General features: G+C 72.1%; 50 protein-coding genes (2 of these 50 only partly in view). 39 read left to right on the top strand and 11 right to left on the bottom strand.

Annotation, left to right across the window (positions count from 1 at the left end; translation table 11 throughout):
* The 4 genes from metH to ACQYWQ_RS04240 form a co-directional block, all read left to right on the top strand.
* A protein-coding gene (gene metH, locus ACQYWQ_RS04255; protein WP_431032528.1) for a methionine synthase crosses the window boundary here: on the top strand, positions 1-129 show its end. 3,393 nt of this gene lie to the left of the window's left edge; the window shows 129 of its 3,522 coding nt (coding positions 3,394-3,522); its start codon lies beyond the left edge, outside the window; the stop codon is at positions 127-129.
* Positions 130-346: 217 nt separating this feature from the next.
* Entirely contained in the window at positions 347-1,042 is a 696-nt protein-coding gene (locus tag ACQYWQ_RS04250) for an HAD family hydrolase (RefSeq protein WP_431032527.1), read from the top strand.
* 462 nt (positions 1,043-1,504) lie between these two features.
* On the top strand, positions 1,505-3,109 hold the full coding sequence (locus tag ACQYWQ_RS04245; RefSeq protein WP_431032526.1) for an ABC transporter substrate-binding protein: 1,605 nt from the start codon (positions 1,505-1,507) through the stop codon (positions 3,107-3,109).
* A 495-nt stretch (positions 3,110-3,604) separates the two neighbouring features.
* Positions 3,605-5,209 carry an ABC transporter substrate-binding protein gene (locus tag ACQYWQ_RS04240; RefSeq protein WP_431032525.1) on the top strand — a complete coding sequence of 535 codons (1,605 nt, stop codon included), beginning with the start codon at positions 3,605-3,607 and terminating at the stop codon, positions 5,207-5,209.
* A 105-nt stretch (positions 5,210-5,314) separates the two neighbouring features.
* Here ACQYWQ_RS04240 and ACQYWQ_RS04235 read toward each other — a convergent pair whose 3' ends face one another.
* Positions 5,315-5,986 (bottom strand): response regulator, encoded by a 672-nt coding sequence (locus ACQYWQ_RS04235; RefSeq protein ID WP_431032524.1) that lies wholly within the window; start codon positions 5,984-5,986, stop codon positions 5,315-5,317.
* A gap of 70 nt (positions 5,987-6,056) precedes the next feature.
* Entirely contained in the window at positions 6,057-7,184 is a 1,128-nt protein-coding gene (locus ACQYWQ_RS04230; RefSeq protein ID WP_431032523.1) for a RecB family exonuclease, read from the bottom strand.
* Between the two features lie 85 nt (positions 7,185-7,269).
* On the opposite strand from ACQYWQ_RS04230, the gene ACQYWQ_RS04225 reads away from it, so the two are divergent.
* The 3 genes from ACQYWQ_RS04225 to ACQYWQ_RS04215 all read left to right on the top strand — a co-directional run bounded on the left by ACQYWQ_RS04225 (position 7,270) and on the right by ACQYWQ_RS04215 (position 10,325).
* Positions 7,270-8,523, top strand: a complete 1,254-nt coding sequence (locus ACQYWQ_RS04225; protein WP_431032522.1) for a site-2 protease family protein — start codon at positions 7,270-7,272, stop codon at positions 8,521-8,523.
* A 53-nt stretch (positions 8,524-8,576) separates the two neighbouring features.
* Positions 8,577-9,470 (top strand): tRNA (adenine-N1)-methyltransferase, encoded by an 894-nt coding sequence (locus ACQYWQ_RS04220; protein WP_431032521.1) that lies wholly within the window; start codon positions 8,577-8,579, stop codon positions 9,468-9,470.
* Positions 9,471-9,707: 237 nt separating this feature from the next.
* The gene (locus tag ACQYWQ_RS04215) at positions 9,708-10,325 is read left to right on the top strand and encodes a hypothetical protein (RefSeq protein WP_431039057.1); all 618 of its coding nucleotides are present in this window, start codon (positions 9,708-9,710) and stop codon (positions 10,323-10,325) included.
* Between the two features lie 164 nt (positions 10,326-10,489).
* Here the strand turns inward: ACQYWQ_RS04215 and ACQYWQ_RS04210 are convergent, their stop codons facing one another.
* Entirely contained in the window at positions 10,490-10,810 is a 321-nt protein-coding gene (locus ACQYWQ_RS04210) for a ferredoxin (protein WP_431032520.1), read from the bottom strand.
* A gap of 234 nt (positions 10,811-11,044) precedes the next feature.
* On the opposite strand from ACQYWQ_RS04210, the gene arc reads away from it, so the two are divergent.
* The 5 genes from arc (at position 11,045) to prcA (ending at position 16,920) form a co-directional block, all read left to right on the top strand.
* Positions 11,045-12,811 (top strand): proteasome ATPase, encoded by a 1,767-nt coding sequence (gene arc / locus ACQYWQ_RS04205; RefSeq protein WP_431032519.1) that lies wholly within the window; start codon positions 11,045-11,047, stop codon positions 12,809-12,811.
* A 220-nt stretch (positions 12,812-13,031) separates the two neighbouring features.
* Positions 13,032-14,543, top strand: a complete 1,512-nt coding sequence (gene dop, locus ACQYWQ_RS04200) for a depupylase/deamidase Dop (RefSeq protein WP_431032518.1) — start codon at positions 13,032-13,034, stop codon at positions 14,541-14,543.
* Between the two features lie 202 nt (positions 14,544-14,745).
* Complete coding sequence (locus ACQYWQ_RS04195) at positions 14,746-14,964, top strand: ubiquitin-like protein Pup (protein ID WP_431032517.1); 219 nt, start codon at positions 14,746-14,748, stop codon at positions 14,962-14,964.
* Between the two features lie 294 nt (positions 14,965-15,258).
* Entirely contained in the window at positions 15,259-16,101 is an 843-nt protein-coding gene (prcB, locus tag ACQYWQ_RS04190; RefSeq protein ID WP_431032516.1) for a proteasome subunit beta, read from the top strand.
* A gap of 54 nt (positions 16,102-16,155) precedes the next feature.
* Positions 16,156-16,920, top strand: a complete 765-nt coding sequence (gene prcA / locus ACQYWQ_RS04185; protein ID WP_431032515.1) for a proteasome subunit alpha — start codon at positions 16,156-16,158, stop codon at positions 16,918-16,920.
* A 92-nt stretch (positions 16,921-17,012) separates the two neighbouring features.
* Here prcA and ACQYWQ_RS04180 read toward each other — a convergent pair whose 3' ends face one another.
* Positions 17,013-18,029, bottom strand: coding sequence for a LacI family DNA-binding transcriptional regulator (locus ACQYWQ_RS04180; protein ID WP_431032514.1), 1,017 nt, complete (start codon positions 18,027-18,029; stop codon positions 17,013-17,015).
* A gap of 95 nt (positions 18,030-18,124) precedes the next feature.
* On the opposite strand from ACQYWQ_RS04180, the gene ACQYWQ_RS04175 reads away from it, so the two are divergent.
* The 17 genes from ACQYWQ_RS04175 (at position 18,125) to ACQYWQ_RS04095 (ending at position 36,242) form a co-directional block, all read left to right on the top strand.
* Complete coding sequence (locus tag ACQYWQ_RS04175) at positions 18,125-19,345, top strand: MFS transporter (protein WP_431032513.1); 1,221 nt, start codon at positions 18,125-18,127, stop codon at positions 19,343-19,345.
* Positions 19,346-19,468: 123 nt separating this feature from the next.
* Positions 19,469-20,830 (top strand): Pup--protein ligase, encoded by a 1,362-nt coding sequence (gene pafA, locus ACQYWQ_RS04170; protein WP_007829021.1) that lies wholly within the window; start codon positions 19,469-19,471, stop codon positions 20,828-20,830.
* 278 nt (positions 20,831-21,108) lie between these two features.
* Positions 21,109-22,134, top strand: coding sequence for an FKBP-type peptidyl-prolyl cis-trans isomerase (locus tag ACQYWQ_RS04165; RefSeq protein ID WP_431032512.1), 1,026 nt, complete (start codon positions 21,109-21,111; stop codon positions 22,132-22,134).
* A gap of 132 nt (positions 22,135-22,266) precedes the next feature.
* A complete protein-coding gene (locus ACQYWQ_RS04160; RefSeq protein WP_431032511.1) occupies positions 22,267-22,638 on the top strand; it encodes an FKBP-type peptidyl-prolyl cis-trans isomerase in 372 nt (123 codons plus the stop codon).
* Between the two features lie 146 nt (positions 22,639-22,784).
* A complete protein-coding gene (locus ACQYWQ_RS04155; RefSeq protein ID WP_431032510.1) occupies positions 22,785-23,738 on the top strand; it encodes a helix-turn-helix transcriptional regulator in 954 nt (317 codons plus the stop codon).
* A 93-nt stretch (positions 23,739-23,831) separates the two neighbouring features.
* Positions 23,832-24,788, top strand: a complete 957-nt coding sequence (locus ACQYWQ_RS04150; RefSeq protein ID WP_431032509.1) for a helix-turn-helix transcriptional regulator — start codon at positions 23,832-23,834, stop codon at positions 24,786-24,788.
* Positions 24,789-24,885: 97 nt separating this feature from the next.
* Positions 24,886-25,149 carry a hypothetical protein gene (locus tag ACQYWQ_RS04145; RefSeq protein ID WP_431032508.1) on the top strand — a complete coding sequence of 88 codons (264 nt, stop codon included), beginning with the start codon at positions 24,886-24,888 and terminating at the stop codon, positions 25,147-25,149.
* A gap of 53 nt (positions 25,150-25,202) precedes the next feature.
* Positions 25,203-25,430, top strand: a complete 228-nt coding sequence (locus ACQYWQ_RS04140) for a hypothetical protein (RefSeq protein WP_431032507.1) — start codon at positions 25,203-25,205, stop codon at positions 25,428-25,430.
* Between the two features lie 222 nt (positions 25,431-25,652).
* Positions 25,653-25,934, top strand: coding sequence for a Sec-independent protein translocase subunit TatA (gene tatA, locus ACQYWQ_RS04135; RefSeq protein ID WP_431032506.1), 282 nt, complete (start codon positions 25,653-25,655; stop codon positions 25,932-25,934).
* A 59-nt stretch (positions 25,935-25,993) separates the two neighbouring features.
* Positions 25,994-26,944 (top strand): twin-arginine translocase subunit TatC, encoded by a 951-nt coding sequence (gene tatC / locus ACQYWQ_RS04130; RefSeq protein WP_431032505.1) that lies wholly within the window; start codon positions 25,994-25,996, stop codon positions 26,942-26,944.
* Positions 26,945-27,002: 58 nt separating this feature from the next.
* The gene (locus ACQYWQ_RS04125; protein WP_431032504.1) at positions 27,003-27,938 is read left to right on the top strand and encodes a diacylglycerol kinase; all 936 of its coding nucleotides are present in this window, start codon (positions 27,003-27,005) and stop codon (positions 27,936-27,938) included.
* Between the two features lie 114 nt (positions 27,939-28,052).
* Positions 28,053-30,860 carry a DEAD/DEAH box helicase gene (locus tag ACQYWQ_RS04120; protein WP_431032503.1) on the top strand — a complete coding sequence of 936 codons (2,808 nt, stop codon included), beginning with the start codon at positions 28,053-28,055 and terminating at the stop codon, positions 30,858-30,860.
* Between the two features lie 481 nt (positions 30,861-31,341).
* A complete protein-coding gene (locus tag ACQYWQ_RS04115) occupies positions 31,342-33,033 on the top strand; it encodes an ATP-binding protein (RefSeq protein ID WP_431032502.1) in 1,692 nt (563 codons plus the stop codon).
* Positions 33,033-33,431, top strand: coding sequence for a roadblock/LC7 domain-containing protein (locus ACQYWQ_RS04110; RefSeq protein WP_431032501.1), 399 nt, complete (start codon positions 33,033-33,035; stop codon positions 33,429-33,431). The genes ACQYWQ_RS04115 and ACQYWQ_RS04110 overlap by 1 nt, the downstream gene beginning before the upstream one ends.
* The gene (locus ACQYWQ_RS04105) at positions 33,428-33,928 is read left to right on the top strand and encodes a DUF742 domain-containing protein (protein WP_431032500.1); all 501 of its coding nucleotides are present in this window, start codon (positions 33,428-33,430) and stop codon (positions 33,926-33,928) included. The genes ACQYWQ_RS04110 and ACQYWQ_RS04105 overlap by 4 nt, the downstream gene beginning before the upstream one ends.
* Positions 33,909-34,532, top strand: a complete 624-nt coding sequence (locus tag ACQYWQ_RS04100; RefSeq protein ID WP_431032499.1) for a GTP-binding protein — start codon at positions 33,909-33,911, stop codon at positions 34,530-34,532. The genes ACQYWQ_RS04105 and ACQYWQ_RS04100 overlap by 20 nt, the downstream gene beginning before the upstream one ends.
* A 66-nt stretch (positions 34,533-34,598) precedes the next feature.
* Positions 34,599-36,242: a cytochrome P450 gene (locus tag ACQYWQ_RS04095; protein WP_431032498.1), complete on the top strand. Its 1,644-nt coding sequence runs from the start codon at positions 34,599-34,601 to the stop codon at positions 36,240-36,242.
* Between the two features lie 8 nt (positions 36,243-36,250).
* Here the strand turns inward: ACQYWQ_RS04095 and ACQYWQ_RS04090 are convergent, their stop codons facing one another.
* The 3 genes from ACQYWQ_RS04090 to ACQYWQ_RS04080 form a co-directional block, all read right to left on the bottom strand.
* Positions 36,251-37,222 carry a pseudouridine synthase gene (locus ACQYWQ_RS04090; RefSeq protein ID WP_431032497.1) on the bottom strand — a complete coding sequence of 324 codons (972 nt, stop codon included), beginning with the start codon at positions 37,220-37,222 and terminating at the stop codon, positions 36,251-36,253.
* A 97-nt stretch (positions 37,223-37,319) separates the two neighbouring features.
* On the bottom strand, positions 37,320-38,180 hold the full coding sequence (locus tag ACQYWQ_RS04085) for a siderophore-interacting protein (RefSeq protein WP_431032496.1): 861 nt from the start codon (positions 38,178-38,180) through the stop codon (positions 37,320-37,322).
* A 49-nt stretch (positions 38,181-38,229) separates the two neighbouring features.
* Positions 38,230-39,138, bottom strand: a complete 909-nt coding sequence (locus ACQYWQ_RS04080) for a 5'-3' exonuclease (protein ID WP_431039056.1) — start codon at positions 39,136-39,138, stop codon at positions 38,230-38,232.
* A 321-nt stretch (positions 39,139-39,459) separates the two neighbouring features.
* On the opposite strand from ACQYWQ_RS04080, the gene ACQYWQ_RS04075 reads away from it, so the two are divergent.
* The 3 genes from ACQYWQ_RS04075 (at position 39,460) to ACQYWQ_RS04065 (ending at position 45,096) form a co-directional block, all read left to right on the top strand.
* Positions 39,460-40,611 carry a quaternary amine ABC transporter ATP-binding protein gene (locus ACQYWQ_RS04075; RefSeq protein ID WP_431032495.1) on the top strand — a complete coding sequence of 384 codons (1,152 nt, stop codon included), beginning with the start codon at positions 39,460-39,462 and terminating at the stop codon, positions 40,609-40,611.
* Positions 40,604-44,050, top strand: coding sequence for an ABC transporter permease/substrate binding protein (locus tag ACQYWQ_RS04070; RefSeq protein ID WP_431032494.1), 3,447 nt, complete (start codon positions 40,604-40,606; stop codon positions 44,048-44,050). Before ACQYWQ_RS04075 ends, ACQYWQ_RS04070 begins: the two co-directional genes overlap by 8 nt.
* Before the next feature lie 476 nt (positions 44,051-44,526).
* A complete protein-coding gene (locus ACQYWQ_RS04065; protein WP_431032493.1) occupies positions 44,527-45,096 on the top strand; it encodes a helix-turn-helix domain-containing protein in 570 nt (189 codons plus the stop codon).
* Between the two features lie 6 nt (positions 45,097-45,102).
* On the opposite strand, the gene ACQYWQ_RS04060 is transcribed toward ACQYWQ_RS04065, so the two are convergent.
* Positions 45,103-46,215 (bottom strand): TDT family transporter, encoded by a 1,113-nt coding sequence (locus ACQYWQ_RS04060; protein ID WP_431032492.1) that lies wholly within the window; start codon positions 46,213-46,215, stop codon positions 45,103-45,105.
* A gap of 70 nt (positions 46,216-46,285) precedes the next feature.
* Here ACQYWQ_RS04060 and ACQYWQ_RS04055 point away from each other — a divergent pair, with 70 nt between their 5' ends.
* Positions 46,286-47,290, top strand: a complete 1,005-nt coding sequence (locus ACQYWQ_RS04055) for a LysR family transcriptional regulator (protein ID WP_431032491.1) — start codon at positions 46,286-46,288, stop codon at positions 47,288-47,290.
* On the opposite strand, the gene ACQYWQ_RS04050 is transcribed toward ACQYWQ_RS04055, so the two are convergent.
* Both ACQYWQ_RS04050 and ACQYWQ_RS04045 read right to left on the bottom strand, forming a co-directional pair.
* Positions 47,287-48,087, bottom strand: coding sequence for a gamma-glutamyl-gamma-aminobutyrate hydrolase family protein (locus ACQYWQ_RS04050; protein WP_431032490.1), 801 nt, complete (start codon positions 48,085-48,087; stop codon positions 47,287-47,289). The two genes, ACQYWQ_RS04055 and ACQYWQ_RS04050, sit on opposite strands and share 4 nt — an antisense overlap.
* Positions 48,088-48,146: 59 nt before the next feature.
* On the bottom strand, positions 48,147-48,881 hold the full coding sequence (locus tag ACQYWQ_RS04045; RefSeq protein WP_431032489.1) for a FadR/GntR family transcriptional regulator: 735 nt from the start codon (positions 48,879-48,881) through the stop codon (positions 48,147-48,149).
* Positions 48,882-48,952: 71 nt separating this feature from the next.
* Between ACQYWQ_RS04045 and ACQYWQ_RS04040 the strand changes: the two genes are divergently transcribed.
* The 5 genes from ACQYWQ_RS04040 (at position 48,953) to ACQYWQ_RS04020 (ending at position 55,049) form a co-directional block, all read left to right on the top strand.
* The gene (locus ACQYWQ_RS04040; protein ID WP_431032488.1) at positions 48,953-50,332 is read left to right on the top strand and encodes a glutamine synthetase family protein; all 1,380 of its coding nucleotides are present in this window, start codon (positions 48,953-48,955) and stop codon (positions 50,330-50,332) included.
* Between the two features lie 171 nt (positions 50,333-50,503).
* Positions 50,504-51,877: an aldehyde dehydrogenase family protein gene (locus tag ACQYWQ_RS04035; RefSeq protein ID WP_431032487.1), complete on the top strand. Its 1,374-nt coding sequence runs from the start codon at positions 50,504-50,506 to the stop codon at positions 51,875-51,877.
* Positions 51,878-51,885: 8 nt separating this feature from the next.
* A complete protein-coding gene (locus ACQYWQ_RS04030; RefSeq protein ID WP_431032486.1) occupies positions 51,886-52,716 on the top strand; it encodes a 3-oxoacyl-ACP reductase in 831 nt (276 codons plus the stop codon).
* Between the two features lie 122 nt (positions 52,717-52,838).
* The gene (locus ACQYWQ_RS04025) at positions 52,839-54,140 is read left to right on the top strand and encodes a haloacid dehalogenase-like hydrolase (RefSeq protein ID WP_431032485.1); all 1,302 of its coding nucleotides are present in this window, start codon (positions 52,839-52,841) and stop codon (positions 54,138-54,140) included.
* A gap of 150 nt (positions 54,141-54,290) precedes the next feature.
* Entirely contained in the window at positions 54,291-55,049 is a 759-nt protein-coding gene (locus tag ACQYWQ_RS04020) for a DUF2510 domain-containing protein (protein ID WP_431032484.1), read from the top strand.
* Between the two features lie 18 nt (positions 55,050-55,067).
* Here ACQYWQ_RS04020 and ACQYWQ_RS04015 read toward each other — a convergent pair whose 3' ends face one another.
* Entirely contained in the window at positions 55,068-56,270 is a 1,203-nt protein-coding gene (locus tag ACQYWQ_RS04015; protein WP_431032483.1) for an amino acid deaminase/aldolase, read from the bottom strand.
* Between the two features lie 211 nt (positions 56,271-56,481).
* Between ACQYWQ_RS04015 and ACQYWQ_RS04010 the strand changes: the two genes are divergently transcribed.
* Positions 56,482-57,399, top strand: the 5' portion of a protein-coding gene (locus tag ACQYWQ_RS04010) for a hypothetical protein (RefSeq protein WP_431032482.1). The gene runs 405 nt beyond the window's last position; the window shows 918 of its 1,323 coding nt (coding positions 1-918); it begins with the start codon at positions 56,482-56,484; its stop codon lies off the right edge, out of view.

The following is a 57,399-nucleotide window of genomic DNA, read 5'->3' as shown; positions in this document are numbered from 1 at the left end:
ATCGCCGCACTCCTCCACCCCGAACGCATCGGCGTCCACCTCAGCGAAGAATTCCAGCTCCACCCCGAACAATCCACCGACGCCCTCGTCATCCACCACCCCGAAGCGAAATACTTCAACGCCCGCTGAGAGGGAGTTCCGCGCAAGGCGGAAACAGCCCCTCCGGCGTGTGCGGAGCGGGGTCCTGGGCGGGGCCCGGGCGGGGCCCGGAAGGCACGGGGCGGCGCGGCGGAACGAGGCCGGGCGCCCCGTGCCGCGCCCTGTCACCGTGCCGTACGGCAATGCGCTCCGCCCCGCGCGGACGTAGACTGACCGGCCCTGCTGGCACCCCACGGAGGTTCGCCGGATGACGAGCACGATCCCCACCACCCCGCTCCTGACCGGCCGCGCGGAGCCGCTCGCGGCCGTCCTGCTCGACATGGACGGCACGCTGCTCGACACCGAGGGCCTGTGGTGGGAGGCGGAGGTCGCGGTCTTCGCGCGGCTCGGCCACCGGCTCGACGAGTCCTGGCGCGGCGTCGTGGTCGGCGGCCCCATGACCCGTAGCGCCGGCTACCTCATCGAGGCCACGGGCGCCGCCATCGCCGTCGAGGAGCTGAGCGGCCTGCTCAACGACGCCTTCGAGGAGCGCATCGCCCGTGACCTGCCGCTCATGCCGGGCGCCGCGCGGCTGCTCGCCGAGCTGCACGGCGCGCGCGTTCCCACCGCGCTCGTCTCCGCCTCGCACCGCCGCATCATCGACCGCGCCCTGCCCGCGCTCGGCGCCCACCACTTCGCGCACACCGTCGCGGGCGACGAGGTGACCCGTACCAAGCCCCACCCCGAGCCCTACCTCCACGCCGCCCGGCGGCTCGGTGTGGACCCGTCCAGGTGCGTCGTGGTCGAGGACACCGCGACCGGCGTGGCCTCCGCCGAGGCGGCGGGCTGCCGGGTCCTCGCCGTTCCCTCCGTGGCGCCCATCGCGGCCGCCGCGCGCCGCACCGTGGTGCCCTCGCTCGACTCCGTGGATCTGACGTTCCTGCGCGGGTTGTGCACGGGCTGAGGAGATCCTGGTGCCCACATGGCAGACCGTTGACCGATATCCGGACGCGCGGACCGTATACAGGACGTGACTGCCGGACGCCGGAAAGCAGTCACCGCCACAAGGGGGTCACTTGCCCCATTCGCGCGGCATGTGGTGAGCTTTCTCACGTGGTGAACCCATCGACACCGGTCGCGCGCTGTGTATCCGTCCGTTATCCGGTGCGCGGGGCGGGGTCTTTGTGTCCCCATTTGATGTTTCTTCGGTGAAACCTCACACGGCCGGTGCTCCATACCGTTGACGGTCCGTTTCCCTGCGTGTTCTCCCTCCGCGCGGCCTCTGTCCGACCGGCCGTCAAAGGCCGCTGCGGGGAGCACTAATCTCAACGCGGGACACGACGGTGTTACTTCTCGCACAAACCCGGCGGGGCCGCGCACATCCCTGCGCCTGGCCCGGGACCGACAGCTCTGGAGAAATACGCGCATGAACCGCAAGACTTGGGTGCTGCCCGTCGCCATCGGCGTGCTCGCCCCCGTGCTCGCCGGCTGTGGCGACTCGGGCAGTGGAGACGGCGGTGGCAAGCCCATCGTGGTCGGCACCACCGACGCGTACGAGAAGAGCGCCGATGCGCCCGCGCCGCTCGACCCGGCCTACGCCTACGACAGCGCCCTGTGGAACGTGCTGCGCCAGACGCTCCAGTCGCTCGTCCGCGTCCCCAAGGGTGGCGGCCAGCCGCAGCCCGACGCGGCCAAGTCCTGCAAGTGGATCGGCTCCGGCGGCACCGTCTACACCTGCGAGATGCGCGACGGGCTCCAGTTCCCCGACGGGACCGAGATCACGTCCAAGGACGTGAAGTACTCGATCCAGCGCGTGCTGGACATCAAGGACCCCAACGGCGCCGTGGGTCTGCTCTCCGGCATCAAGACGATGGACACCCCGGACGAGAAGCACATCACCTTCCACCTCAGCAGCCCCGACGCGACGCTGCCGTACAAGCTCGCCACCCCCGTCGCGGGCATCGTGGAGCAGAAGTACTACCCGCCGAAGTCGCTCCGCAAGGGCTTCGTGCTCAACGGCTCGGGTCCCTACACGCTGGAGGCGGAGACCGACAGCAAGGCCATGACGAAGGTGAAGTTCACCAAGAACCCGAAGTACAAGGGCTCGCTGACGGTGAAGAACAGCCGCGTCGACCTCGTCTCCTACGCCGGCGCCCCCGCACTCGGCGACGCCCTGGAGGCCGGGAAGATCGACGTCATGACAGGGAAGTTCGACCCGGCCCAGGTCGAGTCCCTGCTCGACAACCCGCCCGAGCACGTCCAGTTCATGGAGATGCCGGGTCTGGAGACGCACTACATCATCTTCGACACCAGCAACCCGGCCACCTCCAAGCCGGTCCGGCAGGCCGTGTCGCAGCTCGTCGACCGCGGCGAGATAGCCAGCAAGGTGTACTCGCCGGTCGCCGAGCCGCTCTACTCGCTCGTCCCCGCCGCCATCGCCGGGCACACCAACTCCTTCTTCAACCGGTACGGCAACCCGAACGTCGCCAAGGCGAAGACCATCCTGGAGAAGGCCGGGATCACCACCCCGGTCAAGTTCGACATGTACTACTCCAAGGAGCACTACGGGCCCGCCAAGGAGAAGGAGTACAAGCTCATCCAGAAGCAGCTCAACGACAGTGGGCTCTTCGACGTGACGCTCAAGGACGTCGCCGACTGGACGAAGTACCGCAAGGCCGGGATGGACGGCAAGTACCCCGCCTACACGATGGCGTGGGCGCCCGACTTCCCCGACGCGGACAACTACATCGCCCCGTTCCTCGACGCGGACAACTTCCTCAACTCGCCGTACAACAGCAAGGACATCCGCAAGAACCTGATCCCCGCCGAGCGGCGCGGATCGGACCGCGGCGAGGCGGCCCCCGACCTGGAGAAGATCCAGGACATCGTCGCCGACGACGTGCCCGTCGTCCCGATGTGGCAGGGCAAGCAGTACATCGGCGCCCGCGACGACATCACCGGCGTCGAGTGGTCGCTCAGCACCTCCACCGACCTCCAGCTCTGGGAGCTGGCCCGCGGCGTGGGCGACTGACCGGTTTCCCCGCGGGCCGACTCCGCACAGCGGGGCCGCAGGGGTCAACTTCCGGTCGGCATATGCCAGATGACTGTACCGGCGGGTAACTCCGTGTCCACTGCGCGGACTTCACACCCCGTCCCGCTGTGATCTTTTTCACCGACCCCGCTGTCGACAACGGGCGGCGCCTGTGCAGGCGCCGCCCGTTCGGCATGCCCGGAGGCGCCCATGTGTCCCGGTTCATCGACAGGTGCGCGAAAATCTTCCCCCGGGGCACCCGTCACTCCCGGCGACCCCGACTGCGCTGCGTGATCGCCCGCGCAACCCTCTCTCCCGAGCCTTCGCCGCGCGCGCACTAATGTCGTCGCGAGCACCACGGCGTTACACCTTCCGCAGCTCCTGGCGCCACCTCCCCGCACGTCCGCACGCCCGGCATGTCCGGTGATTCCGCATGCCCGTACGTCGCGCACGTCCGCCGTCACCAGGGGCCGACAGCTCTGGAGAACGACCAGCATGAACCGCAAGACTTGGGTGCTGCCGTCCGTCATCGGCCTGCTCGTGCCCGTGCTCGCCGGCTGCGGCGGGCTGACCGGCTCGGACGACAAGGACAAGCCGATCGTCGTAGGCACCTCCGACGTCTTCTCCGTCAGCAAGGACATCCCAGCCCCCCTCGACCCGGCGTACTCCTACGACATCTCCTCCTGGAACCTGCTGCGGCAGACGGTCGAGCCCCTCATGCGCATCCCGCGCGGCGGCGGCGCGCCGACCCCCGAGGCCGCCCAGGAGTGCTCCTTCACCGACGCCGGGCAGCAGCGTTACGTCTGCAAGTTGCGCTCGGGCCTGGAGTTCTCCAACGGGCACCCCATCACAGCGAAGACCTTCAAGTACTCGATCGAACGCGTCATCCGCATCAGCGCGGACTCGGGCGTCAAGGCGCTGCTCACCAACATCGACACCATCCAGACGCCCAGCGACCACGAGATCGTCTTCATGCTCAAGACGCCGGACGCCACCTTCCCGTACAAGCTCTCCACGCCGACAGCGGCGGCCGTCGACCCCACGCTCTACCCGAAGGACAAGCTCCGCCCCGGCTTCACCCTCGACGGCTCGGGCCCCTACACCGTCAAGCTGGAGACCGAGGGCGACAGCGTCACCAACGCCGCCTTCACGCGCAATCCGAAGTACAAGGGCAGCATCAAAGTCCAGAACGACCGCATCGACCTGCGCCCCTACAAGGACGGCAAGGGCCTCGGCGCCGCCGTCGAGGACGGCCAGATCGACATGGTCGTCAAGGGGCTGACGACGCGTGAGTCCGAGAAGTGGCTGGCGGACCCGCCCGAGCACGTCGGCGTCACGGAGCTGCCGGCACTGGAGATCCGCTACCTCGCCTTCGACACCGACGACCCGCTGGTCTCGAAGCCCGTCCGGCAGGCGATGGCCCACGTCATCGACCGGGGCCAGATCGCCTCCGAGGTGTACGGCACCTCCGCCGAACCGCTCTACTCGCTCGTGCCCCAGGGCGTCGCGGGACACAGCAACTCCTTCTTCAACGTCTACGGCGAGCCCAGCGTCTCCAAGGCGCGCGGCGTGCTGGCCGATGCCGGAGTCACGACCCCCGTCAAACTCACCCTCAACTACGCGACCGACCACTACGGGGCGCGCACCAAGGGCGAGTTCGAGGTCCTCAAGAAGCAGCTCAACGCCTCGGGCCTCTTCGACGTGAAGATCAAGGGCCGCCCCTGGGTCGTCCACAAGCCCGAGGAGCAGAAGGGCAAGTACGAGGTCTACGGGATGGGCTGGTTCCCCGACTTCCCCGACCCCGACAGCTTCATCGCCCCCTTCCTCGACAAGCCGAACTTCCTCAACTCCCCTTACGACAACAAGCGGATACGCAAGGAACTCATCCCCGACTCGCGCCGCGCCGCCGACCGCCTCTCCACCGCCAACGGCAGCCTCCAGAAGATCCAGGACCTCGTCGCCGACGACGTCCCCTTCCTCCCTCTGTGGCAGGGCAAGCAGTACGTCGCCGCCCGCGACGACATCACCGGCGTCGAGTGGACCCTCAGCTCCTCCTCGATCCTCCAGCTCTGGGAACTCGACCGCGGCGTGGGCAGCTGAGCCACCGCGCACACGTACGGCGGCCCGCCCCGTGGTCACGGGGCGGGCCGCCGTACGTCAGGAACAACGGCCGCACGCGAAGGGCACGGCCGTACCGGTCAGGGGTCACTGCCCGCCGGGCCGCACCAGTCCGCTCTCGTACGCGTACACCGCCGCCTGCACCCGGTCGCGCAGCCCCAGCTTCGTGAGCACGTGGCCCACATGCGTCTTCACGGTCGTCTCGCTCACGAAGAGGTCCGCCGCGATCTCCGCGTTCGACAAGCCCCGCGCCACGAGCTTGAGCACCTCCACCTCACGCTCCGTGAGCGTCTGGAGCGTGCTGGGGGCCTGCTCCTCGCCGGAGGGCAGGTGCCCCGCGTACTTGTCGAGCAGCCGCCGCGTGACACTCGGCGCGAGCATCGCCTCGCCGCTCGCCACCACCCGGATCGCCTGCACCAGCTCGTGCGCGGGCGCGTCCTTGAGCAGGAAGCCGCTCGCCCCCGCCCGCAACGCCTCCACGACGTACTCGTCGAGGTCGAAGGTCGTCAGGACGAGCACCTTGACCGGGCCGTCCCGCTCGGGGCCCGTGATCTGGCGGGTCGCCTCGACGCCGTCCATGCGGGGCATGCGGATGTCCATGAGCACGACGTCCGGCTGAAGCGCCCGCACCTGGTCGAGCGCCTGCACGCCGTCCCCGGCCTCGCCCACCACCGCCACATCGGGCTCGGCCTCCAGGATCATCCGGAAGCCGGTGCGCAGCAGCGGCTGGTCGTCCACCAGGAGGACACGGATCGCCACGGGAAGTCTCCTTCGTTAGCCCCGGGCCATTGTGCCCTGCGGCCGGAAGCGGGACGGGGCCGGTGGGGGGTCAGGCGCCGGCCCGCGGCGCGGACGCTTCGCCCGCCGCCCGTACCGGGAGCGGGTACGGCGGGGGAGTGCCGCCGAACTCCGGGCACACCGCGCGGTGGTCGCACCAGCCGCACAGCTTCGAGGGCCGCGGCCGCCAGTCCCCGCTCGCCGTCGCCTCCTCGATCGCCTGCCACAGCGCGTGCAGCTTCCGCTCGACGCGCTCCAGGTCGGCGGGGACCGGGTCGTAGGTGAGCACGTCACCGCTGCCGAGGTAGACGAGCTGGAGCCGGCGCGGCACGACGCCCTTCAGGCGCCACACCACGAGCGCGTAGAACTTCATTTGAAAGAGCGCGCCCTCCGCGTACTGCGGCCGCGGCGCCTTGCCCGTCTTGTAGTCGACGATGCGGACGTCGCCGGTCGCCGGGGCGATGTCGACCCGGTCGATGATGCCGCGCAGGCGCAGCCCGGAGTCGAGCGAGGTCTCCACGAACATCTCGCGCTCGGCGGGTTCCAGACGCGTCGGGTCCTCCAGCGTGAACCACCGCTCGACGAGCCGTTCCGCCGAGGCCAGCCAGCGCGCGAGCCGCTCGTCGGCCGTGCCCGCCGCGGCCCCGTCCCCGTCCTCCGCCGCCACATCGGTGAACAGCGCGTCCAGCTCGGGCCGCGCCGCGCGCAGCTTCTCCCACTGCCCCGGCAGCAGGGCCGTGGCGCGCCGCGCCGTGCGCTCGGCCGCGGGCGCGTCGAAGAGCCGCTCCAGGACCGCGTGCACGAGCGTGCCCCGCGTCGCCGCCTCGCTGGGCTTCTCGGGCAGCCTGTCGATGACGCGGAAACGGTAGAGCAGCGGGCACTGCATGAAGTCGCTCGCGCGCGAGGGCGAGAGCGAGGACGGCGGAGCGGGCGGCCTCGGCCCCGGCACGGTCGAGGCCGCCGCGGGCACCCGGGCGGCCTCCACCGGTACGGGTCCGGCCTCCGCCGGTGCGGGTCCGGCCTCCGCCGGTGCGGGTCCGGCCTCCGCCGGTACGGGTCCGGCCTCCGCCGGTACGGGGGACACGCCCCCCTCCGCCGGGGTCACCCCCGTACCACCGCTCCCGTCCTCGCCCGTCCCACGGGCCTTGTGCCCCGACGCCCGCACCGCACTGCTCTCCATGACCCCCGACCCTACGGCCCCGTACGGACATCCGGACGCATACCATCGACTCCAGCCAAGGCACCGACGAGGGGAACGTTTCACCGTGGACGAACGCGGCGAGAACGGGCACGCGCCCACCGGGGGTCCCGGCGGCCGCCCGCCCGCCCCGCACGGCCCGCCGGGCAAACGCCCCGCGCGCGAGCCGGGGGAACCCGGCAACGGCTTCCTCGTGGGCCGCCCCTTCGGCGTACCGGTGTACGTCGCGCCGAGCTGGTTCCTCGTCGCCGCGCTCATCACCTGGGTCTTCGGCGGACAGCTCGACCGCGTCCTGCCGGAACTCGGCGCGGTCCGCTACCTCGTCTCGCTCTTCTTCGCCCTCGCCTTCTACGCCTCCGTCCTCGTCCACGAACTCGCGCACACCGTCGCGGCGCTCCGCTTCGGGCTGCCCGTACGGCGCATTCAGCTCCAGTTCTTCGGCGGCGTCTCGGAGATCGAGAAGGAGAGCGAGAGCCCCGGGCGCGAATTCGTCCTCGCCTTCGTCGGGCCGCTCCTCTCGCTCGTGCTCGCCGCCGTCTTCTACGGCTTCCTCTACGTGGTCGAACCGGGCACGGTCCCCGGGGTGCTCGTCGCCGGGCTGATGATCTCCAACCTCATCGTCGCCGTCTTCAACCTGCTCCCCGGACTCCCGCTCGACGGCGGCCGGATGTTGCGCGCCGTCGTCTGGAAGTGCACGGGCAGCGCCATGAAGGGCAGCGTCGCGGCCGCCTGGGCCGGGCGCGGACTCGCCGTCGCCGTCCTGATCGGGCTCCCGCTCCTCACCCAGTCCGACCTGCTCGGCGACGCCCCCGAGACGGTGAGCGCCACCGACACCGTCTTCGACGCGCTGCTCGCCGCGATCCTCGCCGCCATCATCTGGACAGGCGCCGGCAACGGCCTGCGCATGGCGCGGCTGCGCGAGCACCTGCCCGCCCTGCGCGTGCGCAGCCTCACCCGGCGCGCCATCCCCGTGGAGGGCCCGACCCCGCTCTCGGAGGCACTGCGCCGCGCCAACGAGGCGGGTGCCCGCGCCCTCGTCGTCGTCGACGGGTACGGGACGCCGCAGGCCCTCGTCCGTGAGAGCGCCATCGTCGCCGTGCCCGAGCACCGCCGCCCCTGGGTCGCCGTCTCGACCCTCGCCCAGGACCTCACCGACGACCTGCGCGTCTCGGCCGAGCTGGGCGGCGAGGAACTGCTCGAACGGCTGCGCGCGCACCCGGCGAGCGAGTACCTGGTCGTCGAGGAGACCGGCGAGATCTACGGGGTGCTCTCCGCCGCCGACGTCGACCGGGCCTTCGTACGGGCGATGGCCAGGCCCTGAGGCGTCAACGGCCCCGGTCCGGCGCACCCGCACGGGCCGGTAGGCTTGCGCACATGTCCGAACCGACCGGTGCCGCCCGCCGACGCGGGCCCTTCACGGTCGGGGACCAGGTACAGCTCACCGACCCCAAGGGCCGCCACTACACCTTCACGCTCGAAGCCGGGAAGAACTTCCACACCCACAAGGGTTCCTTCCCGCACGACGAGCTGATCGGCTCCCCCGAAGGCAGCGTGGTCCGCACCACCGGGAACGTCGCCTATCTCGCGCTGCGCCCCCTGCTCCCCGACTTCGTCCTGTCCATGCCCCGCGGGGCCGCCGTCGTCTACCCCAAGGACGCCGGGCAGATCATCGCCTTCGCCGACATCTTCCCCGGCGCGCGCGTCGTCGAGGCCGGTGTGGGCTCGGGCTCGCTGAGCGCCTTCCTGCTGCGCGCCATCGGCGACCACGGGATGCTGCACAGCTACGAGCGGCGCGCCGACTTCGCGGAGATCGCGCAGGGCAACGTGGAGCGCTACTTCGGCGGCCCGCACCCGGCCTGGCAGCTCACCGTCGGAGACCTCCAGGACCACCTGAGCGACACCGAGGTCGACCGCGTCGTCCTCGACATGCTCGCGCCCTGGGAGTGCCTGGAGGCCGTGTCCAAGGCGCTCGTGCCCGGCGGCATCCTGTGCTGCTACGTGGCGACGACGACGCAGCTCTCCCGCACCGTCGAGACGATCCGCGAGCACGGGTGCTTCGCGGAGCCGCAGCCGTGGGAGTCGATGATCCGCAACTGGCACGTGGAGGGCCTCGCGGTCCGCCCCGACCACCGCATGATCGGCCACACCGGCTTCCTCGTCACCGCCCGCCGCCTCGCCGACGGCGTCGAACCCCCCATGCGCCGCCGCCGCCCGGCCAAGGGCGCCTACGGAGACGACTACGAGGGCCCGGGCAGCGGCAGTCGCTGATCCCTTTCCTCACCGGCCCCGCTGTGGGCAGGCCGTTCCGCCCGGCGGAACGGGTGGGCACAGCGGGGCCCGCAGGCTCGGCCTGCTGCCGCGGCGAGCGCCTGCGCGCACAACAGGGCGCCCCCGCGCAAGCGGAGGGCGCACGGCGGGGCCACCCCGCCCTGTCCCGCCCCTGTGAGGTATGGCACGATGCCGACCACCCCACCGGCACGCGCCCACAGCGGGAGACACACCCTCGTGCAGCACTCCGTCGAACCGGAACTCGCCCATACCCGCACCACCCCCCTGCACTGGCTCGCCGTCGCCGCCGCCCTCAGCGCGGTGATCTCCCTCTCCTCGGTGTTCCAGCCCGACGAGGCCGGCGCCACCACGCACCCCGCGCCCGGCCCCACGCCCTCGTCCCACGCGGCGGCCCGCCCGGTGCCCGCCCCCGACGCCGCCCTCGCCACGTACCCGCTCACCTGCCCCGCCCCGCCGGGCGGGAAGGCGGAGCCGCCGACCCTCGCCGCCCACGTCGCGGGGGACCTCGACGGGGACGGCAACCCGGAGACCGTCGCGCTCGTCCACTGCGCGGCGGGCTCGGGCAATCCGCCCGAGGGCCTGTACGTCCTCACCCGCACGGCCGCGCGGAAGGAGCCCCGCGTCGTCGCGACGCTCCTCGACCCCACCGAGCAGCGCACCGTCGAGGGCCTCGCGATCCGCCGGGGCCAGGTGCGCGCGAGCGTGCTCGGCTACTCCAGCCTGGACGTCCCCCGCTGCTGCCCCGACGTCCACCAGGCCACGGCCTGGACCTGGCACGCGAACGGCTTCACCCGCTCCAGCCCCGGGGCCCCCGCGGGTGACGGCCTCGCCTGAACGCGCGTCACTCCCGCGGTCGACCGGGGACGCCCTCGCGGGCGGCCGCGCGCGGTCCCGGACGCGCCCCGCTCCGTACCGCCGACCGGGTGCGCCCCCGCGGTGTTCCGCGCGAAGGGGCCGCCCCGGATCGGGACGGCCCCCTGGCCGGTGTCGCGGTCGGTTCAGCTCTCGGCCGCCTCCGGCCCGTACACCTCCACGCGGTCGGCGACCCTGCGCACGTGGATGCACTCGCCGGGGCACTCCTTCGCCGAGTCCACGACGTCGCGGAGCAGCGGGAGCGGGACGCGCGTGCTCGCGCCGGGGGCCTGGAGGAGTTCGTCGTCGCCGCTCTTGACGTACGCGAGCCCGTCGATGTCCAGCTCGAAGACCTCGGGGGCGTACTGCGCGCAGATGCCGTCGCCCGTGCACAGGTCCTGGTCGATCCAGACCTCCAGCGGTTCGTCCTCCCGCGCCGCGAGCCCGGACTCCTGCTGTGCGGTCATGTTTCCTGCCGTTTCCTCTGCGTGAAGCCCACCACCGTCAAGGGGGGTTGAACACCTCGACGATACAACCGGGCCGCTTCAGCGGGAGATGGGTGGGTATTCCCCTCGGGAGAGGGAGAGCGCAAGGGTGAACATCGGACACGCCCCAGGGTCTTTTTGATCTAGGGGTTTCAACCGGCACCCGCCCAGGTAGGGTCTGGAAGCGTCCAGCTCCCTTTGGAGGAGGTGAGGACCGTGGCAGCCCACGACGACGACATGAACCGCGGCATCCGCCCGGGCCGGGGGTCCGAGGACCCGCTCGCCCAGGTCGCCCAGCTTGAGCAGGAGATCGCCGTCCTGCGGCGCAAGCTCGCCGACTCACCGCGTCACACAAGGATTCTTGAGGACCGGATCGTCGAGCTTCAGACCAACCTGGCCGGGGTGTCCGCGCAGAACGAACGACTGGCGAACACCCTCCGCGAGGCCCGCGACCAGATCGTGGCCCTCAAGGAGGAAGTGGATCGCCTCGCCCAGCCCCCCGCGGGCTTCGGTGTCTTCCTCGCGGCGAACGAGGACGGCACCGTCGACATCTTCACCGGCGGGCGCAAGCTCCGGGTGAACGTCAGCCCCGAGATCGAGACCGACATTTTGCAGCGTGGCCAGGAGGTCATGCTCAACGAAGCGCTCAACGTGGTCGAGGCCATGCAGTTCGAGCGCGCGGGCGACATCGTCACCCTCAAGGAGATCCTGGAGGACGGCGAACGTGCCCTCGTGGTGGGGCACACCGACGAGGAGCGCGTCGTGCGCCTCGCCGAGCCCCTCATCGGAGTCACCATCAGGGCCGGCGACGCCCTGCTCCTCGATTCGCGTTCCGGGTACGTCTACGAGGTCGTGCCCAAGAGCGAGGTCGAGGAACTGGTCCTCGAAGAGGTCCCGGACATCGGCTACGAGCAGATCGGCGGCCTGGGCAACCAGATCGAGCTGATCCGCGACGCCGTCGAGCTTCCGTACCTCTACCCGGACCTCTTCAAGGAGCACGAGCTGCGGCCGCCCAAGGGCGTGCTGCTCTACGGCCCGCCCGGCTGCGGCAAGACGCTCATCGCCAAGGCCGTCGCCAACTCGCTCGCCAAGAAGGTGGCCGAGGTCACCGGACAGGCGGCGGGCAAGAGCTACTTCCTGAACATCAAGGGCCCCGAGCTGCTCAACAAGTACGTCGGCGAGACCGAGCGGCACATCCGCCTGGTCTTCCAGCGGGCCCGGGAGAAGGCGAGCGAGGGCACCCCCGTCATCGTCTTCTTCGACGAGATGGAATCCCTCTTCCGCACCCGTGGTTCCGGCGTCAGCTCGGACGTGGAGAACACCATCGTCCCCCAGCTGCTCGCCGAGATCGACGGTGTGGAAGGCCTGGAGAACGTCATCGTCATCGGGGCGTCGAACCGCGAGGACATGATCGACCCCGCGATTCTGCGCCCGGGCCGGCTCGACGTGAAGATCAAGATCGAGCGCCCCGACGCCGAGGCGGCGAAGGACATCTTCGCGAAGTACCTCACCGACAGGCTCCCGCTGCACACCGACGACCTCGCCGAGCACACGGGCGACCGCGCGGAGACCGTCCACGGCATGATCCAGTCCGTGGTCGAGCAGATGTACGCCGAATCGGACGAGAACCGCTTCCTGGAAGTGACCTACGCCAACGGTGACAAGGAAGTCCTGTACTTCAAGGACTTCAACTCCGGCGCCATGATCGAGAACATCGTCGGCCGCGCCAAGAAGATGGCCATCAAGGCCTTCCTCGAACAGAACCAGAAGGGCCTTCGCGTCTCCCACCTCCTCCAGGCGTGCGTGGACGAGTTCAAGGAGAACGAGGACCTGCCCAACACCACCAACCCGGACGACTGGGCCCGCATCTCCGGCAAGAAGGGGGAACGGATCGTCTACATCCGCACCCTCGTCACCGGGAAGCAGGGCGCCGACACCGGTCGCTCCATCGACACGGTGGCGAACACCGGTCAGTACCTGTAGGTATTCATACGCAGGAGGCCGCGGTCGCTCCTTGGAGCCCCGCGGCCTCCCGCGTTGGCGACGGCAGAGGAAATCCCCCACCGGCGGCGCACAAGCGTTCTAGGCTCAGCGATATCACCGGGCGGCGCGGCGCGGGGACGGGGACCGGGCGCGCGCCCGAGCGCGCACGGTACTGGAGCGCGGCTCCCGCGGGGGAGCGGCGCCGGGCAAGGAGGGCCGCATGACCGTACGGCGAGTAATGGGCATCGAGACGGAGTACGGGATCTCCGTGCCCGGTCACCCGAACGCCAATGCCATGCTCACCTCGTCCCAGATCGTCAACGCCTACGCGGCGGCGATGCACCGGGCCAGGCGGGCGCGCTGGGACTTCGAGGAGGAGAACCCGCTGCGCGACGCGCGCGGCTTCGACCTCGCCCGCGAGTCCGCCGACTCCACCCAGCTCACCGACGAGGACATCGGCCTCGCCAACGTCATCCTCACCAACGGCGCCAGGCTCTACGTGGACCACGCCCACCCCGAGTACAGCTCCCCCGAGATCACCGGGCCCAGGGACGCGGTGCTCTGGGACAAGGCAGGGGAGCGGATCATGGCCGAGGCCGCCGAGCGCGCGGCCGCCGTGCCGAACACGCACCCCATCCACCTGTACAAGAACAACACCGACAACAAGGGCGCCTCCTACGGCACCCACGAGAACTACCTGATGTCGCGGGAGACCCCCTTCGGCGACATCGTCCGCCACCTCACCCCCTTCTTCGTCTCGCGGCAGGTCGTCACGGGCGCGGGCCGGGTCGGCATCGGGCAGGACGGGCGCGAGCACGGCTTCCAGCTCAGCCAGCGCGCCGACTACTTCGAGGTCGAGGTCGGCCTGGAGACGACACTCAAGCGGCCCCTCATCAACACCCGCGACGAGCCGCACTCCGACGCCGAGAAGTACCGCAGGCTGCACGTCATCATCGGCGACGCGAACCTCTCGGAGATCTCCACCTACCTCAAGCTCGGCACCACCTCACTCGTCCTCGCGATGATCGAGGACGGCTTCATCGCCGTCGACCTCGCCGTGGACCAGCCGGTCCGCACCCTGCACGAGGTCTCGCACGACCCCTCGCTCAAGCAGCTCGTGAAGCTGCGCGACGGCCGCAGTCTCACCGCCGTCCAGCTCCAGATGGAGTACTGCGCCCTCGCCCGCAAATACGTCGAGGAGCGGTACGGGGCGGACGCGGACGAGGAGACCACCGACGTCCTCAGCCGTTGGGAGGACACGCTCGACCGCCTGGAGCGGGACCCCTCCAGCCTCTCCAGGGAGCTGGACTGGGTCGCCAAGCGCGAGCTGATGGAGGGCTACCGGCGGCGCGACGGGCTCGGCTGGGACGCCGCGCGGCTCCACCTGGTCGACCTCCAGTACGCCGACGTACGGCCCGACAAGGGCCTCTACAACCGGCTCGTCGCCCGCGGCAGCATGAAACGGCTGCTGAGCGAGGAGGAGGTGTCCCGGGCGGTCTTCGAGCCGCCGGAGGACACGCGCGCCTACTTCAGGGGGCGGTGCCTGGCGCAGTACGCGGACGAGGTCGCCGCCGCCTCCTGGGACTCGGTGATCTTCGACCTGCCCGATCGTGACTCCTTGCAGCGGGTCGCGACGCTGGAGCCCTTGCGCGGTACACGTACCCACGTCAAGGACCTTCTCGACCGCTGCCGTACGGCCGAAGAGCTGGTCAGGGCGCTGACCGGGACCTGAGCGGCGCCAATCCGTGACCTCGCGGGGGCCTGAAAAGGTCCCCGCGAGGGAAACATCAGGGCAGGCAGCGCGTTGAGCAATCACAGGGCCGGATCGCGGCCCTGCTTGTAGGGTCGGAGAGACCGATCTTGGGGCCGGGACAGAACCGGTCTCCGGCACACCACGGCACATCCAGCGGGGCACACCGAGCGGGGTGAGGTAGATGGCGACCAAGGACACCGGCGGCGGACAGCAGAAGGCGACGCGGTCCACCGAGGAGACCGAGGAACAGACCCAGGACGCACAGGACTCCTCGGATCTCCAGGAGCGCCAGGAGAAGCTGAGCGACGACGTGGACTCCGTCCTGGACGAGATCGACGACGTCCTGGAGGAGAACGCCGAGGACTTCGTGCGCAGCTTCGTCCAGAAGGGCGGCGAGTAGCGCACCGCCGTGGGGCCACGGCCCCACGGGCACACGTACGGACGCGGGACGTCCCGGGAGACCCCGGGACGTCCCGCGCCGTGCTTCCGCCCGGCCCCTCCCGTGCCGCACCGTCAAGACGCAGGTCAGCGGCTCGTACATCCGTGAGGCACGGGTTTGCCACTGTGGGTGGTTCCGCCCCCTGAGGCGGGTAGGGTCCGAGGCGTACGTACCGTCATCAACCGCTACCGGGCCCGTCGGCGCGGATGAGCGCCCCCGCGGCGCCGCGCGACCACCGCCCGACCGGAGGGAAACATGGGAGCACACACGCGTCACACCGGGCGGCTGCCCGCCGCCTTCCTGACACCCGGTTCCTCCTCGTTCCTGGACTTCCTGTCCGAGCATCAGCCCGAACTGCTGCCCGGCAACCGGCAGCTCCCCGTCAAGGGCGCCATCGAACTCCCGCACGGCACCACGATCCTGGCCCTCGCCTTCGACGGTGGCGTGGTGCTCGCCGGGGACCGCAGGGCCACGATGGGGAACGTCATCGCCCAGCGGGACGTCGAGAAGGTCTTTCCGGCCGACGAGTACTCGGCGGTCGGCATCGCGGGCACCGCGGGGCTCGCCGTCGAGATGGTCAAGCTCTTCCAGCTGGAGCTCGAACACTTCGAGAAGGTCGAGGGCGCCCAGCTCTCCCTGGAGGGCAAGGCGAACCGCCTGGCCACGATGATCCGCGGCAACCTCGGCATGGCCATGCAGGGCCTCGCCGTCGTCCCGCTCTTCGCCGGCTACGACGTCGACCGCGGCACCGGCCGCATCTTCTCGTACGACGTCGCGGGCGGCCGCTCCGAGGAGTACGGCTACGCCTCCACGGGCTCCGGTTCGGTCTTCGCCAGGGGCGCGCTCAAGAAGCTGTACCGCCCCGGCCTCAGCGCCGACGACGCGAGCGTCCTCGCCATCCAGGCGCTCTACGACGCCGCCGACGACGACTCGGCGACCGGTGGCCCCGACCTCGGCCGCCGGATCTTCCCGATCATCAGCATCATCACCGACGAGGGCTACCGCCGCGTCTCCGAGGAGGAGACCGCCCGTATCGCCGAGGACGTGCAGCGCCGCAGGCTCGCGCAGCCGGACGGGCCCCGCGCCGAACTGCTCTGACCCCCGACACTCCGAAGACCTCCCCCGACCCCGACAGAAAGCGACGGTCAGCCGGTGTCCACGCCGTTCTACGTCTCACCCCAGCAGGCGATGGCCGACCGGGCGGAGTACGCCCGCAAGGGCATCGCCCGAGGCCGCAGCCTCGTCGTGCTCCAGTACGCCGACGGCATTGTCTTCGTCGGCGAGAACCCGTCCAGGGCCCTCCACAAGTTCAGCGAGATCTACGACCGGATCGCCTTCGCGGCGGCCGGCAAGTACAACGAGTACGAGAACCTGCGCATCGGCGGCGTCCGCTACGCCGATCTGCGCGGCTACACCTACGACCGCACCGACGTCACCGCGCGCGGGCTCGCCAATGTCTACGCGCAGACGCTCGGCACCATCTTCTCCAGTGCCGCCGAGAAGCCGTACGAGGTGGAACTCGTCGTCGCCGAGGTCGGGGACACCCCCGAGGGCGACCAGATCTACCGGCTCCCGCACGACGGCTCGATCGTCGACGAGCACGGCTCGGTCGCCGTCGGCGGCAACGCGGAACAGATCAGTGGCTGGCTCGACCAGCGCCACCGCGACGGCATGACGCTCGCCGAGGCGCTCAAGCTCGCCGTCCAGGCCCTCGCCCGCGACGCCAACGGCAGCGAGCGCGAGATCCCCGCTGAGCGCCTGGAGGTCGCCGTCCTCGACCGTACGCGGGCGCAGCAGCGCAAGTTCCGGCGCATCACGGCCACCCACCTCGACCGCCTCCTCGCGGGCGAGGCGGAGCCGGACGACGCGGAGGGCACCGAGGCCACGGCCGAGGGCGGGGACGCCGAGGAGAGCTGAGCCCCCGGCCTGCCGCGCGCGGCCCCGTACCCGAGTCCCGCGGGTACGGGGCCTTCGCGCGTCCGGCGGGAGCGCGCGGGACGGACGTGCCGTCAGGCCGGGGCGGGGCCCGTCGACTCGCGCACCACGAGTTCCACCGGGAGCGGGTCCGTACGGGGCTCCGTGCCCTCCAGGAGGGCGAGCAGGGCGCTCATGCCGCGGGCGCCGAACTCCTCGGCCGGGAGCCGCACGGTGGTCAGCTCCGGGTCGAGGGCACGGGCGAGCGTGAGGTCGTCGACGCCCGTGACCGAGAGGTCCTCGGGGACGCGCAGGCCGAGGCCGCGCGCCGCCTTCAGGACACCCGCCGCCATCAGGTCGTCGTCGCACACGACCGCCGTGGGCCGCCTGGGCGCGCCGAGCACGCGCAGTGCCGCCTCGCGCGCGCCCGCGATCGACAGCGGCGCCCGCACGGTGGTGAGGCTCGCCCCGGCCAGGGCCTCTTCGAGGGCCGCGGCGCGGCTCGTGAACGTCCACGAGTCCACGTCGGCCGCGAGGTGCGTGAAGCGCCGGTGGCCGAGTGCGCGCAAGTGCCGCGCGACGTGCCGCATCCCGTCGGCGAGGGCGAGATTGACGGTGGCGGTACGGGGCCCGGGCAGCGGGCGCGCGTCGAGCATCACCAGCGGCAGCGTGTCCCCGTGGATCGCGGCGAGCGCCTCGGCGGCCATCGAGGAGGCGAGGACGCCGTCGAGCGCCGCGCGTGCCGAGTCGAAGGGGTCGCGCGCGGGGCCGACGCCCTCGGGCGAGGGATAGAGCACGAGACCGGTCCCGTGCGCCGCCGCGACGCGCGCCGCGCCCGTGTAGACCCCGGCGAAGAACTCGCTCGTGAGCGCCGGCACGACGAGCAGCGCGGTGCGCGTCCGCCCGAGCCGCAGATTCCGCGCCGCCAGGTTCGGCCGGTACCCGAGCCCGTCGGCGGTCTCGCGGACCCGCTCCGCCGTCGCCGCCCCGACCCGCCCCCGCCACTTCCCGCTGAGCACGAGGGACACGGCCGCCTGCGAGACCCCGGCGGCCCGGGCGACATCACGGCTGGTGGGGCGGGAAGCGGCGGGGGTGTCGCCTGGGGTCGGCACGGGGCTCCTCAGGGGCGGGCGGGGTGGACCGGCGGGCGGGCTCATGGTACGTATGAGCGGCGACGTTATACGTACAACTGAGGGGTGGGGCGGGGATGGCGGGCGGATATGCGGGGGTGCTGCGGGCTCCGTACGCGAGCCGGCTGCTCTCCTCGACACTCCTCGGGCGGCTGCCCAACGCGGTCGGGCACCTCGCGCTCGTCGTCTACGTGCGCGAACAGGGCGGCGGATACGCGCTCGCCGGTGCCCTCGCCGCCGTCTACGGGCTCGCCACCGCCGCCGGGCAGCCACTCCTCGGGCGAGCCGTGGACCTGCGCGGGCAGCGCGCCGTGCTGCTGCCCGCCGCCCTCCTCTCCGCGCTCGCGACGGGCGCCTTCGCGCTCACCGGCATCACGCCGCGCCCCCTCGCGTACCTGCTCGTCGGCCTCGCGGGGCTCACCACGCCACCCCTGGAGGGAGCGCTGCGGGCGCTGTGGCCGAGCGTCCTGGGCCGCGCGGACCGCGTGCACACCGCGTACGCCCTGGAGGCGGTGGCGCAGGAGGTGATGTTCACCGTGGGCCCGCTCCTCGTCACCGTCCTGGTCGCGCTCCGCTCGGCGACGGCCGCGCTCCTCGTCGTCAACGTCCTCGGCGTGCTCGGTGCCCTCTCCGTCGTCCTCTCGCGGCCCTCGCGCGCCTGGCGCGGCGCCGCCCGCGAGGCGCACTGGCTCGGCGCGCTCCGCTCGCCGGGGCTCCTCGCGCTGCTCGGCGCCTTCCTCTTCGTCGGCGTGGCGCTCGGCGCGATCACGGTCTCCGCGCTCGCCTACGCCGAAGGGGCGGGCGGCGAGACGGCGTACGGGTGGATCATGGCCGCGCTCGGCGGCGGCGCCCTGGCCGGTGGCATCGCCTACGGGGCGCGCGAGTGGACCGGGCGTCCCGAGCCGCGGCTGCGGCTGCTCGTCGCGCTGCTCGCGCTCGGCTATCTGCCGCTGCTCCTGACGCCGGGCCGCTACGCCATGACGGGCCTCGCGCTGCTCGCCGGGGTCTTCCTCGCCCCCTCGCTCGCCTGCGCCTTCGTCGCGGTGGACCGGCACGCCCCGCGCGGCACCGTGACCGAGGCCTTCTCCTGGCTCGTGACGACCTTCGGCGTCGGCACCGCGCTCGGCACCGCGCTCGCGGGTCCCGCGCTCGACGCGGGCGGGGTCCGCGCCGGCTTCGCCGCGGCGGCGGGCGGGGGAGTCCTCGCGGCACTCGTCCTCGTCGTCACCGCGCCCGTCCTGGAGGGCCGTACGGGGGTACCTCGCCCGGGGCCCGCGGGGCCGGGCGGCGCCGGCTGAGCCGGGCGGAGCGCGTCCGGGGGCTCCGTACCGGCGCCGGAGTCCGCGCGGGCGGAGCCGACGCCAGAAAACCCTCACGCCCGAGCCGGTTTCAGGAAGTGGCCTGAGGCGTAATGTTCAAGCATGGACCGCCGCATTTTCGGGCTGGAGAACGAGTACGGCGTCACGTGCACGTTCCGGGGACAGCGCCGTCTGTCTCCGGACGAGGTGGCGCGGTACCTCTTCCGCCGTGTCGTGTCATGGGGCCGCAGCAGCAATGTCTTTCTGCGCAACGGCGCCCGGCTCTACCTGGACGTGGGTTCGCATCCGGAATACGCCACCCCCGAATGCGACAACATCACCGAACTGGTGACCCACGACAAGGCCGGTGAGCGCATCCTCGAAGGACTGCTCACCGACGCGGAACGCCGCCTGCACGAGGAGGGAATCGCGGGCGACGTCTATCTCTTCAAGAACAACACCGACTCAGCGGGCAACTCCTACGGCTGCCACGAGAACTACCTCGTGGCCCGGCACGGGGAGTTCTCCCGGCTCGCCGACATCCTCATTCCGTTCCTCGTCACCCGGCAGTTGCTGTGCGGGGCCGGAAAGGTGCTCCAGACCCCCCGGGGCGCGGTCTTCTGCGTCAGCCAGCGGGCGGAGCACATCTGGGAGGGCGTCAGCTCCGCGACCACCCGTTCCCGGCCGATCATCAACACCCGCGACGAGCCGCACGCCGACGCCGAGCGCTACCGCAGGCTCCACGTCATCGTCGGCGACTCGAACATGTCCGAGACCACCATGCTGCTCAAGGTCGGCGCCACCGACCTGGTGCTGCGCATGATCGAGGCCGGCACGGTCATGCGCGACCTCACCCTGGAGAACCCGATCCGGGCGATCCGCGAGGTCAGCCACGACATCACGGGCCGCCGCAAGGTGCGCCTCGCGAGCGGCAGGGAGGCCTCGGCACTCGAAGTCCAGCGCGAGTACTACGAGAAGGCGCTCGACTTCTGCGAGCGCCGCGGCATCAACACGGGCACCGTCGCCCAGGTGCTCGAACTGTGGGGCCGCACCCTCGACGCGATCGAGTCGGAGGACCTCGACCGGATCGGTACCGAGATCGACTGGGTCATGAAGTACAAGCTGATCGAGCGGTACCGCGCCAAGCACAACATGACGATGTCGAATCCGCGGGTCGCGCAGATAGACCTCGCCTATCACGACATCCACCGCCGCCGGGGGCTGTACTACCTCCTGGAGAAGAAGGGGCAGGCCGCGCGGATCTGCAACGACCTGCGCATCTTCGAGGGCAAATCCGTTCCTCCGCAGACGACGCGGGCGCGGCTGCGCGGCGATTTCATCCGCCGGGCGCAGGAGCAGCGGCGCGATTTCACGGTGGACTGGGTGCACCTCAAGCTCAATGACCAGGCGCAGCGCACGGTGCTGTGCAAGGACCCGTTCAGGTCGGTCGACGACCGGGTGGAGAAGCTGATTGCCGGAATGTGACCGGTGGTTTTTGAAACAGGGCTCCCTCTTTTTCCCTGTGCGGGGCCGGTCACACCTGTGAAAAGGCCGGGCACTCGCTGTGCCCGGCCTTTTCCACGCCCGCCACCTGGTCGTTTCACCGCCCCCGACCTGCCCGTTTCACCGCCGTCGTGCGGGCCGGGCCGGTGAGGTGCGCGGCTCCTCCGCGCACCTCGCTGAAAAGCACCGCCGCGTTCCTTGTCGGTGTGGAGGGAGGGCCTAGAGTGACGGAACCGTATCCGCAACACTCTGGGGATCTTGTGCATCGCCGACTCGCAGCCTTCATCATCGTGCCCGCCCTGGCACTCGTCGCCACCGCCTGCGGTGGTGACGACGACAGCAAGGACAAGGCCGATTCGTCCAGCTCGCCCTCGGCGTCCGCTCCCGCAGAGACCTCGGCGCCCAAGCCGGTCTCCTCGGCCTCGCCGATGCCCACGGTCTCCGGTGCCAAGGACAAGCAGCCCACCATCAAGATCCCCAAGAGCGACCCGAGCAAGGAGTTCGTCGTCCACTCCGAGAGCGCGGGCGACGGCAGGACCGTGAAGAAGGGCGACTTCGTCTCCTTCGACTTCACGGGGAAGATCTGGAAGGGCGACAAGAACTTCGGCTCGACGTACGAGAAGGGCGGCCAGCCCCAGGTCATCCAGGCCGGCTCCGCCGGGATCATCCCCGCCTTCGCGCAGTCGCTGGCCGGGCACAAGGAGGGCGAGCGCGTCCTCGTCGTCGCCCCGCCGGCGGCCGGGTTCGGCCCCCAGGGCAACCAGCAGGCCGGGGTCGCCGCCGACGACACGCTCGTCTTCGTCGTCGACATCAACAAGATCGTCCCGACCACCGAGGTCAAGGGCACGCAGGCGTCCATCCCCTCGGACCTGCCGCAGATCAAGGTCGACGACAAGACCCACAAGGCCGACATCACGATCCCGAAGAACGACCCGCCCAAGAAGCTCACGAGCAAGGTGCTCATCCAGGGCAAGGGCGAGAAGATCGAGTCCGGCAACAACGTGATCATGGAATACAGCGGTGCCGCCTGGAAGATCAACGAGGGCAAGAAGCCCGCGACGCTCTTCGACGCCTCCGCCAACCGCGGTGAGCCCTTCGTCACGCCGATCGGCACCAGCGCCGTCATCCCCGGCTGGGACAAGGGCCTCGTCGGCAAGCACGTCGGCGACCGCGTCCTCCTCGTGATCCCGCCGGCCGACGGCTACGGCGACCAGGCCCAGGGCGACGCGCTCCCGGCCAATTCCACGCTCGTCTTCGCCGTCGACATCGTCGGCGTCTCGAAGTGAGTCCGCGCGGCGGCAGCCGCGTACGGCCCCCGTCCGCGCGCCGCCGCACCGCCCGGTGACAGACTGGGCCCCGAACAACGGACGCCCCGCCCTTTCGGCGGGGCGTCCTCCTGCCGACACTGGAGCACAGACGTGAGCAACGAGAAGCCCGAGGTCGACTTCCCCGGTGGCGAGCCGCCGGCGGACCTGGAGATCAAGGACATCTGGGAGGGCGACGGGCCCGTGGCGAAGGCCGGGGACAACGTCCGCGTCCACTACGTGGGTGTGGCCTTCTCCACCGGCGAGGAGTTCGACGCGAGCTGGAACCGCGGCACCCCGCTCGCCTTCCCGCTCGGCGCGGGCCGTGTCATCGAGGGCTGGGACCGGGGGGTGCAGGGCATGAAGGTCGGCGGCCGCCGCCAGCTGATCATCCCGCCGCACCTCGCCTACGGCAGCCAGTCCCCGAGCCCCCAGATCAAGCCCAACGAGACGCTGATCTTCGTCTGCGACCTCGTCTCCGTCTGAGTCGAGGCGCACGCCCCGCGCGGCCCCGGTCCCGTACCACGCAGGTACGGAACCGGGGCCGCGCGCGCAGGGACCCGCGCCCGAACTTTTCCCGCGCACCCGCGGCGCTGTACGGTCGACGCGGACGAACAGCAGAAAGGGCGTCGATGGCGATTGCCAAGGCCGAGCGGCTCATGAACCTCGCGCTGTGCCTGCTCGGGACCCGCAGGCCGCTGAGCAAGCGCGAGCTGCGCGAGTCCATCGAGGCGTACCTCGAAGCCGCCTCGGACGAGGCGTTCAACCGCATGTTCGAGCGCGACAAGGACGATCTGCGCGAACTCGGCCTCGTCATCGAGACGGTCGAAGGACTCGACGGCGAGATCGGCTACCGCGCGGGCCGCGACAGCAACCGCCTGCCGCCCGTCACCCTCGACGCCGAGGAGGCCGCGGCACTCGGGCTCGCCGCGAAGGTCTGGCAGCAGGCCAGGCTCGCCGGAGCCGCGAGCGGCGCCCTCCAGAAGCTCCGCGCCGCCGGCCTCCCCGAGGACGTCGACCCCTACGGCACCCACACCGCGCTCGAACCGCGCATCCCCGTGCACGAGGCCGCCTTCGAACCCCTCATGCTCGCCTGCCGCGACCGCCGCCCCGTCGTCTTCGACTACCGCAAGTCCACCGCGCCCCGCCCCGAGTCCCGGCACGTCGAGCCCTGGGCCCTGGAGTGCTGGCGAGGCCACTGGTACCTCGCCGGGTACGACCGCGAGCGCGGCGCCGAGCGCGTCTTCCGCCTCTCCCGCATCACCGGCAAGGTCCGCGCCACGCGCGGCGCCTTCACGAGCGAGGTCCCCCCGGTGGTCACCGTCCGCGAGACCGTCGCCGCCTGGGCGGGCGAGAACGCCGACCGCAGCGCCTTCATCAGGCTGCGCGCGGGCTCCGGTTACCCGCTGCGCGCCAAGGCCATCAACGTGCGCTCGGTGGACGGCGAGTGGGACGAGCTGGAGATCCCGTACGGGCACGGGCTCGACGCCTGGCTCGTCGAGTTCGGGCCCGACGTGGTGGTCCTGGAACCGGCCGAGCTGCGTGCGGACGTCCTCGACCGGCTGCGGGCCGTGGCGAGGAGCTGAGCGGTCCCCGCACGGCGCGGGGCGCGGAGCCTTCGGCCCGTACCCCGGCAGCCCCCGGCCACGAGAAGCCCGACCACGAGAAGGAGGAGGCACATGGCGGCCAACGCCATCGACCAGACCCGGCGGATGCTCTCGCTCGTCACCTACCTGCGCGAGCGCCCGGGCGCCTATGTCGCCGACGTGGCCAGGGCCTTCGGCATCACCGAGGACGAACTCATCTCCGACCTCGACGTGCTGCCGCTGTGCGGCACGAGCTTCCGCGGCGGTGACCTGCTCGACATCGACACCGACGGCGAGCGCATCTGGTGGCACAACCCCGACGATGTCGCGGCGCCGCTCCGGCTCGCCGCCGACGAGGCCACCGCGCTCCTCGTCGCCGCCCGCGCCGTCACGACGCTGCCCGGGCTGCGCGAGAGCGACCGGCAGGCGCTGCTGCGCGCCACCGCCAAGCTGGAGACCGCGGCGGGGGACACCGCGGGGGCGAGCAGCAGGCTCTCGGTCACCTTCGAGTCCGAGGGCGGTGTCTTCGCCGAGGTGGACCGCGCCATCGCCGAGCGGCGCAGGCTCTGGCTGCGCTACTACTCGCCCGCGCGCGACGAGCTGACCGAGCGCGAGGTGGACCCGATCCGGCTCTTCGCCGTCGGCCACACCTACATGGAGGCGTGGTGCCGCCTCTCCGAGGACCGGCGCACCTTCCGCCTCGACCGCGTCGTCGCGATCCGTATCCTCGACGAGCCCTCCGCGCCCCCCGAGATGGAGTTGCGCGACCTGTCGGCCGGACTCGTGCAGCCCGCTGCCGACGACCCCGAGGTCACCGTCGAGGTCGCCCCCGCGGGGCGCTGGGTCGCCGAGTACTACCCGCACGACAAGGCCGAGGAACTGCCCGACGGCGGACTGCGCATCACCCTGCGCACCCCCGACCCCGCGTCCCTGCGCCGCCTCGCGCTCCGGCTCGGCGCAGACGGCCGCATCGTGGCTCCCGAGGACCTGGCCGCGAGCGCCCGCGAGGCCGCGGCGCAGGCACTCGCCGCCTACGGCGAAGAGCGGTGAAGTCCCGTACGCCCGCGCGAGGCCGCGGGCCCGTCCGAGACGGCGGTCCCGCGCGAGAGAGCGCGGCTGCCCCAGACAGCCAGAGGGAGACAGCCCGGTGACGTCCGCCGAAGGAATCCTCGAAGCGACCGGCGACAGCACCGGGCGGCTCTACCGGGCCGCGTGCCCCGAGTGCCGGGCCAGCTTCGAACTCTCCGCCGCCGCGCTGCGACTCGCCATCGGCGGCAGCCGCAAGACCACCTTCTACTCCTTCACGTGCCCCGAGTGCGGCGAGTCGGTCCGCAAACCGGCGGGGGAGCGGATTGTGGAACTCCTCACAGAAGGCGGCGTCAGCACCCTGCGGCTGCACTCCGCCCTCTGACCCGGGCGCCCTCCGTCCCGGCCCCCCGCTCCGAAGGAACTAGGCTCGCCCGCATGCCCTCGCCCTCCGTTCTCTCCTGGTCCATGATCGCCGTCGCCCTCGGCTTCGCCGGGCTCGCTGTCCTCGGGGTTCTCGGGGTACGGGTGTGGATCGAGGTCCGCCGCCTGGGCGCCCAAGTGGCCCGTACCTCGCAGCGCATCAGCGAGGCGACGGGGGACCTGGAGCGCGCCGCCACCTCTCTCGTGCGGACCTCGGGGAGCCTGCCCGCGCAGCGGAGGTGAGCGTGACCGGCGCAGCGACCTGTCATAATCCGTGACCCTCCAGGTACGCTGCTGGCGCGGCCCGGAGCGAGGCGCGGGTCGCGCAACCGGGAATGCGCACAGGGATAGCCCCGAGTTCACCTGTGAGCGCTACGATCGCGGAGCGTACGGAAACCGGACGAGTGTCCAGCTCCCGCTCGCAGCTCCCCATCCCCGCCGCCTCGGTGAGAAGGTAGTACGCCTATGTTCGGAAAGATCGGCGCCCCCGAGATCATCCTCATCCTCGTCGTCGTGGTGCTGCTGTTCGGCGCGAAGAAGCTTCCCGACATGGCCCGTTCGCTCGGCAAGTCCGCGCGCATCCTCAAGAGCGAGGCCAAGGCGATGAAGTCGGAGGGCAAGCAGGACGAGGCCGCCCCCGCCGACCCGCCCGCCGACCAGGCGGTGCCGCGTACCATCCAGGCCGCCCCCGGCGACGTGACCAGCTCCCGCCCGGTCGCCGAGCCCTCGGACACCAACCAGCGCTGAGCGCAGACGCGGCGCCGGAGCAGGCCGGTGCCACCGTACGCACGAGATGAGGACGTGGGTTGCTGAAGTCTGCCCGCACACGCACCGACAAGGACCCCGAGGGGCGCATGCCGCTCATGGATCACCTCCGTGAGCTGCGCAACCGCCTCGCGAAGGGGGTCCTGGGGATCGTTCTCGTGACGATCGTGGCCGCGTTCTTCTACCAGGACATCGTCGACTTCGTCACGCGCCCCATCATGCACTCGGTGGGCTGCGAGCAGGCGTTCTCGGCGCTGGCCCAGAAGGAGCGGGGCGAGTGCGCCAGGATCGTGATGAACGGGCTGCTCAGTCCCTTCAGCCTGGCGATCAAGGTCTCGCTCATGGCCGGTGTCATCGGCTCCTCACCGATCTGGCTCTACCAGCTGTGGGGCTTCATCGCCCCGGGCCTGCACCGCAACGAGAAGAAGTACGCCATCGGCTTCGTCGGCGCGGGCGTCCCCCTCTTCCTCGTCGGCGCCTTCCTGGCGTACCGCACGCTGCCGACGATGGCGAAGGTGCTGCTGGACTTCACCCCGGAGAACACCGAGAACCAGCTGCCCCTGGACGACCTGCTCAACCTGATCACGCGCATGGTGCTGGTCTTCGGCGCCTCGTTCGAGCTGCCGCTGCTTCTGGTCATGCTCAACCTGACGCACGTCCTCACCGGCAAGCGGATGCTGAGCTGGTGGCGCTGGATGATCATGGGCATCACGGTCTTCGCCGCGGTGGCCACCCCCAGCACCGACCCGGTCAGCATGCTCGCCCTCGCCGGTCCCATCTGGGTCCTCTACTTCGGCGCCACGATCTTCGCCCTGCTCAACGACAGACGCCGCGCCAAGAACGACCCGTACGCGGGCCTCGACGACGACGAGGCCGCCCCCCTCGACCTGGACCCCGAGGACATCGGCGAGGTCGAGCGGGTCGGCAGCCCCCGCTCGCTCCCCGAGCAGACCGACCGCGACCGCATCAACGGCTACGACGACGTGACCTGAGCCCGCCCCGTCCCCGCACCCCTGTCCCACGGGGTCTACCGGGCGGTAGGGTCACGCCGTGACCAGCGAGATCACCCTCTTCGTCAACCCCACCGCGGGACGTGGCCGCGGTGCCGCGGCCGCACGGCCCGCCGCCCGCGTCCTCAGGGACGCGGGCTTCCGCGTCCGTACGGTCGTCGGGACGGACGCCGAGGACGCGGCCGCGCGCGCGAGGGCCGCCGTCGCCGACGGCACGGACGCGCTCGTCGCCGTCGGCGGGGACGGGCTGCTCTCGCTCGCTCTCGGGGCCGTCGCGGGGACCCGTACACCGCTCGGTGTCATCGCGGTCGGCAGCGGCAACGACTTCGGGCGCTCCCTGGGTCTGCCGGTGCGGGCCCCCGCCGAGGCCGCCGGGGTGATCGCCCGGGCGCTGCGCGAGGACAGCCACCGCGCCATCGACCTCGGGCGGGTCGCTGACCGCTGGTACGGCACCGTCCTCGCCACCGGCTTCGACTCGCGCGTCAACGACCGGGGCAACCGGATGCGGCTCCCGCTCGGCCGCTTCCGCTACGACCTCGCGATCCTCGCCGAACTCGCCGCCTTCGAGCCCACCCCGTACCGGATGCGCCTCGACGACGGGCCCGTGCGCGAGATCGACGCGACCCTCATAGCCGTCGGCAACGCGACCTCCTACGGCGGCGGCATGCGCATCTGCGCGGACGCGCGCCTCGACGACGGGCTCTTCGACATCACCGTCGTGGGCCCGTGCAGCCGCGCGACGCTCCTCAAGGTCTTCCCGCGCGTCTACAAGGGCACCCACCTCTCGCACCCCGTCGTCACGCGCTACCGCGCCGGGCGGGTCGAGCTGGACGCGGCCGGGCTCACGGGGTACGCGGACGGCGAGCCGCTCGGTCCGCTCCCGCTCACGGCGACGGCCCACCCGGCGGCCGTACGCCTGCTGGCACCGCCGGTCAAACACCAGCCCCCGCACATCAGCCCCTCCGGGGGAGGGTGAGGAGCGGGGCCCGGCGCGGAGCCCCGTGGCGTGCCCCCGCGGGGGTCCCCGGGCAGGAGGGCCGCACATAAGGATCGTGCTCCGTCCGCCCAGGCCGGTAGGCTCGACCGCACGATGACAGAGGACCTCTCCCCGGCCGAGCGGTACGCGGCCAGCCGCCGTCGCTCCGCCGAAGCCGCCACCGCGCTCGGTGCCTTCCGCGAGATGTACGAGTTCGGGCTCGACCCCTTCCAGATCGAGTCCTGCCAGGCCCTGGAGGCCGGCAAGGGCGTGCTCGTCGCCGCGCCCACCGGCTCCGGCAAGACGATCGTCGGCGAGTTCGCCGTGCACCTCGCCCTGCGCCAGGGCAAGAAGTGTTTCTACACCACCCCCATCAAGGCGCTCTCCAACCAGAAGTTCGGCGACCTCAGCAAGCGCTACGGCGCCGACAAGGTCGGCCTGCTCACCGGGGACAACAGCGTCAACGCGGACGCCCCCGTCGTCGTCATGACGACAGAGGTGCTGCGAAACATGCTCTACGCCGGCAGCCCCGCGCTCACCGGGCTCGGCTACGTCGTCATGGACGAGGTGCACTACCTCTCCGACCGCATCAGGGGCGCCGTCTGGGAAGAGGTGATCATCCACCTCCCGGAGTCCGTCACACTCGTCTCGCTCTCGGCGACCGTCTCCAACGCCGAGGAGTTCGGCGACTGGCTCGACACCGTGCGCGGCGACACCGAGGTCGTCGTCTCCGAGCACCGGCCCGTGCCGCTCTTCCAGCACGTCCTGGCGGGGCGCAGGATGTACGACCTCTTCGAGGAGGGCGGCGGCCGCAAGCGCGCGGTCAACCCGGACCTGCTGCGCATGGCCCGGATGGAGGCAGGGCGCACCGGCTACGGCGGCAAGCGGCGCGGGCGCGAGGCCGACAGGGAGCGCGAGCGGCGCCAGCGGAGCAGGACGTGGACCCCGGGCCGCCCCGAGGTGATCGACCGGCTCGACTCCGAGGGACTGCTCCCGGCGATCACCTTCATCTTCAGCCGTGCGGGCTGCGAGGCCGCCGTACAGCAGTGCCTCTTCGCCGGGCTGCGCCTCAACGACGAGTCCGAGCGCCTCGCGGTGCGCGAGATCGTCGAGGAACGCACCGCCTCGATCCCGCCCGAGGACCTCCACGTCCTCGGCTACTTCGAGTTCCTTGAGGGCCTGGAGCGGGGCATCGCCGCGCACCACGCGGGGATGCTGCCGACCTTCAAGGAGGTCGTCGAGGAGCTGTTCGTACGGGGTCTGGTCAAGGCCGTCTTCGCGACCGAGACCCTCGCGCTCGGCATCAACATGCCCGCGCGCTCGGTCGTGCTGGAGAAGCTCGTCAAGTGGAACGGCGAGCAGCACGCCGACATCACGCCGGGCGAGTACACCCAGCTCACCGGGCGGGCCGGACGGCGCGGCATCGACGTCGAGGGCCACGCGGTCGTGCTGTGGCAGCGCGCGATGAGCCCCGAGCACCTCGCGGGCCTGGCGGGCACCCGTACGTACCCGCTGCGCTCCAGCTTCCGGCCCTCGTACAACATGGCCGTCAACCTGGTCCAGCAGTTCGGGCGGCACCGCTCGCGCGAACTCCTGGAGACCTCCTTCGCGCAGTTCCAGGCCGACCGCTCCGTCGTCGGCATCTCGCGCGAGGTGCAGCGCAACGAGGCGGGGCTCGCGGGCTACCGGGAGTCGATGACCTGCCACCTCGGGGACTTCGAGGAGTACGCGCGGCTGCGCAGGCAGCTCAAGGACCGCGAGAACGAACTCGCCCGCGAGGGCGTCCACCAGCGGCGCGCCGCCGCGGCGGCGGCGCTGGAGAAGCTGCGCCCGGGCGACATCATCCACGTGCCCACGGGCAAGTTCGCCGGGCTCGCCCTCGTCCTGGACCCGGGCGTTCCCGCGGGGCGCGCCGTGGGCGGGCGGCGCGGGCGCGACTTCGACGCCTTCGACGGGCCCAGGCCGCTCGTGCTCACCGCCGAGCGGCAGGTCAAGCGGCTCAACAGCGTCGACTTCCCCGTGCCCGTCGAGGCCCTCGACCGGATGCGCGTGCCGAAGTCCTTCAACGCGCGCAGCCCGCAGTCGCGCCGCGACCTCGCGTCGGCGCTGCGTACCAAGGCCGGGCACCTCGTGCCCGAGCGACACCGCAAGGGCCGCGCCGAGGCCGCCGACGACGGCGAGATCTCCCGGCTGCGCACCGCGCTGCGCGCGCACCCCTGCCACGGCTGCGACGAGCGCGAGGACCACGCCCGCTGGGCCGAGCGCTACCACCGGCTGCTCCGCGACACGAAGCAGCTGGAGCGCCGTATCGAGGGCCGCACGAACACCATCGCGCGCACCTTCGACCGGATCGTCGCGCTCCTGACCGAACTCGACTACCTGCGCGGAGAGCAGGTCACCGAGCACGGCAGGCGGCTCGCGCGGCTGTACGGGGAACTCGACCTGCTCGCCGCCGAGTGCCTGCGCGCGGGGGTCTGGGAGGGGCTCAGCCCGGCCGAACTCGCGGCCTGCGCCTCGGCGCTCGTCTACGAGTCGCGCTCGGGCGACGACGCGGGGACGCCCAAGGTGCCTTCGGGGAAGGCGACTTCGGCGCTCACCGAGATGGTGCGGATCTGGGGCAGGCTCGACGCCGTCGAGGAGGACTTCGGGATCAGCCAGACCGAGGGCGTCGGCCAGCGCGAGCCGGATCTCGGCTTCGCCTGGGCCGCGTACGAGTGGGCCTCGGGCAAGGGGCTCGACGAGGTGCTGCGCGAGGCGGACATGCCGGCCGGGGACTTCGTGCGCTGGACCAAGCAGATCATCGACGTGCTCGGGCAGATCGCCGCGGCGGCCCCCGGCCAGGGGAGCACGGTGCCGAAGGCCGCCCGGCGGGCCGTGGACGGGATTCTGCGCGGAGTGGTGGCGTACACCTCGGTGAACTGAGAATTTTCGGCGATCAAATTCGATCGTGACTGATCGAAAGTGATCTCGAAGGAAAGAAGGCGGGACCCTTTCCCGCGTAAGGGAAAGGGTCCCGCCTTCTTTTGTGCGAAAAAGTATTAGCGCATATGTGCGCCGATGGAGCCGAAAGAGTGAACGCGACCCATCTGACCTGCGGCGATGCCTGGCTCTCGACGTGGAACAAGCCGATTTCCCCGCCCCTGGTGGCGTATAAATGGGCTCGATTCTAGGCCGTGCGCGGTGCGCAGTGGGCTTGCTCGCGGAATATGACACCCGGCGCGTCGAGGCGCACTAGGCTCGCCGACGAAGCGCCCCGGTCCCCCGGTCGTGTCCTTCGCGCATGCCCGCGCCCCGGACCGGATCGCGCCGTCCTTTCCGTCAATCGCGCTTGAGGGCCTACATGGTGAGTGTCGCTTCACCCCCCGCTTCGCCTCCCGCCGTCCGGCCGGCGCCTCTGCCGAGGATGCTGCTGACCGGCCTCCCGCTCCTGGCGGCCACCGCGGTGGCCGGCTGGCTCCTGACCGGGGCCGCCAGGATCACGGCGCTCGTCGGAGGAGTACTCGCCCTCGCGCTCGGGCTCGCCCTCACCGCGGAGGTGATCCGCGGGCAGCGCGCCCGGGTGGCCGAGTACCGCGCCTTCCGCCGCCACCTCACCGAGGTCCAGAACCTCGTGGACACGAACGACGAGCGCCTGTACCACCTCGCCGACGCCGTCATGCCCCGCGTCCGCGACCTCGCCTGTGCCGGGATCATGGACATGCGCATGGAGGAACTCATCCGTGAGTACCCCAAGTGGCGCGAGGACTTCACGGACCCCGAACTGCACCTGCTGAGCACCATCATCGGCTCGCTGCACGAGATGGAGAACATCCGGCACTCCACGGTGTGGCACTACATCAACATCACCCGCAGGCTCCAGGCCGTCGCGCACTCCATGTCCGAGGAACTGCGGGAGATGGAGGAACGCCACGGGCGTGCCCCCGAGTTCTTCGACGACCTGCTCCGCGTCGACCACGCCTGCTCGATGATGATCCGCTGGGCCGACGACCTCGCCACGCTCGGCGGCGGTCGCCCCAGCCGCAGGTGGCCCGGGCCCGTCTCGCTGCTCAGCACGCTGCGCGGCGCGCAGGGACGCATCCTGGAGTTCCCGCGCATCCACATCATGGACATCCCGGACATCGACCTCAAGGGCAACGAGTGCGAGGGCGTGCTCCAGGCCGTCGCCGAGCTGATGGACAACGGCTGCAAGTACTCCGCGCCCAGCTCCAAGGTCTTCGTCAGCGCGATGCGCGTGGAGAAGGGCATCTCGATCTCGGTCGAGGACCAGGGCGGCAGCACCGACATGATCGACAAGATCATGTCGCGGTTCAAGAACATCTACCGCTACGCCCAGAACAACCGCGACATCGGCCAGTACAAGTACGAGACGGGTATCGGCTACTTCGTGCTCGGGCGCCTGTGCCTCACGTACGAGATGAACCTCGAAGTGCGCCCCTCCGCCTACGGCGGCCTGCGTGCCATCCTCTTCGTGCCCGAGCACCTGATCGAGGGCATCGACATCGACTACCGCGCTCTCAAGCGCAAGCGCCTGCTCGCCCACGGCATCGGCGCCGAGGCGGTGCCGCGCTTCGACGAGAACGACGAGCCGATCGTGCCGCTCCCGCGCCGCGAGCACGTCCCGTACAGCAAGTACGCCGGTCCGCCCGAGCGGAACGAGGACGGCGAGGCGATCCCTCCCACGACGCCGCCCGAGGCGCCCGTCTACACCGAGCGCACCCCCGAGGGCCTGCCGCAGCGCCGCCGCACGATGCCGTACCACCCGGGCGTCGGCTTCGCGCGCTACGCCACCGAGGAGGAGTACCTCGCCGAACAGGCGAGCATCGAGGAGCAGGCCGAGATCAACAGGCGCGCGGCCGCCGCGCGGACGCGGAACGGCCCGGTGGTCCCCGGTGCCGGGGACCACGGGACGCCGCCGTACGGCGCGGACCGCGAGGCCGCGCACGAGGACGGCTGGGAGCAGCCCGAGCCCGGCATCGCGATGGCCGCGTTCTTCGCGGCGGCCAAGGGCGGGGGCCTCCCGGAGGGACACGGCGAGGACGAGAAGAAGCCCGCCGACAGCGAGTACGACGACATCGAAGAGGGGGACGAGCACTGATGCCGCAGTTCGATCACTTGCTCAAGGAACTGGACGACACCGTCAACGGGATTCACCAGATCGTGGTCCTGTCCGCCGACGGGCTCCAGATCGCCAGGTACGGCGGGGAGCAGGACGCCGCCGACCGCGTCGCCGCGGCCTGCGCCGGGCTCCAGAGCCTCGCCGCGGCCGTGGGCCAGGAACTCCCGGGCTCCAAGGGCCTGATGCAGATGGTCGTCATCGAGGTGGACGAGGGCTACTTCTACCTCATGGCGGCCGGTACGGGGGCGTACCTCGCGGTCCTCGCCGACGCCCGTACCGAGGCCGGAGTGGTCGGCCACCACATGCGTGATCTCGCCCGACGCCTCGGCCCGCACCTGACGAGCCCGCCGCGCCGGACGGGCGCCGTCATCCGATGACCATCCCTTCCCGGCGCAGGCGCCACAGCACCCAGGACAGCCCGTCACCGGGCGGTACCACGCGGGGCAGCCCGCACCAGGACGGCCCGACGGGGGATCGGGACGGTACGGCGGAGGGCGGCAGCCCGCGGGCGGATACGGCGCGGAGCGGTCCCCGGCAGGTCGGGGGGCCGCGGGAACCCGGGCGGTTCTACGCGCTCACCGGGGGCAGGACGGGCGGCGAGGAGATCGACCTCGTCTCACTCGTCCAGACCGTCGTGGAGCCCACCGCCGGGCTCCAGCCCGAGGCCGCCGCGGTCCTGCGCCTGTGCGCGACCTCGCTCTCGGCCGCCGAGCTGTCGGCCTATCTGCGGCTGCCCTTCAGCGTCGTGGCCGCGCTCCTGGCCGGGCTCCACGCCGAAGGGCTCGTACGAATCCTGCGCCCGGTGCGGCCGTCGCACGACACAGCCGACCGTTCCCTCCTCGAAGCGGTGATGCATGGACTTCAACGACTCTGACCTCCTCCCCGGCCCGCGGACCGAGGACCTGCTCCCCGACACCGTCACGGCCGGCGTGAAACTCGTCATCGTCGGCGGCTTCGGCGTCGGCAAGACGACGATGGTCGGCTCGGTGAGCGAGATCAGGCCGCTCACCACCGAGGAGACGATGTCCAAGGCGAGCATCGGGGTCGACAGCCTCTTCCGCACCCGTGCGAAGACCGCGACGACCGTGGCGATGGACTTCGGCCGCATCCGCATCAACGACGAACTCGTCCTGTACCTCTTCGGCACCCCGGGCCAGGAACGCTTCTGGTTCCTGTGGAACGGGCTCTTCGAAGGGGCACTGGGCGGGGTCGTGCTCGTCGACACCCGCCGCCTGGAGACGAGCTTCGAGGTCATGGGACGCCTTGAGGAGCAGGGCGTGCCGTACGTCGTGGCCGTCAACCGCTTCCCGAAGTCGCCGCGTTACCCGGCCGAGACGTTGCGGTCCGCGCTCGACCTGCCCGCCGAGGTCCCGATCGTGGAGTGCGACGCCCGCGAGCGCGCCTCCAGCAGGGACGTCCTGCTCACGCTCGTCCGCTACCTGAGCGAGATCGCGGAACGGCGGAGCCCGCGGGCCTGAGCCCGGCACCCGTACGTCCCGCCCTCCACTCGTCCACCCCGGTTCCCCTCTCCTCCCGGAGTTCCCGTGACCACACCCGTCCCGCCCGGTCCCGGCGTCCCGCCGCCGGGCTGCCCCGCCCACGTACCCGCCGCCTCCGGCACCCCGGCGGCGCCGGTCCGCCCGCGCCCCGACTACTCCGGCGTGCCCGCTCCCGAGGGCCGCGACCCCGCGACGGAGGTGGACAACCCGAACATCGGTCCCGGGCGGGCCCGCAGGCTCAACGGCCCGGACGCCGAGCGCGATCAGCAGGGGCTCTACGACACGCTGCGCCTGGAGTACGGCGAGGTCGCCCCCGTACTGCTGCCCCGCGACGTGCCCGCCTGGCTCGTGCTCGGCCACGAGGAGACGCGCTTCGTGTGCGCGCACCCGGACCTGTTCACCACGGACGGCCGCGAGTGGCGCCTGCTCCAGGACGGGACCGTCGGCCCCGAGCACCCGATGGCGCCCATCTTCATGTGGCAGCCCGTCTGCGCCTTCGTCGAGGGCGAGGAGCACGAGCGCCTGCGCGAACCCCTGGAGGAGAACCTCCGCGTCACCGACCTGCGCGAACTGCGCCGCCTCGTGCAGACGGGCACCTACGCACTCCTCAACGACCTGTGCGAGGAGGGCTTCTGCGACCTCACGGAGGACTACTGCGAGCGCCTCCCGATGATCGTGCTGCTCGGCCTCTTCGGCATGTCGCACCTGTACGACGACCGCTTCCTCGAAGCGGCGCGCGACCTCATCAAGGGCACCGAGACCGCCAACGCGAGCAATGAGCACCTCATGAAGCTCTTCCGCGCCGAGGTCGAGCGGGCGCGCGTCGAGCCGGGCGACGACTTCGCCTCGCAACTCCTCGCCAACCGCGCAGGGATGACCCCGCGCGAGGTCTCCGAGCACCTGCGGATCGTCCTCATCGCCGCGTACGAGACGACGGCGAACCTCCTCGCCAACGCGATGCGCATCCTGCTCGTGCAGATGGAGGTGCGCGGCCGGGTCGGCGCCGGGCGGCTCAACATCTACGAGGCGATCGAGCAGGCCCTGTGGGACGAACCGCCGTTCAGCGCCATGCTCGGCCGCTACGCGCTGCGGGACGTCGAGGTCGGCGGGCGGCTGATCAGGAAGGGCGACGCCGTCATGCTCGGCTACGCCGCGGGGAACGTGGACACGCGCGTGCGTCCCGACCTCGAAGCGCCGGTACGGGACAACCGCTCGCACCTCGCCTTCGGCCGCGGACCGCACGCCTGTCCCGGCCAGTACCTGGGGCGTCAGCTGTGCCAGCTCGCCCTCGACGACCTGCTCGCGTGGCTGCCGGACATGCGGCTCGCCGTGCCGTCCTCGCAGTTGCGCTGGTCGGGTTCGCTGCTCAGCCGGCACCTCGTGGAACTCCCCGTCCGCTTCGAACCGCGTTCCCAGCGCCACGAGGAGAGCATCGGCACCTTCGGCGTGCCGCTCCCCAAGGACACGACGGTCTTCGCCGAGTCCGACGGGGACCCGGCGGCCGTCGAGATCCCCGATCCCGTGCTCCAGGCCGAGCGGGAGGCGGGGGAGTGGCGGGCCGCCAGGGAACGGAGCGCGGCGGAGCGCGAGCGGGCGGAGCGCGAGGAGAGCGCCGCGGGGGCCGGGGGCCAGTCGCCGGGACTGCTTCCGCGACCGCGCTCTGCGGTGCGGAACCGCCTGCGGCGCTGACCGCCGCTTCAGTCGCGTGCCGTTCGGGCCCAGCGCGTCGGGTCCTGCCAGGCGGTGAGCGTGCGCCCGCTCGTGAAGCGGCGCCGCTCGCCGCTCAGCGGGTCGGTGAACTCGATGGCCCTGGCGAGGAGCTGGAGCGGGCGGCGGTAGTCGGTGGGGTCCGGGTCGGTGACGTACGGGTAGAGCGGGTCGCCGAGGAGGGGCAGGCCGATGCCGTTCATGTGCGCGCGCAACTGGTGGGTGCGGCCGGTGCGGGGCAGCAGGCGGTAGCGGGCGAGGAGCGGGGGAGTGCCCGCGAGGGCGGGGGCCGTGCGCACGCCGAGCAGCTCGACGCGGGTCTCGCTGTTCGGCGCGGCGCCCGCGACCTCGCGCGCCGCCATCTCGCCGCGCTCCTTGACGAGGTGGGTGCGGACCGTGCGCGGCAGTGGCAGCGCGGGGGCGTACGCGGCGACCGCCTCGTACTCCTTGCGCACCTCCTTGCGCGCGAAGAGCGACTGGTACGCGCCGCGGTACTCGGGCCGTACGACGAAGAGGACGAGGCCCGCGGTGAGACGGTCGAGGCGGTGTGCGGGGCTCAGCGCGGGGATGCCGAGGTCGCGGCGCAGGCGGGCGAGGGCGGTCTCGGTGATGTGGCTGCCGCGTGGGGTCGTGGCGAGGAAGTGGGGCTTGTCGGCGACCAGGAGGTGCGCGTCGCGGTGCACGATGCGGAGCGGGAAGGGGACGGGGGGTTCGGGGGCGCGGGTGCGGTGGAACCAGTACGTGGCGCCGGGGGCGCGCTCCTCGCCGTGCGCGGGGCGGCCGCTCGCGTCGACGAACTCGCCCGTGCGGAGCATCGCGTCGATGACCGTCCCGGGGACGGGGAGACGGGTGTGGAGGTAAGCGCGGAGGGTGTCCCCGTGGGTATCCGGGACGCGGAGCCGGATGGCGTCGATGCCGTCCTGCTGGGGCAGGGGGGACGGGGGGTGGGGACGACGCGGCACGGGGCAAGAGTACGGGGCGCTGCCCGCTCGGGGTTCCGCTGTGCCCACCCTTCCGCCCCTGGCGGAACGCCGCCCACAGCGGAACCGGCAGGAAGCGTCAGGCGACGTCGGCGTGGGCGCCTTCCTGTTCGGCTTCGATGCGGGCGTTCCAGTCGCGCTTGCTCGCCTGCCAGCCGTCCTCGTTGTGGCCGAGGCGCCAGTAGCCGGAGAGGGAGAGGCGGTCGCGGGCGATGCCGCGGTCGAGGCGGAGGTGGCGGCGGAGGTCCTTGACGAAGCCCGCCTCGCCGTGGACGAAGACCTGGACCGTCGCGGGGTCGCACTCGACGGTCCGTACGGCGGCGACGAGAGCCTCGCCTACCGGGCGCTCGCCCCGGTGCAGCCACGTCAGGCCGACCCCGGCGGGGACGTCGAGCTTCTGCTCCTCGGTGGCGTCGGCGACCTCGATGAACACGTCGCCCTTCGCGTCGGCCGGCATGCTCTCGACGGCGGCGGCGATCGCGGGCAGCGCGCTCTCGTCACCGGCGAGCAGGTGGCTGCTCGCACCGGGCTCGGGCCGGTACCCGCCGCCGGGACCGGCGAAGTACAGGACGTCGCCCGGCCGCGCGGCCGCGGCCCAGGGGCCCGCGAGGCCCTCGTCGCCGTGCACGACGAAGTCGACGGACAGCTCGCGCGCCGCGCCGTCCCAGCGCCGCACGGTGTACGTACGGGTCACGGGCCACTGCTCGCGCGGGAAGTCCGCGCGCACCTGCCCCATGTCGAAGGGCTCGGGGTACGTGACGCCCTCGCGCGGAAAGATCAGCTTGATGTAGTGGTCCGTGTACTCGTCGGCGGCGAACTCGGCGAGCCCGTCGCCGCCGAACACCACCCTGACCATGTGCGGGGTGAGCCGCTCGGTGCGCAGCACCCGCCCGGAGTGGGTGCGCGAGCCCTTGCGTGCGGGCCGTTCGGCGTCAGCCATGAAGGGGGTCCCCCCGATCGATCTGCTTAGGTAAGCCTAAGTTAGCACTTCACCCTGTGAGGGCGTGCAGTACGCGATCGAGTGAGCTGCCGAGCCCCCAGCGCTCCCCGAGCGCCGCCAGGACCTCCCCGTCGTGCGGTTCGTCCGGCAGTCGCTCGTCCAGCTCCTCCGGTACGGGGATGTCGCGCGCGACCCGGACCACGGCCGGGGCCACGTCCAGGTACGGGGCCGACTCGACGAGGCGGCGGCGCTGGGCCGGGGTGATCCTCGACGCGGGGTCGGCCGCGGCCGCGCGGATGCCGTCGAGGTCGCCGTAGGCGGCGAGGAGCTTCGCCGCGGTCTTCTCGCCGATCCCGGGGACCCCGGGCAGGCCGTCGCTCGGATCGCCGCGCAGGGTCGCGAGGTCCGCGTAGCCGGGCCCGTCGACCCCGTACTTCTCGCGCAGCAGCGCCTCGTCGGTCACTTGGAGGCTGCCGACGCCCTTGAGCGGGTAGAGCACGCGGATGCCGCGCGCGTCGTCGACGAGCTGGAAGAGGTCGCGGTCGCCGGTGACGATGTCGACCGGGCCGAGCGCGCGGGTGGCGAGGGTGCCGATGACGTCGTCCGCCTCGTAGCCGGCGACCCCGAGCCGTGCGATGCCGAGCGCGTCGAGGACGGCCTCGATCACCGGGACCTGCGGCGAGAGCGTGTCGGGCACCTCCTCCTCGTCGGGTCCCGTCTCCGTCTCCTCGGCGACCCTGTGCGCCTTGTAGCTCGGGATGAGCGAGACCCGCCACTCGGGCCGCCAGTCGGCGTCCATGCAGGCCACGAGGGCGTCGGGGCGGTGGTCCTGGACGAGTCGCGCGATGAAGTCGAGGAGGCCGCGCACCGCGTTGACCGGGGTCCCGTCGGGGGCGCGCACCGAGTCGGGGACGCCGAAGTAGGCGCGGAAGTAGAGCGAGGCGGTGTCGAGGAGCATGAGCCGGGGAGTCTGCGTCACGCCAGGCATCTTGCCGCACCCGCCGCACCGTGGCCGAACCTTTTCGCCGCGCGCCCGCCCCCGTCTGTGGGCGCACACCCCACACCATAACGGGGAGGTAACGCAAGCACTTTGGGCCGATCCAGAAGTGATCCGGGTCACATAATCGTTTGATGGGTATAAGCCCGGGCAGCAGCGCTCCCGGAGCGAACCCGACGCGCCGACTGGAACGACTCGGGTCAGCGGACGGAATCCGCAAGCTTCACGGCTCGCCGCGACAGGGGGTGGCGGGCCGCTTTCCGTGCGATCCGAGAGGTGTTTGTGGCAAAGCTACAAGCCGAGAATTTGTTCAAGGTCTTCGGCAGACAAGCCGAGACCGCCGTCAGCCGACTGAAGGACGGTGTCACGCGCGAGGACCTGCGCGCCGAGGGCACCACGGCCGCCGTGATCGATGCCTCGTTCTCCGTGGACGAAGGCCAGATCTTCGTGGTCATGGGCCTCTCCGGGTCCGGGAAGTCCACGCTGCTGCGGATGCTCAACGGGCTCCTGGAGCCCACCGCGGGCCACGTCCGTTTCGACGGGCAGGACCTCACCGAGCTGAGCGCCGCCGGGATGCGCGAGGTGCGCGCGAAGAAGATCAGCATGGTCTTCCAGCACTTCGCGCTCTTCCCGCACCGCAGCGTCCTGGAGAACGCCGCCTACGGCCTCCAGGTGCAGGGCGTGCCGCGCGAGGAGCGCGAGCGCCGCGCCACCGAGGCGCTGGAACTCGCCGGGCTCAAGGGCTGGGAGAAGTCCTGGCCCGACGAGCTGTCCGGCGGTATGCAGCAGCGCGTGGGCCTCGCCCGCGCGCTCGCGACCGACGCCGACCTGCTGCTCATGGACGAGTCCTTCAGCGCGCTCGACCCGCTGATCCGCCGTGACATGCAGGACCAGCTCGTCGAACTCCAGAAGCGCCTGAAGAAGACCATCGTCTTCATCACCCACGACCTCAACGAGGCCATGCGGCTCGGCGACAAGATCGCCGTCATGCGCGACGGCCGCATCGTGCAGACCGGGACGGCGGAGGACATCCTCGTCACCCCGGCCAACGACTACGTTGCCGCCTTCACCCAGGACGTCGACCGCTCGCGCGTGCTCACCGCCGGGGCCATCATGGCCGAGGCGGACACGGTGTACGGGACCACCGAGCCGGGCGGCAAGGAGTTGCGCGGCCCCGCCGACGTACTCGCCGCCGCGCCCGCCACGGTGCGCGACTCCACCCCGATCTTCCAGCTCTTCGGCCCGAGTTCGACCAGCACCGTGCCGGTCGCCGTGACCGACGCGGACGGCTCGCTCGTCGGCGTCGTCCCGCGCGAGCGCCTGCTCGCGGTCCTCGGTGAGCCGATGAACCCCCAGGAGCAGGGCGCCACGCTCGCCAAGACTCCGGAACAGCGCCACGAGGGCGCCACCGGAAAGGTGAGTGCACGTGCCTAGGCTTCATCTCGGGGACTGGGTCGACTCGATCGTCGACTGGCTCCAGACCAACCTCTCCTGGCTCTTCGACTTCATCGCCACGTGCACGAAGGGCATGTACGACGGCGTCAACGCCGTGCTCACCGCCCCCGAGCCGCTGCTGCTCGCCGGGATACTCGCGATCATCGCGTTCTGGCTGCGCGGCCTCACCGCGGGTGTGCTCTCCTTCGCCGGCTTCGCGCTGATCGACTCCCTCGAACTGTGGGAACCGGCGATGAACAGCTTCTCGCTGGTCGTCGTCGCGACCGTGATCGCGCTGATCATCGGTGTCCCGCTCGGGATCTGGACCGCGAGATCGCAGCGGGTGAGCGCCATCGTGCGCCCCCTGCTCGACTTCACGCAGACGATGCCCGCGATGGTCTACCTGATCCCGGCGATCTTCTTCTTCGGGCTCGGCGTCCCGGCCGGCATCGTGGCCACGATCCTCTTCGGCTTCGCGCCCGCCGTGCGCATGACCGAACTCGGCATCCGTCAGGTCGACGGGGAACTCGTCGAGGCGGCCGACGCCTTCGGCACCACGCCGCGCAAGACGCTCCTCGGCGTCCAGCTCCCGCTGGCCCTGCCGACGACCATGGCCGGTGTCAACCAGGTCATCATGCTCAACCTGTCGATGGTCGTCATCGCGGGCATGGTCGGCGGGGGCGGCCTCGGCGGCTCCGTCTACCAGGCGATCGGCAACGTCGACATCGGTCTCGGCTCCGAGGCCGGTATCTCCGTCGTCATCCTCGCGATCTTCCTCGACCGCATGGTCGCGGCCCTCGGCCAGCAGATCTCGCCGCTCGGCCGCCGCGCCGCCGCGCGCGTCCGGGCCATGCAGGGCCTCAGCGTCTGGTCGTACCGTCCCCGCCCGACCGTCGCCGTCGTCGGCGTCGTGATCCTCGGCCTCGTCGCCGGCGGCATGGGCGTCTTCGGCGGCTCGGACGACGCGAAGACCGTCGACGCCACGAACGTCGGCAAGGGCAAGACCGTCAGCGTCGGCTACATCCCGTGGGACGAGGGCGTCGCCTCCACCTTCCTGTGGAAGGAGATCCTCGAACAGCGCGGCTTCAAGGTCGACGCCAAGCAGTACGAGGCCGGCTCGCTCTACACCGGCATGGCCAACGGCCAGGTCGACTTCCAGACGGACTCGTGGCTGCCCACGACCCACGAGCAGTACTGGAAGAAGTACGGCGACAAGCTGGAGGACCTCGGCCCCTGGTACGGCCCGACCTCGCTGGAGATCGCGGTTCCTTCGTACGTCAAGGACGTGAAGTCCACGGCGGACCTGAAGGGCAAGGAGTCGGAGTTCAAGAACCGGATCGTCGGCATCGAGCCGAGTGCCGGTGAGATGGGCCTGCTCAAGGACAAGGTCGTGAAGGACTACGGCCTGTCGAAGTACAAGGTGATCGACGGTTCGACGCCGGGCATGCTCGCCGAGCTGGACCGGGCGTACAAGAAGAAGGAGCCGATCGCGGTGACCCTGTGGTCGCCGCACTGGGCCTACGACAAGTACGACCTGACCAAGCTGACCGACCCGAAGGGCAGCTGGGGCAAGGGCGACGAGGTGCACACCCTCGCGCGCAAGGGCTTCTCGAAGGACTTCCCCGAGGCCTCGAAGTGGCTGAAGGACTTCAAGCTCACCGAGAAGCAGCTCAGCAGCCTGGAGAGCGAGATCCAGGACGCCGGCAAGGGCAAGCAGCAGGAAGCCGTCAAGTCCTGGATCAAGAAGAACCCGGGCATCGTCGACAAGCTCGCCCCCGTGCAGCAGACCGACGTCAACGTCGGCAAGGGCAAGACCGTCAACATGGGCTTCATCCCGTGGGACGAGGGCATCGCCTCCTCGTACCTCTGGAAGGAGGTCCTGGAGCGCCGCGGCTTCAAGGTCGACGCCAAGCAGTACGAGGCCGGTTCGCTCTACACCGGTATGGCCAACGGGCAGGTCGACTTCGAGACCGACTCGTGGCTGCCGAACACGCACGCCCAGTACTGGAAGAAGTACGGCGACAGACTGGAGGACATGGGGCCCTGGTACGGACCCACGTCCCTGGAGATCGCGGTTCCTTCGTACGTCAAGGACGTGAAGTCCACGGCGGACCTGAAGGGCAAGGAGTCGGAGTTCAAGAACCGGATCGTCGGCATCGAGCCGAGTGCCGGTGAGATGGGCCTGCTCAAGGACAAGGTCGTGAAGGACTACGGCCTGTCGAAGTACAAGGTGATCGACGGTTCGACGCCGGGCATGCTCGCCGAGCTGGAGCGCGCGTACAAGAAGAAGGAGCCGATCGCGGTGACCCTGTGGTCGCCGCACTGGGCCTACGACAAGTACGACCTGACCAAGCTGACCGACCCGAAGGGCAGCTGGGGCAAGGGCGACGAGGTGCACACCCTCGCGCGCAAGGGCTTCTCGAAGGACTTCCCCGAGGTCGCCGAGTGGCTCAAGGGCTTCAAGCTCAGCGAGAAGCAGCTCAGCAGCCTCGAAGGCGCCATCCAGGACGCCGGCAAGGGCAAGCAGCAGCAGGCCGTGCAGGGCTGGATCAAGGACAACCCCGGCATCGTCGACAAGCTCGCCCCCGTCAAGGGCGGTTCCTCCGCCTCCGCCGTCGACTTCAAGAACGACGCGGGCAAGGACGAGCGCGACCGCGCGGTCAACGTCGCCTGGTTCCCGTGGGAGGAGGACATCGCCGCCACGTACCTGTGGAAGCACGTCCTCGAAGAGCGCGGCTACAAGATGAACCTCAAGCAGTTCGAGGTCGGCCCGATGTACGCCGCCATGTCCCGCAACCAGCTCGACGTGCAGTTCGACGGCTGGCTCCCGTACACCCAGAAGAACTACTGGGACAAGTACAAGAGCAAGCTCACCCAGATCGGCCAGTGGTACTCGCCGACCTCCCTCGAACTCGCCGTGCCGAGCTACGTGAAGGACGTCAAGTCCCTCGCCGACCTCAAGGGCAAGGGCGATGAGTTCGACGGGCGCGTCATCGGGATCGAGCCCGGTACCGCGACGATGGACATCCTGAAGCACGAGGTCCTGCCCTCGTACGGCCTCGACAAGGAGTACAAGGTCGTCGACGGTTCGACCCCGGGGATGCTCGCCGAGCTGAAGCGGGCCTACACCAAGAAGAAGCCCATCGCGGTCATGCTGTGGTCGCCCCACTGGGCGTACAACCAGTACGACCTGACCAAGCTCAAGGACCCCAAGGGCTCCTTCGGCAAGGGCGACAAGCTCACGACCGTCGCCTCGAACCAGTTCCCGAAGCAGTACCCGCAGCTCACGAAGTGGCTCAAGGACTTCAAGATGAGCGACAGCCAGCTCTCCTCGCTGGAGAACGAGCTGCACAAGCAGGGAACGGGACACGAGGAGGAGGCCGTCGACAACTGGGTGAAGAAGAACCCGGACATCGTCGACAAGATGGCCCCGATGTAGGCCCCGCGCCGCTCGGTCTCCCCGCCACCCGAGGCCCGGAGGGCCGAGCGGCGTCGGCCGAGCCGAAGGGAGCGCGACGGTGTCGAGACGCCCGTCGCGCGCAGGTCGCGAGGAACGGGCGACCGAGCACGTCGGGTGACTGACACCGGCACCGGCGCTCCCGGAGGCGAAGCCGACGCGGAGAAAGTCGTGAAGCGGTACGGCGGGTCTCCGCCGTGTGCGCGCACGGACACCCGGTCGGGGGTCCGCCGCCCGCTTCGCCACACGGCCGCCGCTCCGGCCGTCGTCCCCGCACCGTGAGGGCGGGACCCGTCCCGGGGTCCCGCCCTCACGGGCTGTCCCGGCCCTCCCGCTCCGCCCGCCCACGTGCGGGGTTCCCGGGCCCGTCTCACCCACTCGGCTCCCCTCGCGCGCCCCGACTGCGTAGGCTGCTCACATGCCCCGGCGGACGGGGCCCGCAGGAGGGAGCGGCAGCGATGGACGAGAAGGAAGCCCCGAGGGTCGGCAACGCCGTACGCCGTCGCCGGCGTGCCCTCGATCTCACGCTCGCCACCGTGGCCCGCCGCTCGGGTCTCTCGGTGCCCTTCCTCAGCCAGATCGAGAACGAGCGCGCCCGCCCCTCGACCCGCTCCCTGCGCGCCGTCGCGCACGCCCTGGAGATGACCGTCGACGAGCTGTTCGCCGCCGCCGACCCCGCGCACACCGTCGACGTCGTCCGCAGCGACGACGAGGACACCGCCCTCATGGCCCCGGCCCCCGGCGTGCGCTCCCTGGTCCGCGGGCAGCACCAGCTCCAGGCGATGGAGTACTGCGGCGACCACGACTCGGGCCGCGAGTTCCAGTACCGCAACGACTCGCTGCTCTACGTCGCCGACGGCGCGGTCACCGCCGAGGCCGAGGGCCGCGTCCACCAGCTGTGCGCGGGGGACACGCTCTACCTCAGCGGCGGGGTGCGGCACAGGTGGCGGGCCACCGAGCCCGATACCCGCCTCCTCGTCGTCGCGGTCGGCGACCACATCGAGGCGGGCGAGGCTCCGCCCAGGTAAAGGCCCTCAGGCCGTCGTGGGGCGCGCGCCCAGTTCCCGTACCGCACCGAACGCCGCCGCGCACCACGCGCACAGCAGGAAGACGTAGACCGCGGCGGCGAGCCAGCGGTACGCGGGCAGTCCCGTGTGGGCGGCGAGCTGGCTCGCGCCCGTGACGCAGGTGCCGACGGGGAAGGTGAACGCCCACCACGTCGACGAGGGCCGCAGGCCCTGCCCGAGGGCGCGGACCACGAGCGCGGCCGAGATGAGCAGCCACAGCAGCGCGAAGCCCATCACGGGGACCCCGTACACGATCGAGAAGATCCGCAGGCCCTCAGCGGTCCCCGGGGGCAGCACCCCGCGGGCCGCCTCCGCGATCGCGCCCGTCGCCGTCGTGGACTGGCCGAGCGGCCCGAGGACGAGGAAGAGCGAGGGCGCGAGCTTCGTCGGCCAGCCGCCGCCCGTGAGCAGCCGCGCCCCCACGAGGGGCAGGACGACGAGGACAGCGAGCAGCGAGGTGCCGAAGAGGGCCAGACACGCGTACAGGAGCGTCTCCCGCGCCTGCCCCGCCGGCAGCTCGGCGACCAGGCCGGGGCCCGCGGAGGCCGCCACCATCGGCGCGACGAGTGGCAGCAGCCACACCGGGGAGACATCGGCGAACCGCGCCCGCGCGTGCACCACGAGGAGCACGGGCACCCCGGCGGCGATGACCACGGCGAGCACCGCGCCCACCGCGAAGAGCCCCCCGGCGAGACCCATCGCCGCACCGTGCCCGAGTACGTCCGGGCCGACGTGCTGCGTCGCCGCCGAGAGCGCGAGGAAGGCCATCGCGAGACAGCCGTAGAAGGGGGCCACGGCGGGGGAGCGCAGATGCGCCCGCGCCTCGTCGCGGTGGTGCGCCCAGTGCCCGCCGCGCGCCACGAGCACGGCGAGCAGCGCGAGAGCGGCGAGCAGCCACAGCCCCGTGCACAGCCCGCGCAGGCCCGCCACGTGCTGCGGCAGCACGCTGCCCGCCGTCGCGAGCATCGCCGTGCCCATCACCGCCGCGTAGTGGTTCGGCCCGAAGCCGCGCAGACGCGGTACGGGAGAGGGCGCGGGGGCGAGCGGGGGTGGGGCGACGGCGAGGGAAGGGAGGCTCATACATCCATTTTGTCCGGGCGACGGAGCCCTCACCAGGAGTGATGTGGCTATGAGGGCATAGGCTGCGCTTATGAGCGGGGAGAACGAGGCGGAAGACAACGGTGGTTCGGGCCCGGGCCGGGTGGCGGTGGTGGCACCCGGCGTGAGCGGGATCACGGGCGGCGAAAGAGGCTCGCTCGCGCGCCGGGTCCCCGAGCTGGGCCTGCTCGAAGTGCTCCTCGCCGTGGACAGGCTCGGGAGCCTCGGGCGGGCGGCGAAGGAACTCGGCATCACGCAGCCCGCGGCTTCCGGGCGGCTGCGGAGCCTGGAACGGCAGCTCGGCGTCGGGCTCGTCGCGCGCTCGCCGCGCGGCTCGCGGCTCACCGCGACCGGCCTGCTCGTGGCCGGCTGGGCGCGGCGCGTGACCGAGGCGGCGGAGGCCTTCGACGCGGGGGCGCGGGCACTGCGCGGGCGGCGGGACTCGCGGCTGCGGGTCGCCGCGAGCATGACGATCGGCGAGTACCTGCTGCCGGGGTGGCTCGTCGCGCTGCGCACGGTGCGTCCTGACACGGCCGTGTCGCTGCGGGCGGGCAGTACCCGCACGGTCGTGGACGGGCTGCTCGACGGCGAGGCCGACCTCGGTTTCGTCGAGGGGCTCGGCGTCCCCGCCGGGATGGACGGCGCGGTCATCGCGCGGGACCGGCTGCTCGTGCTCGTACGCCCCGGGCACCCGTGGACGGCGCTCGGCGACGGCATCGACCCCGCGCTCCTCGCCACGACACCGCTGATCCTGCGCGAGGAGGGCTCGGGAACGCGCGAGGTCCTGGACGCCGCGCTCGCCCCGTACGGGGGCCCGGTGCGCCCACTCCTCGAACTGTCGTCGACGACCGCGCTGAAGTCCGCCGCGCTGAGCGGCGTGGGCCCCGCGGTCCTGAGCGAACTGGTCGTCGGCGACGAGGTCGGCGCGGGCACGCTCGTGCCCGTACCGGTGCGGGGCCTGGGGCTCGGACGGGTGCTGCGCGCGGTGTGGCGGCGCGGGGAGCGCCCTTCGGGGGCCGCGCGGGACCTGCTGTCGCTGACGCGGGGGAACGGCTAGGGGACGGGGCGTTCTCGCGGGACAAGCCCGGGGCGGCTCCCGTACCCCGCTCGGGCCGGAAGGGCGGCCGGGGTCGCCGCGCGGACGAACGCCCGCGTCAGGCGCAGGTCGTCGTGGTCCATCTCCGGGTGCCACTGGACGCTCAAGGTCCAGGCCGGGCCCGGGAGTTCGACGGCCTCGATCGTGCCGTCGGGTGCTTCGGCGCTCACCACGAGTCCCGTGCCGAGGCGGTCCACGCACTGGTGGTGGTGGGTCGCGACCTGGACGGGCCCGGGGGCGAGGTCCGCGTAGCGGGTGCCGGGGCGGGCGTGGACGGGATGGGTGCCGAAGACGCCGCGGCCGCCCTCGTGGCCCGTCATGTGCTGGCGCAGGGTGCCGCCGAGCGCCACGTTGAGGAGCTGCATACCGCGGCAGACGCCGAGCAGCGGGGTCCCGCTCGCCAGGGCCGCGGCGATGAGCGCCAGCTCCCACGCGTCCCGCTCGGGCGCGGACGGACCGCACTCCGGCTCGCGCGCGGCTCCGTACCTCGCCGGGTCCACGTCCGCGCCGCCCGCGATCACGAGCCCGTCGAGCCGCGCCACGAGCCCGGCCGCACGCGCGGGCGCGTCGGGTGGCAGCAGTACGGCGGTGCCGCCCGCCTTCCGGACGAGCGCGGGGTACTGCGCGGGCAGCAGCGCGGCGGGAAGCGTCCACTCGCCCCAGCGGGCCTCCGCCTCCCAGTACGTGCTGATCCCGATGAGGGGCTCCGCGTCGCGCACCGCACCGGACACCCCTGACCGCCTCTCCTCGCCGCTCATGGCTTCAAAGGTACGGTCCCTCACCTTTGTGTCGCGCGGGTTTCGCGGCAGTGGCCCCTTCAGGTGAGAAAACCCCGCAGCAGCGCCGCCGTGCCCGCGCAGTGCTCCCGCATCCGCTCGCGCGCCTCCGCCGCTTCGCCCGCGAGGATCGCGCGGGCGAGCGCGGTGTGCTGTGCCTGGGAGTGCTCCAGGCCGCGGACGAGGAGCGGGATGCGGTCGAGCAGCTCGTTGACGGCCGCGCGCACGGAGGCGTACGAGGCCGCGAGCGAGGGGGACCCGGCGCGCTCGGCGAGGCCCAGGTGGAGCAGCGTGTCCTCGCGGCGGTAGGCGGCGACGGGCTCCAGCGGGGCGCTGTCGAGCGCGCTGAGGCTCGCCGTGAGCCAGGCCCGCAGCGCCGGCCCGTGCTCCGGGTCGGCCGCGCGCCGCGCGCACAGCTCGGCGGTCCCCGTCTCCAGGACCTCGCGGTGCGCGAGCACGTCCTCCAGGTCCACGCCCGCACGCCGGGGGGCGCGCGCACCCGCCCGCACGAAAGTACCCCCGTACCGCCCCCGCCTGGACTCGGTCAGGCCCTCGCCGTGCAGGACCGAGATGACCTCCCGCACCGTCGCCCGGCTCACGCCGAGCCGCTCCGCCAGCTCCCGCTCGGGAGGCAGCCGTTCCCCCGGGGGGACGAGACCGAGGCGCAACACCTGGAGGACTTGTTCGAGCGCTTCCTCGAAGCCGTTGCCGCCCCGCACGGGCCGCAGGACCCGGCCGAGCCCCCCGTCGCGCTCGTCTTCCGTCCAGCCGGACACGGCCCCGCCCTCTTCCGTCCAATGGTCCCGCGCCCTACCTTAAGGTTCCCGGCTCACCCAAGGAGACCTCCGTGGCGGACCGCACCACCTCCCCCCGTACCGCTCCCCTCAGCGTCGAGGCGCTGACCGCACAGGTGAGGGCGGGAGAGGTGGACACGGTCGTGCTCGCCTTCCCCGACATGCAGGGCCGCCTCCAGGGCAAACGCTTCGCCGCGCCCTTCTTCGTCGACGAGGTGCTGCCGCACGGCACCGAGGGCTGCGACTACCTCCTCGCCGTCGACGTCGAGATGAACACCGTGGACGGCTACGCGAGTTCGTCGTGGGAGCGCGGGTACGGCGACTTCGTGCTCACCCCGGACCCCGCGACGCTGCGCCGCATCCCCTGGCACCCCGGCACCGCGCTGCTCATCGGCGACCTCGCCACGACCGACGGCGCGCCCGTCACGGTCGCCCCGCGCCAGATCCTGCGCCGCCAGCTCGACCGCCTCGCCGCGCGCGGGCTCACCGCGCGGGCCGGTACGGAGCTGGAGTTCATCGTCTTCAACGACACGTACGAACAGGCGTGGGACCGGAATTACCGCGGGCTGACCCCGGCGAACCAGTACAACATCGACTACTCGGTGCTCGGCACGGGCCGCGTCGAGCCGCTGCTGCGCCGCATCCGCAACGAGATGGCGGGCGCCGGGCTCACCGTCGAATCGGCGAAGGGCGAGTGCAATCCGGGGCAGCACGAGATCGTCTTCCGCTATGACGACGCGCTCACGACGTGCGACCAGCACGTGCTCTACAAGACCGGCGCCAAGGAGATCGCCGCGCAGGAGGGGCGCGCGCTCACCTTCATGGCCAAGTTCAACGAACGCGAGGGCAACTCCTGCCACATCCACCTCTCGCTCGCCGGCCCCGACGGCGCGTCCGCGATGCCGGGCGAGGGACCGCACGGGATGTCGCCGCTCATGCGGCACTTCCTCGCGGGCCAGCTCGCCGCCCTGCGCGAGTTCGCGCTTCTGTACGCGCCCACCGTCAACGCCTACAAGCGGTTCCGCCCGGGCTCCTTCGCGCCCACCGCCGTCGCCTGGGGCCCCGACAACCGCACGTGCGCCCTGCGCGTCGTCGGTCACGGGCAGGGGCTGCGCTGCGAGAACCGGCTCCCCGGCGGCGACGTCAACCCGTACCTCGCCGTCGCCGCGATGATCGGCGCGGGCCTGCACGGCGTCGAGCGGGAACTCGAACTCCCCGAGCCCTGCACGGGCAACGCCTACGAGGCCGGCTACCCGCAGGTCCCCACCACGCTCCACGAAGCCGCTGACCTGTGGCGGGGCAGCGCACTCGCCCGCGAGGTCTTCGGCGAGGACGTCGTCGCCCACTACGCCAACATGGCCCGCGTCGAACTCGACGCCTTCGACGCCGCCGTCACCGACTGGGAACTGCGCCGCTCCTTCGAACGGCTCTGAGACCACCCGGCTCAGCCGCGCCCGCCCGGCCGCCGGCCCGGGTTGCCCGGCCCGGCCCGGGTTGCCCGGTCCGAGGCCGGGGAGCGCGGACGCGGCGGAACCCCGCCTCGCGCCGCGCTCACGCACACGCCCCGCCCCATCCCCGTACCGCCGCCCCGCGAGGACCCCGCCATGCCCGAAGCCCCAGCCGGACTCCCCGTCCTCAACCCCGCCACCGAAGAACTCCTCACCACCGTCCACGCCGCGACCCCCGAGGAGGTTGACCGCGCCGTCCGGCGCGCGAGCGCCGCGCAGGGCCGCTGGGCCGCCCTCGCGCCCGCCGACCGCGCCCGCCTCCTGCGCCGCTTCGCCGCCACGGTCGACGCGCACGTCGAGGAGCTGGCCCGCCTGGAGGTCGCCGAGGCGGGGCACACGCTCGGCAACGCCCGCTGGGAGGCGGGCAACGTGCGCGACCTCCTGGAGTACGCGGCCGGGGGTGTGGAGCGCCTGACGGGACGGCAGATCCCGGTCGCCGGAGGTGTCGACGTGACCTTCCTCGAACCGCTCGGCGTCGTCGCCGTCATCGCCCCCTGGAACTTCCCGCTCCCCATCGCCGGCTGGGGCAGCGCCCCCGCGCTCGCCGCGGGGAACGCCGTGATCCTCAAGCCCGCCGAGACCACACCGCTCACCGCCCTGCGCCTCGCCGAACTGGCCCTCGACGCCGGACTGCCCGACCACCTCTTCCAGGTCCTACCGGGCACGGGCCCCGGCGCGGGCGAGGACCTGGTACGGCACCCGGGCGTGCGCAAGGTCGTCTTCACCGGTTCAGCCCGCACCGGCAAACGCGTCATGGCGCTGTGCGCGGAGCAGGTGAAGCCCGTGACGCTCGAACTCGGCGGCAAGAGCCCCAACCTCGTCTTCGCCGACGCCGATATCGAGGCCGCGGCCGCCGCCACCCCCATGTCCTTCCTCGACAACGCGGGCCAGGACTGCTGCGCCCGTACCCGCGTCCTCGTCGAACGCCCCGTCTACGAGGACTTCCTTGCCCTGCTCGAACCGGCCCTGCGCGCGGTCGCCGTCGGCGATCCCGCGGACCCGCAGACGCAGATGGGCCCGCTCATCTCGGCGCGGCAGCGCGAGCGCGTCGACGCCTACGTAGGACCCGACCTCGACGTCGTACGGGGGAGCGCGCCCGAAGGGCCCGGCTTCTGGTACCCGCCCACGCTCGTGCTCGGCGCGCGCCCCGAGGACCCGGTCGCCGTCGACGAGGTCTTCGGGCCCGTCGCCGTCGTCCTGCCCTTCGACGGCGAGGAGGAGGGCGTGCGGCTCGCGAACGCGACCCCGTACGGGCTCTCCGGCTCCGTGTGGACGCGCGACGGGGCCCGCGCGCTGCGCGCCGCGCGCGGTATCGCGGCGGGGAACCTCTCCGTCAACTCGCACAGCAGCGTCCGCTACCACACGCCCTTCGGCGGCTACGGCGAATCCGGGCTCGGACGGGAACTCGGTCCCGACGCGCTCGCCGCCTTCACCGAGACCAAGAACGTCTTCATCAGCACGGAAGGCTGAGAACCCCCATGAGCGCACAGCAGGACACGCCCCCCGTCACGAACACGCCCGCCCCCGCGGCGGAAGCCCCGGTCTGCCGCCGTCTCGTCGGCCGCACCGCCGTCGTCACGGGCGCGGGCAGCGGCATCGGCCTCGCGACCGCGCGCAGGCTCGCCTCCGAGGGCGCCCACGTCGTGTGCGCCGACCTCGACGAGGAGACGGGCACGGCGGCGGCCGAGGAGGCGGGCGGACTCTTCGTCCGTGCCGACGTCACCGTCCCCGAGGACGTCACCGCCCTGTTCCGGACCGCCTTCGACACGTACGGCAGCGTCGACGTCTCCTTCCACAATGCCGGGATCTCCCCGCCCGAGGACGACTCGATCCTCACCACGGGCCTCGACGCCTGGCGCCGCGTCCAGGAGGTCAACCTCACCTCCGTCTACCTGTGCTGCCAGGCCGTGCTGCCCTACATGCGCGGCCAGGGGCGCGGCTCCATCATCAACACCGCCTCCTTCGTCGCCCGCATGGGCGCGGCGACGAGCCAGATCTCCTACACCGCCTCCAAGGGCGGCGTCCTCGCCCTGTCGCGCGAACTGGGCGTGCAGTTCGCGCGCGACGGCATCCGCGTCAACGCCCTGTGCCCGGGCCCCGTGAACACCCCGCTCCTGCGCGAACTCTTCGCCAAGGACCCCGAGCGTGCCGCGCGCCGCCTCGTGCACATCCCGCTCGGCCGCTTCGCCGAGGCCACCGAGATCGCCGCGGCCGTCGCCTTCCTCGCGAGCGACGACTCCTCCTTCGTCAACGCCGCTGACTTCCTCGTGGACGGCGGAATCTCCGGCGCGTACGTAACTCCCGTGTGAATCAGGGATGTACGGTGCATGACATCCGGGGCCGCCACCCTCCCGCGGGCCGTGTCAGCGGGACACGGGACGGCGGCGGCCCCGCGCTCCGCCCTGCCGTCGGACAGATCGGAACCCCCCCCATGCGCCGAACCGCCCCTCTGCTCGCCTCGCTCGGCCTCGCCGCCGCCGCGCTGCTCGCCACCTCCGTACCCGCCCAGGCCCATTCCCCCGCCCCGCGCGCGCACTGTCCCCAGCTCAGCAAGAAGCTTCCCTGGTACGGGCACAACAGGGCCGCCCTCCAGCGCGTCGTCGACGAGCGCGGCACGTGCGCGCACCCGGCCCTCGCGAGCGAGCGCTACGCCGGTCAGCGCCCCGTCGCCGCCTTCGACTGGGACAACACGATCTCCAAGAACGACATCACCGACGCCACGATCGCCTGGTCGCTGCGGCACGACAAGATCCTGCGCCCGCGCGACTGGAAGGACACGAGCGCCTGGCTCACGGACGAGGCGGCGGCCGCGCTCACGACGGCGTGCGGCACCGATGTCCCCGTCGGCGCCCCGCTGCCCACCTCGCGGCGGACCGCCTGCGCCGACGAGATCTTCGAGATCCGCAGCGCGGCCCGCACCATGAGCGGCGGCGAAGCCTTCGCGGGCACCTGGAACCACCGCCGGACCGTCCCCGAGTACGCCTGGGTCCCCCAGCTCTTCGCCGGGCACACGCCCGCCGAACTCACCGACTACACGCGCCGCGCCCGCGCCGAGGCGCTCGCCGCCCCCGTCGGGGCCACGCAGCGGGTCGGCACCCACACCATCCCCGGGTACGTGCGCTACTACGCGCAGCAGCGCGACCTCGTCCGCACCCTCCAGCGCGCCGGCTTCGACACGTACATCGTCTCGGCGGGCTCCGAGCCCGTCACCGAGGTGTGGTCGGCGGGTATCGGGATCGACAAGAAGCACACCATCGCCATCCGCAGCCTCCTCGACAAGCGCGGCCGCATCACGACGGTCAACGAGGGCTGCGGCGGCGAACAGGCATCGAGGGGCGCCGACATCCCCTACATCGACGGCAAGCGCTGCTGGATCAACCAGGAGATCTTCGGCGTCAAGGGACCGCGCGCCTGGGAACGGCAGGACTTCGGCCGCCGCATCGCGATCGGCGGCGGCGACGCCGACACGGACGTCACCTTCGTCGGCGACGCGACGGGCGCGCACCTCGTGCTCAACCGCAACAAGAACGAGATCATGTGCCGCGCCTACGACAACGAGGACGGCCGCTGGCTCGTCAACCCGATGTTCATCGAACCGCTGCCCCGCAAGAAGGACACCTACCCCTGCGCGACGAGCGCGCGCACCGAGGAGGACGGGAGCCTCGGACCCGCGCGGCGCGACGACGGCTCGGTCATCCCCGACCAGGAGGACAGCGCTTTCGGCGGGGCCTGACGGGGCGTGACCCACGACGTCCGCAAGCACGGACTCCGGATGTGGCGGAGGGGCGCGTGGCGGTGCCGCGCGCTCCTGTTCGCCGGAACGGACGCGGCGACCGGGTGAGTTCACCCGGCCGAACGGGCGAAACGACCTAAAGTTGCCGTCATGGAGACGCCCCCCGCCCGGCCGGGCTGGTACCCCGACCCCCACGGCACCCACGGCGAACGCTGGTGGGACGGCGCCACATGGACCCCCGAGGTCCGTGCGCCCGGCTCCTCCTGGTTCGTGCCCGGGGGCCGCCGCAAGCCCCCGGGCCGCGTGATGTTCCTCGCCCTCGTGCTCGGGGGCGCCGCGCTCCTCGCGGGGCTCGTCGTCGGCATCGCCGCGCTCAGCACCCGCGACGACCCCCTCGTCCGCGTCACCGACGCGGCGGAAGGCGCGCGGAGCGGCGCCACCCCACGCGACGGCGCGGGCGCGACGCTCCACGGCATCGTCGTGCCCGTGCCCGAGGGCTGGCGCACCGACGGGTCCGCGCTCGTCACGGGCCGCCCCCGCGACTGCCCCCTCGCGGGCGGCTGCACCCCGGGCCGTATCACCGTCACGACGACCCCAGGCCCGCCGGAAGCCGCGCGCGCCCGCGCCGAGCGCGACAACGAGACGGCGGCCGAGGACGCCTACCCGGGCGCGAGCCACCGCCTCGCCGCCGCGGGCCCCGTGCGGGCCGCGGGGCAGAAGGGCTGGCTCGTGCGCCGCCGCTGCCTTCCCCGCGAGGGGGCGGGAGGCTACGTCCAGTCCCTCGTCCTGCCCGCGCCCCACGAGCCCGGCACGCTGCTCGTCGTACGGGCCAGGCTCGACGCGGACGCCGACCCGGCGGGGCCCGGGGTGCTCGACGAGACGGCGGAGGGCATCAGGGCGGCCGAGTGACCGGGGCCCGGCGGGCGCTCAGAGGAACGTACGGCCCTCGCCCCGGTACGTCGGCACCGTCTCCCGCACCGCGTCGCCGCGCACGAGGTGCAGGCGGTCGAAGCGCTCGCACAGCTCCCCGGCCTTCGCGTGCCTGAACCACACCCGGTCCCCGATGAGCAGGTCGTCCGCGACCGCCCCGAGCAGCGGCGTCTGCACCTCGCCGGGCCCCTCCTGCGGGTCGTACGAGAGCCCCTCCGGCAGGTAGGGGACGGGCAGCCGGTCCGGCCCGGCGACCCCCGACGCCGGGTAGCCGCCGCCGAGCACCGTGACCACGCCGACGCCGGGGCGGCGCACCACAGGCATCGCGAAGAGCGCGGCCGGACGGCCCGTGAACGACGTGTAGTTGTCGAAGAGCCGCGGCACGTACAGCCCCGAACCCGCCGCTATCTCCGTCACGGCGTCCTCGGCCGCCGTGTGCTGCACGCTTCCTGTGCCGCCGCCGTTGACAAACTCCAGGTCGGGGGCGACCGCGCGCACCGCGCGCACCACCTCGGCCCGGCGCGCGGCGAGTTCGCGGCGCGCCGCCGCCTGCATGAGCCGGACGGCCCGCGACCGCAGCGGACGCCCCGCCAGCTTGTCGCCCACGCCCGCCACATGACCCTCGTACGCCATGATCCCGACGAGCCGGAATCCGGGTGTGCGCGCCACCGCGCGTGCCATGTCGGCGACCTGCGCGGGCGAGTGCAGCGGCGAGCGGCGGGCGCCCACGCGTATCCGGCCGCCCAGCAGCCGCAGCGAGGTGTCCAGTTCGAGACAGACCCGGATCTCTTCGGCGCCGCCGTCGCGGGCCGCGTCGATGAGCCTGAGCTGCGCGGGGTCGTCGACCATGACCGTCACCGCGGCGGCGAGCTTGGGGTCGGCGGCGAGTTCGGCGTACGCGGGGCGGTCGGTGGAGGGATAGGCGAGCAGCACGTCATCGAAGCCCTCGCGCGCCAGCCACAGCGACTCGGCGAGCGTGAACGACATGATTCCCGCGAACCCGGGCCGCGCGAGGACCCGTTCGAGCAGCGCACGGCAGCGCACGGACTTGCTCGCGACCCGGATCGGCTTGCCTGCCGCGCGGCGCACGAGGTCGTCGGCGTTCGCGTCGAAGGCGTCCAGGTCGACGAGCGCGAGCGGCGCCTCGATGTGTGCGGTGGCCCGGTCGTAGCGGGCCCGGTCGGCTGCGCGGGCGGTCATGGGCGCAGCCTGCCAGACACCCCTACCGATGGGTAGAGGGAGGAAGCGAACCCACCGCGTCCCGGGGGATGTTCCGGGCCAAAGAGACGGCCCGCGCACACCGGCCACGGGGACTCCCGGGACCCCGTAAAGTGACCGGCACCCGAGCCGCCGCGCCCCGCCCGCCGCGCGGGCCCGGGCACGTCGGCGAGCGGAAGGACACGGGCAGCGCATGAGCACGGACGCCCGGCCGCTCCCGCCCACACCGGAGCGGCCCCCCTCGCGGCCCCCGAGCCCCGCGCGCGTCCCCCTGCCCCGCCTGCGCCCGCCGCGCACGGCGGGCGGGGAACGCGGCGAGCACGGCGCGGACCGGCAGACGGCGGCGGCAGCCGACGCGGTGGCACGGAAGCGGAGCGGCGGCCCGGAAGTAGGGGAGCGGGGCGGCCGGGAGACACGGGAGCGGGGCGGTGCCGGGGTACGGGAGCAGGGCGGCCGGGAGACACGGGAGCGGGGCGGTGCCGGGGTACGGGAGCAGGGCGGCCGGGAGACACGGGAGCAGGACGGTGCCGAGGTCGGCGCACCGGGCCGCATACCCCCGTACCCGCGGCACCTCCCGCCCCCCGCGCACCTGACGGGTCCCGCGCGGCCCGCGCAGCCGCAGCCCCCGCACCCCGCGCAGCCTCCGCGCCCCCTCGCGGCCGAGCCCCCGCCGCCGCCCCCCGTCGCACCCCCGCCCCCGCTCCTCGCCCCCGGAGACCTCCTCGGGGTGCCCGGCGGTGTGCCGGGTGCCCCCGTGGTGCCGCGCCGTTCCCGGGTCTCCGCCGCCGTCTGCCTCGTTCTCGGGCTCGGGCTCGTCGGCGGGGCCGTCGCCGGGGGAGTGCTCGCCGGCGAGACGGAGCCCCCCGTGCCGACGCGGTACGAGGCGGCGGCCGAGCTGTGGCACAGCGTCCCCGTCGACACGCTCTTCCCTCCCGTCGTGCGGGGCAAGGGCGCGGGACCCGGTGGCGCCGACAGGACCTGGACGCGGATCGCCGTCGCCCCCGACAGCGGCTGCGCCCACGCCTTCGACCCGCTCCTGCGCCAGGCGCTCGCGCCCGCCGGGTGCCTGCGGCTGCTGCGCGCCACGTACACCGACGCGACCCGCAGTCAG

It is taken from the genome of Streptomyces sp. P6-2-1 (genome assembly GCF_050613165.1).
Lineage (GTDB): Bacteria > Actinomycetota > Actinomycetes > Streptomycetales > Streptomycetaceae > Streptomyces.
Note: the sequence above shows the minus strand (reverse complement) of the source record. Positions and strands in the feature narration are given on the sequence as shown.

Excerpts from the sequence above, each read along its gene's own strand:
- ACQYWQ_RS04250 (WP_431032527.1), top strand. The coding sequence starts at position 347 with ATGACGAGCACGATCCCCACCACCCCGCTCCTGACCGGCCGCGCGGAG.
- ACQYWQ_RS04245 (WP_431032526.1), top strand. The coding sequence starts at position 1,505 with ATGAACCGCAAGACTTGGGTGCTGCCCGTCGCCATCGGCGTGCTCGCC.
- ACQYWQ_RS04240 (WP_431032525.1), top strand. The coding sequence starts at position 3,605 with ATGAACCGCAAGACTTGGGTGCTGCCGTCCGTCATCGGCCTGCTCGTG.
- ACQYWQ_RS04230 (WP_431032523.1), bottom strand. The coding sequence starts at position 7,184 with ATGGAGAGCAGTGCGGTGCGGGCGTCGGGGCACAAGGCCCGTGGGACG.
- ACQYWQ_RS04220 (WP_431032521.1), top strand. The coding sequence starts at position 8,577 with ATGTCCGAACCGACCGGTGCCGCCCGCCGACGCGGGCCCTTCACGGTC.
- ACQYWQ_RS04210 (WP_431032520.1), bottom strand. The coding sequence starts at position 10,810 with ATGACCGCACAGCAGGAGTCCGGGCTCGCGGCGCGGGAGGACGAACCG.
- dop (WP_431032518.1), top strand. The coding sequence starts at position 13,032 with ATGACCGTACGGCGAGTAATGGGCATCGAGACGGAGTACGGGATCTCC.
- ACQYWQ_RS04195 (WP_431032517.1), top strand. The coding sequence starts at position 14,746 with ATGGCGACCAAGGACACCGGCGGCGGACAGCAGAAGGCGACGCGGTCC.
- prcB (WP_431032516.1), top strand. The coding sequence starts at position 15,259 with ATGGGAGCACACACGCGTCACACCGGGCGGCTGCCCGCCGCCTTCCTG.
- ACQYWQ_RS04175 (WP_431032513.1), top strand. The coding sequence starts at position 18,125 with ATGGCGGGCGGATATGCGGGGGTGCTGCGGGCTCCGTACGCGAGCCGG.
- pafA (WP_007829021.1), top strand. The coding sequence starts at position 19,469 with ATGGACCGCCGCATTTTCGGGCTGGAGAACGAGTACGGCGTCACGTGC.
- ACQYWQ_RS04155 (WP_431032510.1), top strand. The coding sequence starts at position 22,785 with ATGGCGATTGCCAAGGCCGAGCGGCTCATGAACCTCGCGCTGTGCCTG.
- ACQYWQ_RS04150 (WP_431032509.1), top strand. The coding sequence starts at position 23,832 with ATGGCGGCCAACGCCATCGACCAGACCCGGCGGATGCTCTCGCTCGTC.
- ACQYWQ_RS04140 (WP_431032507.1), top strand. The coding sequence starts at position 25,203 with ATGCCCTCGCCCTCCGTTCTCTCCTGGTCCATGATCGCCGTCGCCCTC.
- tatA (WP_431032506.1), top strand. The coding sequence starts at position 25,653 with ATGTTCGGAAAGATCGGCGCCCCCGAGATCATCCTCATCCTCGTCGTC.
- ACQYWQ_RS04120 (WP_431032503.1), top strand. The coding sequence starts at position 28,053 with ATGACAGAGGACCTCTCCCCGGCCGAGCGGTACGCGGCCAGCCGCCGT.
- ACQYWQ_RS04115 (WP_431032502.1), top strand. The coding sequence starts at position 31,342 with ATGCTGCTGACCGGCCTCCCGCTCCTGGCGGCCACCGCGGTGGCCGGC.
- ACQYWQ_RS04110 (WP_431032501.1), top strand. The coding sequence starts at position 33,033 with ATGCCGCAGTTCGATCACTTGCTCAAGGAACTGGACGACACCGTCAAC.
- ACQYWQ_RS04105 (WP_431032500.1), top strand. The coding sequence starts at position 33,428 with ATGACCATCCCTTCCCGGCGCAGGCGCCACAGCACCCAGGACAGCCCG.
- ACQYWQ_RS04100 (WP_431032499.1), top strand. The coding sequence starts at position 33,909 with ATGGACTTCAACGACTCTGACCTCCTCCCCGGCCCGCGGACCGAGGAC.
- ACQYWQ_RS04085 (WP_431032496.1), bottom strand. The coding sequence starts at position 38,180 with ATGGCTGACGCCGAACGGCCCGCACGCAAGGGCTCGCGCACCCACTCC.
- ACQYWQ_RS04080 (WP_431039056.1), bottom strand. The coding sequence starts at position 39,138 with ATGCTCCTCGACACCGCCTCGCTCTACTTCCGCGCCTACTTCGGCGTC.
- ACQYWQ_RS04065 (WP_431032493.1), top strand. The coding sequence starts at position 44,527 with ATGGACGAGAAGGAAGCCCCGAGGGTCGGCAACGCCGTACGCCGTCGC.
- ACQYWQ_RS04060 (WP_431032492.1), bottom strand. The coding sequence starts at position 46,215 with ATGAGCCTCCCTTCCCTCGCCGTCGCCCCACCCCCGCTCGCCCCCGCG.
- ACQYWQ_RS04055 (WP_431032491.1), top strand. The coding sequence starts at position 46,286 with ATGAGCGGGGAGAACGAGGCGGAAGACAACGGTGGTTCGGGCCCGGGC.
- ACQYWQ_RS04050 (WP_431032490.1), bottom strand. The coding sequence starts at position 48,087 with ATGAGCGGCGAGGAGAGGCGGTCAGGGGTGTCCGGTGCGGTGCGCGAC.
- ACQYWQ_RS04035 (WP_431032487.1), top strand. The coding sequence starts at position 50,504 with ATGCCCGAAGCCCCAGCCGGACTCCCCGTCCTCAACCCCGCCACCGAA.
- ACQYWQ_RS04030 (WP_431032486.1), top strand. The coding sequence starts at position 51,886 with ATGAGCGCACAGCAGGACACGCCCCCCGTCACGAACACGCCCGCCCCC.
- ACQYWQ_RS04025 (WP_431032485.1), top strand. The coding sequence starts at position 52,839 with ATGCGCCGAACCGCCCCTCTGCTCGCCTCGCTCGGCCTCGCCGCCGCC.
- ACQYWQ_RS04020 (WP_431032484.1), top strand. The coding sequence starts at position 54,291 with ATGGAGACGCCCCCCGCCCGGCCGGGCTGGTACCCCGACCCCCACGGC.
- ACQYWQ_RS04015 (WP_431032483.1), bottom strand. The coding sequence starts at position 56,270 with ATGACCGCCCGCGCAGCCGACCGGGCCCGCTACGACCGGGCCACCGCA.